At 69.9% G+C, this 46,322-nt stretch carries 38 protein-coding genes (1 of these 38 only partly in view); 18 read left to right on the top strand and 20 right to left on the bottom strand.

What is annotated here, in order from left to right; all coding sequences use genetic code 11:
• Positions 1-31: 31 nt before the first annotated feature.
• From AB0N89_RS18925 to AB0N89_RS18890, 8 genes are read right to left on the bottom strand one after another with little or no spacing between them, the layout of a single operon-like run.
• Positions 32-1,168 carry a YrhB domain-containing protein gene (locus AB0N89_RS18925; protein WP_364205983.1) on the bottom strand — a complete coding sequence of 379 codons (1,137 nt, stop codon included), beginning with the start codon at positions 1,166-1,168 and terminating at the stop codon, positions 32-34.
• A 15-nt stretch (positions 1,169-1,183) separates the two neighbouring features.
• Positions 1,184-3,430, bottom strand: a complete 2,247-nt coding sequence (locus AB0N89_RS18920; RefSeq protein ID WP_364205981.1) for an ADP-ribosylglycohydrolase family protein — start codon at positions 3,428-3,430, stop codon at positions 1,184-1,186.
• Positions 3,431-4,900: a TNT domain-containing protein gene (locus tag AB0N89_RS18915; protein ID WP_364205980.1), complete on the bottom strand. Its 1,470-nt coding sequence runs from the start codon at positions 4,898-4,900 to the stop codon at positions 3,431-3,433.
• A 37-nt stretch (positions 4,901-4,937) separates the two neighbouring features.
• The gene (locus AB0N89_RS18910) at positions 4,938-5,405 is read right to left on the bottom strand and encodes a hypothetical protein (RefSeq protein ID WP_364205978.1); all 468 of its coding nucleotides are present in this window, start codon (positions 5,403-5,405) and stop codon (positions 4,938-4,940) included.
• Complete coding sequence (locus AB0N89_RS18905; protein ID WP_364205998.1) at positions 5,402-12,799, bottom strand: toxin glutamine deamidase domain-containing protein; 7,398 nt, start codon at positions 12,797-12,799, stop codon at positions 5,402-5,404. Before AB0N89_RS18905 ends, AB0N89_RS18910 begins: the two co-directional genes overlap by 4 nt.
• A 10-nt stretch (positions 12,800-12,809) precedes the next feature.
• Positions 12,810-13,139 carry a WXG100 family type VII secretion target gene (locus tag AB0N89_RS18900; protein WP_364205976.1) on the bottom strand — a complete coding sequence of 110 codons (330 nt, stop codon included), beginning with the start codon at positions 13,137-13,139 and terminating at the stop codon, positions 12,810-12,812.
• Positions 13,139-13,759 carry a YbaB/EbfC family nucleoid-associated protein gene (locus AB0N89_RS18895; protein ID WP_364205974.1) on the bottom strand — a complete coding sequence of 207 codons (621 nt, stop codon included), beginning with the start codon at positions 13,757-13,759 and terminating at the stop codon, positions 13,139-13,141. The genes AB0N89_RS18900 and AB0N89_RS18895 overlap by 1 nt, the downstream gene beginning before the upstream one ends.
• 55 nt (positions 13,760-13,814) lie before the next feature.
• Complete coding sequence (locus AB0N89_RS18890) at positions 13,815-15,104, bottom strand: MFS transporter (RefSeq protein WP_364205972.1); 1,290 nt, start codon at positions 15,102-15,104, stop codon at positions 13,815-13,817.
• Between the two features lie 209 nt (positions 15,105-15,313).
• Between AB0N89_RS18890 and AB0N89_RS18885 the strand changes: the two genes are divergently transcribed.
• A complete protein-coding gene (locus AB0N89_RS18885; RefSeq protein WP_039916602.1) occupies positions 15,314-15,895 on the top strand; it encodes a YqgE/AlgH family protein in 582 nt (193 codons plus the stop codon).
• On the opposite strand, the gene AB0N89_RS18880 is transcribed toward AB0N89_RS18885, so the two are convergent.
• Positions 15,892-16,314 (bottom strand): SdpI family protein, encoded by a 423-nt coding sequence (locus tag AB0N89_RS18880; protein ID WP_364205970.1) that lies wholly within the window; start codon positions 16,312-16,314, stop codon positions 15,892-15,894. The genes AB0N89_RS18885 and AB0N89_RS18880 overlap by 4 nt on opposite strands.
• Before the next feature lie 65 nt (positions 16,315-16,379).
• Between AB0N89_RS18880 and AB0N89_RS18875 the strand changes: the two genes are divergently transcribed.
• The 3 genes from AB0N89_RS18875 (at position 16,380) to AB0N89_RS18865 (ending at position 21,372) form a co-directional block, all read left to right on the top strand.
• Positions 16,380-17,528, top strand: coding sequence for an esterase-like activity of phytase family protein (locus AB0N89_RS18875; protein ID WP_364205968.1), 1,149 nt, complete (start codon positions 16,380-16,382; stop codon positions 17,526-17,528).
• Between the two features lie 170 nt (positions 17,529-17,698).
• Positions 17,699-20,545: a leucine--tRNA ligase gene (gene leuS, locus AB0N89_RS18870; RefSeq protein WP_364205966.1), complete on the top strand. Its 2,847-nt coding sequence runs from the start codon at positions 17,699-17,701 to the stop codon at positions 20,543-20,545.
• Positions 20,546-20,634: 89 nt separating this feature from the next.
• Positions 20,635-21,372, top strand: a complete 738-nt coding sequence (locus AB0N89_RS18865) for a 3-oxoacyl-ACP reductase family protein (RefSeq protein ID WP_364205964.1) — start codon at positions 20,635-20,637, stop codon at positions 21,370-21,372.
• A 1-nt stretch (position 21,373) separates the two neighbouring features.
• On the opposite strand, the gene AB0N89_RS18860 is transcribed toward AB0N89_RS18865, so the two are convergent.
• Positions 21,374-22,093: a TetR/AcrR family transcriptional regulator gene (locus tag AB0N89_RS18860; RefSeq protein ID WP_364205962.1), complete on the bottom strand. Its 720-nt coding sequence runs from the start codon at positions 22,091-22,093 to the stop codon at positions 21,374-21,376.
• A 38-nt stretch (positions 22,094-22,131) separates the two neighbouring features.
• Positions 22,132-22,503: a hypothetical protein gene (locus AB0N89_RS18855; protein ID WP_364205960.1), complete on the bottom strand. Its 372-nt coding sequence runs from the start codon at positions 22,501-22,503 to the stop codon at positions 22,132-22,134.
• A 190-nt stretch (positions 22,504-22,693) separates the two neighbouring features.
• Here AB0N89_RS18855 and AB0N89_RS18850 point away from each other — a divergent pair, with 190 nt between their 5' ends.
• From AB0N89_RS18850 to AB0N89_RS18815, 8 genes are all read left to right on the top strand, one after another.
• Positions 22,694-23,233, top strand: a complete 540-nt coding sequence (locus AB0N89_RS18850) for a YbaB/EbfC family nucleoid-associated protein (protein ID WP_364205958.1) — start codon at positions 22,694-22,696, stop codon at positions 23,231-23,233.
• 26 nt (positions 23,234-23,259) lie between these two features.
• Positions 23,260-23,562, top strand: a complete 303-nt coding sequence (locus tag AB0N89_RS18845; protein ID WP_364205957.1) for a hypothetical protein — start codon at positions 23,260-23,262, stop codon at positions 23,560-23,562.
• Between the two features lie 2 nt (positions 23,563-23,564).
• The gene (locus tag AB0N89_RS18840; protein WP_364205955.1) at positions 23,565-24,605 is read left to right on the top strand and encodes a hypothetical protein; all 1,041 of its coding nucleotides are present in this window, start codon (positions 23,565-23,567) and stop codon (positions 24,603-24,605) included.
• Positions 24,606-24,648: 43 nt separating this feature from the next.
• Positions 24,649-25,560 carry a hypothetical protein gene (locus AB0N89_RS18835; RefSeq protein ID WP_364205953.1) on the top strand — a complete coding sequence of 304 codons (912 nt, stop codon included), beginning with the start codon at positions 24,649-24,651 and terminating at the stop codon, positions 25,558-25,560.
• Positions 25,561-25,888: 328 nt separating this feature from the next.
• Positions 25,889-26,749 carry a ribokinase gene (locus tag AB0N89_RS18830; protein ID WP_364205951.1) on the top strand — a complete coding sequence of 287 codons (861 nt, stop codon included), beginning with the start codon at positions 25,889-25,891 and terminating at the stop codon, positions 26,747-26,749.
• Positions 26,750-26,817: 68 nt separating this feature from the next.
• A complete protein-coding gene (gene ptsP / locus AB0N89_RS18825; RefSeq protein WP_364205949.1) occupies positions 26,818-28,452 on the top strand; it encodes a phosphoenolpyruvate--protein phosphotransferase in 1,635 nt (544 codons plus the stop codon).
• A gap of 24 nt (positions 28,453-28,476) precedes the next feature.
• A complete protein-coding gene (locus AB0N89_RS18820; protein WP_364205996.1) occupies positions 28,477-29,052 on the top strand; it encodes a cadmium resistance transporter in 576 nt (191 codons plus the stop codon).
• A 66-nt stretch (positions 29,053-29,118) separates the two neighbouring features.
• Entirely contained in the window at positions 29,119-30,537 is a 1,419-nt protein-coding gene (locus tag AB0N89_RS18815) for an MFS transporter (RefSeq protein ID WP_364205948.1), read from the top strand.
• Here the strand turns inward: AB0N89_RS18815 and AB0N89_RS18810 are convergent.
• Entirely contained in the window at positions 30,534-31,196 is a 663-nt protein-coding gene (locus AB0N89_RS18810) for a DUF1707 domain-containing protein (protein WP_364205946.1), read from the bottom strand. The genes AB0N89_RS18815 and AB0N89_RS18810 overlap by 4 nt on opposite strands.
• Before the next feature lie 189 nt (positions 31,197-31,385).
• Here AB0N89_RS18810 and AB0N89_RS18805 point away from each other — a divergent pair, with 189 nt between their 5' ends.
• Entirely contained in the window at positions 31,386-32,312 is a 927-nt protein-coding gene (locus AB0N89_RS18805; protein WP_364205944.1) for a hypothetical protein, read from the top strand.
• A gap of 1 nt (position 32,313) precedes the next feature.
• Here AB0N89_RS18805 and AB0N89_RS18800 read toward each other — a convergent pair whose 3' ends face one another.
• Genes AB0N89_RS18800 through AB0N89_RS18790 form a run of 3 tightly spaced genes read right to left on the bottom strand, consistent with a single transcriptional unit; the run spans position 32,314 to position 35,335 of the window.
• On the bottom strand, positions 32,314-32,973 hold the full coding sequence (locus AB0N89_RS18800; protein WP_364205942.1) for a response regulator transcription factor: 660 nt from the start codon (positions 32,971-32,973) through the stop codon (positions 32,314-32,316).
• Entirely contained in the window at positions 32,970-34,136 is a 1,167-nt protein-coding gene (locus AB0N89_RS18795; protein ID WP_364205940.1) for a DUF5931 domain-containing protein, read from the bottom strand. Before AB0N89_RS18795 ends, AB0N89_RS18800 begins: the two co-directional genes overlap by 4 nt.
• Positions 34,133-35,335, bottom strand: a complete 1,203-nt coding sequence (locus tag AB0N89_RS18790) for an AI-2E family transporter (RefSeq protein WP_364205938.1) — start codon at positions 35,333-35,335, stop codon at positions 34,133-34,135. The genes AB0N89_RS18795 and AB0N89_RS18790 overlap by 4 nt, the downstream gene beginning before the upstream one ends.
• A gap of 279 nt (positions 35,336-35,614) precedes the next feature.
• Between AB0N89_RS18790 and AB0N89_RS18785 the strand changes: the two genes are divergently transcribed.
• Positions 35,615-36,628 carry a hypothetical protein gene (locus tag AB0N89_RS18785; RefSeq protein WP_364205936.1) on the top strand — a complete coding sequence of 338 codons (1,014 nt, stop codon included), beginning with the start codon at positions 35,615-35,617 and terminating at the stop codon, positions 36,626-36,628.
• Positions 36,629-36,823: 195 nt separating this feature from the next.
• Positions 36,824-40,060 carry a PE-PGRS family protein gene (locus AB0N89_RS18780; RefSeq protein WP_364205934.1) on the top strand — a complete coding sequence of 1,079 codons (3,237 nt, stop codon included), beginning with the start codon at positions 36,824-36,826 and terminating at the stop codon, positions 40,058-40,060.
• A 157-nt stretch (positions 40,061-40,217) separates the two neighbouring features.
• Here the strand turns inward: AB0N89_RS18780 and AB0N89_RS18775 are convergent, their stop codons facing one another.
• On the bottom strand, positions 40,218-41,408 hold the full coding sequence (locus AB0N89_RS18775) for an ROK family transcriptional regulator (protein WP_364205932.1): 1,191 nt from the start codon (positions 41,406-41,408) through the stop codon (positions 40,218-40,220).
• A 90-nt stretch (positions 41,409-41,498) separates the two neighbouring features.
• Here AB0N89_RS18775 and AB0N89_RS18770 point away from each other — a divergent pair, with 90 nt between their 5' ends.
• On the top strand, positions 41,499-42,665 hold the full coding sequence (locus tag AB0N89_RS18770) for an MFS transporter (protein ID WP_364205930.1): 1,167 nt from the start codon (positions 41,499-41,501) through the stop codon (positions 42,663-42,665).
• Here AB0N89_RS18770 and AB0N89_RS18765 read toward each other — a convergent pair.
• A complete protein-coding gene (locus AB0N89_RS18765) occupies positions 42,662-43,432 on the bottom strand; it encodes a class III extradiol ring-cleavage dioxygenase (protein ID WP_364205928.1) in 771 nt (256 codons plus the stop codon). The two genes, AB0N89_RS18770 and AB0N89_RS18765, sit on opposite strands and share 4 nt — an antisense overlap.
• A gap of 60 nt (positions 43,433-43,492) precedes the next feature.
• Positions 43,493-43,858: a MarR family transcriptional regulator gene (locus tag AB0N89_RS18760; RefSeq protein ID WP_364205926.1), complete on the bottom strand. Its 366-nt coding sequence runs from the start codon at positions 43,856-43,858 to the stop codon at positions 43,493-43,495.
• A 63-nt stretch (positions 43,859-43,921) separates the two neighbouring features.
• On the opposite strand from AB0N89_RS18760, the gene AB0N89_RS18755 reads away from it, so the two are divergent.
• Positions 43,922-44,383, top strand: a complete 462-nt coding sequence (locus tag AB0N89_RS18755; RefSeq protein WP_364205924.1) for a MarR family winged helix-turn-helix transcriptional regulator — start codon at positions 43,922-43,924, stop codon at positions 44,381-44,383.
• Here the strand turns inward: AB0N89_RS18755 and AB0N89_RS18750 are convergent.
• Positions 44,359-44,730: a VOC family protein gene (locus tag AB0N89_RS18750; RefSeq protein WP_364205922.1), complete on the bottom strand. Its 372-nt coding sequence runs from the start codon at positions 44,728-44,730 to the stop codon at positions 44,359-44,361. The genes AB0N89_RS18755 and AB0N89_RS18750 overlap by 25 nt on opposite strands.
• Before the next feature lie 84 nt (positions 44,731-44,814).
• Here AB0N89_RS18750 and AB0N89_RS18745 point away from each other — a divergent pair, with 84 nt between their 5' ends.
• Positions 44,815-45,774, top strand: coding sequence for a YafY family protein (locus AB0N89_RS18745; protein ID WP_364205920.1), 960 nt, complete (start codon positions 44,815-44,817; stop codon positions 45,772-45,774).
• On the opposite strand, the gene AB0N89_RS18740 is transcribed toward AB0N89_RS18745, so the two are convergent.
• Positions 45,728-46,322, bottom strand: the 3' portion of a protein-coding gene (locus tag AB0N89_RS18740; RefSeq protein ID WP_364205918.1) for an FAD-dependent monooxygenase. It continues 602 nt past the right edge of the window; the window shows 595 of its 1,197 coding nt (coding positions 603-1,197); the start codon falls outside the window, past its right edge; its stop codon occupies positions 45,728-45,730. The genes AB0N89_RS18745 and AB0N89_RS18740 overlap by 47 nt on opposite strands.

Raw genomic sequence — 46,322 nt, 5'->3', positions numbered from 1 at the left:
CGTTCCGAGCACCTGGCCCCGGTAGACCTGATCACCCGCGGTGACCGTCGCGGCGCGTCGGGTTGTAGAACTTCCCGAACGTCCAGGCGCTCGGGCGCGGCTCGCCGTCGTCGTAGAAGTGCGTCACCAGGCCGGCCGCGAAGAGGTCTTCGGGCAGCTCCGGCAGCGGGCGGCCGTCGTACTTCGCGCGGGAGCGCTCGAACGACAGCGTCGCGGCCCGCGTGTAGCGGGCGAGTTCGTCGGCGCTGAGGGGGTAGCCGTTGTCCCTTGCCTGGTCGACCAGGCTTCGCAGGTTCGCGACGGCGGCGCCGTCGTACTCCCCGCCGAAGTACGCGGGGCGCCCGACGGACTCCGGGCGGTCGGTGCCCGCGGGAAGGTCGAGGTCGGCGACCTGCCGCAGCGTCTCCGGGTAGACGGTGAAGGTCTCCGGGCGGCCGGGGTTGACCAGCAGGCCGACGCCGGGGTTGTCCTTGGCCCGCCGCAGGAGCACGCGGGGCTGGACCCGCTGCCACAGCGTGTACTCGGCCGGGACCTGCGCCTCGGAGGTGTAGACGACGAACCGCACGCCCGCGTCGCCGAAGTCGCGGACCTGCAGGTGACCGTCCTTCGCCGGGGCCAGGACATCGAGGTCCAGCATCCAGTGGACGAACTCCTCCGGCGTGATCCACTCGACGCGGAGGTAGCCGAGAAGTGCTTCGGCCGGGCTTTCCGGCGCCGGGCGGCCGGAGAACCGCGGCCCGGGCCGGTGATCCGGGTTCGCGCGGACGGCGCCGGTCGGCTCGCCGTACAGGGTGTACTGCTCCCAGCGCAGGATCGCCGCCTTCGGCACGGGCAGTCCGGGCGCCACGGCGGGATCGAACTCGGGATCGACGACCTCGGTCCAGCGGGTGAAGGCGTCGTCCTCCTCGCCACCCGCCGCCGAAACCGCCATCAGCTCCAGGTCGAGCCGGATCTCGCCGCCGTCGTCCGGGACGAAGGCGACCGGGCTGGGAAACAGGCCGGCGGCGGGATCGGTCCCGTCGAGCCAGCCGACGGTGTTGTAGGTGACGTTCCAGCCGTCGGTCGCGCGCACGACGTATTCGCGGCGGACCCGCAGCGCGCCGGTCCCCTCCCCGCCCCTGTCCGTCAGCCACTCTTCGACGCGGCTGACGGCTTCCTCTTCGTTCATCGTCCCCATTTCAGATCACCAGCGCGGATACCGCTGGGCCCAGCCGTCGACCTCGTGCAGCGCCGAGTGGCGGTCGAAGTGCCAGAACGCGTCCGTAGCGATGTTCTCCACCAGGTAGCGCAGTTCCAGCTGCTCGACCCACTTCTGCGGCAGACCGGGGATGCCGGTGCGGGCGCCGAGCAGGGCACCGGCGATGGCACCCGTGATCGCGCTGCGGCCCGAGTGGTTGACCGCCCGCAGCAGGGCCTGCTCCGGGTAGTTCTCGAAGCCGGACAGCGCCGCGAACGCGCGGCCCAGCACCGAAAGTGTGCCCTTGCCGTCGCCGATCAGCTCCGGGACGCGCAGATCCGGCAGACCGTGTTTGCCGAAGAACGGCACCGACTCCGCGACCATCGCCTTGAGATCCGCCCAGACCGGACCCCGCTGGTGCGGGTTCTGCTCGTCGAAGATCTCCCGGGAGATGTTCCAGACCGGGTAGCTGAACGCCTCCGACGTCAGCGCGGGCTCGAACAGCCAGGTCAGATAGGTCGCCGCTTCGACGTCGATCTCGCCGGGATGGGTGACCGAGACGAGGTCGCGCACCGCCTGGCGGACGCCGCCGCTCATCGCGCTCCCCGGTCCCGCCGAGGTCATCGCCGCCGGCAGCGCCGCGACCAGCGCGTCCGGTCCGCTCATCGGCATCGCGGTCGGCGAGATCGTCGCCAGTGCGTGGTAGGCGTTGAGTTCGGCGTCGTCGGGAGTGCGGCGGACGCGGAGCTCCGGCACCTTCACCAGCCAGCCGTCCGCGTTGTCCAGCGGCGCGCCCTGGGTGTGCAGCCAGCGCATCAGCGAGTTGCGGGCGACCGTCCCGAGCGCCTGCTCGGCCTCGCGGTTCTCCGGCTGCTCGCGATGCGGGCTGCGGATCACGGCCTCGGTGTAGAACAGCAACCGCTGGGTGAGCGGCCCGATCCGGCCGGGCAGATCGAACGCGACCGGCAGGTCGGTGACGCCGTCCGGGCCGTAGGTGTTGTGGATCTCGTCGAGCCGCATCCGGTCGACGGCCGCCCCGAGCGCCTCGCCGAGCGCGAAGCCCACGAAGGCGCCCGTGACGCGCTGCCAGCCGTAGCGCGAGCTGGAGCGGTCCCGGTCGAAGTACTTGCCGAAGGTGTCCAGGCGCGGCTCGATCTGTCCTTCGTTGTCGTAGCCCGGCACCAGCCCGTTCGCCCGCAGGTCGTTCGGACGGCCGCGCGGCGGTTCCGGCCGCCTGAGCCGGGCCAGCCACGATTGGCCGAGGACGGTCTTCTGGCACTCCTCGGCGGTCAGTTCGAAACCGCGGCGGCGGGCCCGTTCGGCGGCGGCCAGCGGCGGCTTCACCGGTTCGGGCAGGCCCATCTTCGCGGCGGTGTCGGCGGCGAGCGCCTCCAGCTCCGGATCCGCTTCCGGGCAGCGTTCGTTGACGTCGACCGGCGCTTCCCGGCGCGGGAACCGCTGGGCGGTCTCGGCGAGTTCGGCGCCGCCGACGTCCTCGAACGTCGCGGGCCCGCCGTTGATCACGAGGTTCGGCGGGCTCTCGTAGCCTGCCAGGGTGGCGATGTCGACCTTCCAGTACCCGTGTTCGCGGGACGGCAGGTTCCTGGTCGAGCTGAACACCCTCAGCTCGGCGCGTTCCTCGTTGAAGTAGAACCGCTCGGTCTTGCCCGACGCCAGGTCCAGTGGGACGTAGACCTCGCAGCGCAGCAGCCCGATGAGCAGTTGCTCTCTGGTCAGCCAGCCGACGCTGGCGAACGACAGCAGCGTTTCGAGCTTGTTCTCCGGCTTCGGATAGCCCCGGCGGACGGGACCGGCCCGGTACTCGGGGTTCTCCCGCTCTTCCCCGGTCTGCACGCCTTCCGCGTTGACCTTGACCCAGCCCGCGACGACCGGCGGCGGGACCCCGAGGTCACCGAGCCCGGACTTCGCGTACTCGGGGTCGACGACCTCGCGCCACGCCTCCTGTCCGGGGAACGCGACCGGAACGCTGAGCCCGCCGGGCTGCGGATGCGCCTGGCGCAGTTCGCCGTCCGGTTCGCGGACGATCACCGACGGCGGCGGGAAGATCTCCTTCTCGGAGAGCCCCTCGTCGAGGAAGGCGATCGTGTTGTAGGGGACCGACCAGCCCTCGGGGATACGCAGGACCTTTTCGTGGTCGACGCGCAGGCCGGCGCCGCCCGGTTCGGACACGTCCGGACCGTGGACCGCGCGCAGCCACTCTTCGACCTTGGCTACCGCTTCCGCCGATTCCACCTACTCGATCCTCTCCAGGCTGCCGTCGGACACGTGCTCGGCGATGGTCCTCGGGAGCACGTAGGCCACCGCCCCGCCGGGCATGTTCGCCCAGGGGACGGTGACACCGATGATCACGTGGAGCGGGCGTCGCAGCCGGTAGGTCCCACCGACACGCTCCCGTTCCAGCGGCAGGGACGTCGTGGCGAACCGTACCCCTCCGTGGTGAACCAGATTGCCGGTTTCCTCGCCGAACCGCAGTACGACCGTACCGGCGACCATCCGGCTGACGCGCTTGTTGCGGAGCAAGGTGAGGGGAGGCTCACCCGGTGCGGCGTGCACCGGCCAGTCGGCGAGTTCCTTAGCGGTCTCCAGCGGTGTCTCGTGTCCGGCGGTCATCCTCGCCGGATGCAGCAGCACGGCGCCGAGGAGCTGATGCGCCGCGTCTTCGAGCCGGCCGAAGTACTTCGGCGACACCGGGGCGCCGTCGGAGTAGGCCGCGACCTCCCAGCCCTTCTCGGTGAAGTTGAGGCACCAGGCGCCGTCCGAGCGGTCCCCGATGCGGTACGCCTCCGGCCAGACGGCGTGCTCGCCGAGCCTGCTGACCAGCACGACCAGGAGCTCTTCGTCGGTCAACGCCGGATTCGGCGACGTCTCCAGCTCCGCGGCGATGTCGCCTTCGGTTTTCTTGACGTCGGAGCGGCCCGGCTTCGGTCTGGGCTTGCCGAGCAGATCCGCCTCGGCGGTCCGCCGCACGAGATGTTCGACGTACGGCGGCTGGAACCGCTGGCCCCGGATGTGCCCGACCAGCTCCGGCTCCGGCGGGATCCCGTATTTCCGCAGGTAGTGCGGCACGGACGCGTGCCAGATCCAGGTGCCGTCGGTGTGATAGCTCTCCGGGACGTCCCCGTCGGCTTCCGGCTCGAAGATGTCCTTGCCGAGACCGCTGCCGGAGAGGATCGCCGGTTCACGTTCCAGGTACTGCGCGACCAGCGGCGCTTCGGACTCGTCGAGCTCCGGTCTGTCCACCACCGGGGGTTCGCCCTCGGTGTAGGAGTCGACGATCCGCGCGTGCCGGAACTCGACGCGCAACGGCAGCTGCGCGCGCAGCCGCCACCAGTCCGGGACGTGCTCGTCCTCGCGCGGGAACGCGGCCAGCTCGTCCGGGTACGCCGAAGCCGCCGGTGCCTCGGTCCACGCCGGCTCGTCGTCGAGGGTGAAGTCGAAATCGAAGGTGCCGTCGGGTTTGAGCGTGAACCGCGACTGCAACCAGGTGCCCCGGCCGATGGCGTACATACCGGTGCGAAGCCTGCCGAAGAGCTCGCTCAGCTCGGGGGCGGGCGTGAGGTTGTGGCCCTCGAGTTCGGTGTGTTCCCCGGCCTGCCGGAAATCGGCGGCCGCGGCGTGGGCGGGGTCCGTGATACCCGCCAGGATGAGCCTGCCGATCTGGACCAGCAGCCCGCGCTGTTGTTCGGAGGTCAGTTGTTCCACGTGAATCATCGCGCCCGGTTCGGCCGGCTGGGCAGGCTCATTCCGAGGCTCCTTCCTCCGGTGGTCTGTATTCGGGGAAGCGCGGCTCCGCCCGGAACGACGGCGGCTCACCGGCGGCGCGGCGGGCCAATTCGTCCTCCCACATCTTGAAGGTGCGCTTGCGCAGCGACTGGATCAAGGCCGATTCCTGCGGTGCCAGGCGGCGGTTTTCGCGCCTGGCCTGCTCGTACAGACCGTCGATGGTCTCGTAGAGCGCGAAGACCGCCCCGGCACCTTTGAGTTCGTAAGCACGGGCACGCTCGGTCTCCTGGACGAACTTCTCCTCGGGCACCTTGCTGATGTCCGAACTGGCCATCGCCCGCATGACCTCGCGCACGTGCTCCGGCTTTTCGTCGAACTCGCCGGTGCGCGGGTTGAGGAGGAAACCCGTCAGGCCCCCGTCGGGCGTCGACTCGACGCGGTAGGTCTTCCCGAAGTAGGTGTAGAAGGACGGGGTCTGGATCACGTGTTCTCCTCAGGCGGCAGGCCCTTGCGGAGACCGGCCATGAACTTCTCCCGGACCCGGTCCATCAAGGCGGCTTCCAGGAGTGCCTGTTCCGGGGACAACTTCTTCTTGTTGTCCCCGTCCAGTGTCCGGTTGTAGGTCGGGAAGTCGCGGCGGACCTCGTAAAGGGCGTGTTCGTAGGCCGAGACGGTGTCGATATGCCTCAGGTGCAGCCGCAGTTCGGCCACGTGCCCGTTCGGCAGCCGGACGTTCATCTGCAGATCGCGGTACCCGCTGTCCTGCGGATTCGCGAACCGGTCGTCGAAGCTGACGATCTCGAGATCCGGATCGGCCATCACCGCGTTCAGCGCGTTGTAGACGTCGGCCAGCGTGTCGAACTGGATCTTCACGCCCACCAGGTCGGTGAGTTTCGACGCGTCGCCGTCGTAGCCGGCGATCTTCGCCTTCGCGCGGTCGTCGTCCTTCGGGCCGGGGCGGCCCGACGAGTCACCGTTGTTCTCCGCCGCGATCCGTTCGGCGATCCGGTTGAGGTCGCCCTGGTTCCGCGGCCACGCCTGCCGTTCGGCGTCCAGGAACTCTTGGATCTTCGCGGGATCGCCCGTGTCCGCGCGATCGAATCCGGCGTGGAACTGATCGCCGGGTGCCACGTCGGCGGCGATGTTCGCCGCCTCGTTCGCGAGGTCCCGCTGCTCCTGGGTGAGCGGAGTGTCGCCGGGGCCTTCCTGGTGGACGTCGTCGATCATCTGGTGGCCGCGTTCCTCGACGTCGCGCAAGGCGTCTTCGAGGATCGGGATGGCTTCCGGGTGCAGCAGCAGGCTGCCGATGGTCATCGGGTTGTTCAGCAGCGAGGCCCGCAGGTACGCGTTGTCCGGATGCTCCATCAGCCGGACGAGTTCCGGATGCGACGGCAGGTGCTCGCGGATGTAGTCCCGCATCGGCCCGACGTCGTGCTTGACGCCGTTTTCGTCCTCGTGAACGGCCCGTTTGAGGTCCGGGTCCAGTCCGTCGACCGCGGCCGCGACCTCGGGATCGTCCAGGAACCGTTCGGCCTCGGCCCGGTCACCGTGGTGCGGCGGCTCATCGTGCGCCATGCCGTAGCCCGCGTCGCGCGGGGGCGTCACGATCGGACGGCCGTCCGGGCCGATCCGCGACGGCTGCACGTCGGGCGTGTCTTCCCTGGCGAAGGCGATGCGCGGGTCCACCGCCGGCTGATCCGGCCGCGCGAACGCGATCCGCGGGTCGACGGGCCTCGTCGCGGCGGCTTCCGTCTGCGTCGTGTGCCCGTCGGTGTGCTGAGCGCCGGGGCCTTCCGGGACGCCGACGTGCATCAGCTTCATGCCCAGCGGCGGCTGCGGCAGGTTCATCAGCGCGCCCGACTGCGGATCGATGAACGCGACGCCGTCCCGCGTGTTCGCGACCATGGCGACGTGGCCGCGTTCGACGCCGTTCTCGTCGAGGTACTTCACCGCCACGACCGCGTGGTGATCGGTCGGCATGTCCCGCATCTCGCGGATGACGGTGTCGTAGTCGGCGCGGTCGGAGAACCGCCCGCCGAACCGCTCCTCGACGTGTTCCAGCGTGCCCCGGCTGTCCATTTCGTGCATGAGCAGCGGATCGGCCGTCGAATCGATGCCGTTCATCCGGTCCATGTACGCGCCCGGGGTCCGGGTGCAGTTGGACCGGTAGCCGTTGGCCAGCGCGTCGGGGTCGTTGAAGTGCGGGTTGACCTCGCCGAGCCCGGGGTGCCGGTCGGCGAGGTACGCGGCCTGCTGCTCGGGGCTCGCCGAACCGGCGTGGATCGCCGGTTCGCTCGGCGGGTTCGTCGCGACCGCCAGCGACGAAAAGTCCCGTTCGGGGACCGGTGACTCCGCCGTGTCGTCGGTGGCGGAGTGGTCCTGAGCGGGCTGTTCGCCGTATTCAGGGCCCTTGTCGGCGTCCGCGACCCCGTGGTCCGCCGGGTTCTCCGTGGTGATGGGCGGGGTTTGCGGCTCGTCGAAGCCGCCGAGGCGCGCCATCGACCGTTCCTGGGCGAGGCGGGCGAGTTCGGGCGCCTCCGCGGCGTGCCGGGCCCGCCGCTCGTCCATCTTCTGCTTGGCGGTCTCGGGGTCGAGGTAGCGCGGGTCGCCGGGGGTGACCTCTTCCGCGTGGATGACCCACTTCGGCCGGTCGACCAGCGGCGGAGTCTTGAACTCCTTGCTGTGGACGTAAAGCTGGGTCTTCGGCTTGGTGATGGACTCGTTCTCGCCCGGGTTCTCGGCGAGCGACGAAACGTCCTTGCCCGTCTTCGAGACGATGTGGATCTCGACGTCTTGGCCGAACTTCGACTTCGTGTCCGGCGACGTCTTGATGGTCGCGCTGGTCATCGTCGGTTCGGGGACGGTCTGGCCGGGTTCGTAGTGCGCGGCCATGATCTCGGCCGCGCGCAGGTCGCCCTTGGTGTCGATGCCGCGGATGGCTTCGCCGTGGAAGTCCGGCAGCTCGTTCAGCGCGCCGACGATCGCCCGGGTGCTGCGCTGGGCGTTCTCGAAGCCGGGGTGCGCTTCGCCGAGACGGTTCGCCTCGTTGATCGTGTACGCGTGTTCGCGCGAGTACGAGTAGATCGCTTCGGCCGCTTCGGGCGAGACGCGGTCCTTCAGCGGGCTGGCTTCGAGTCGCCTCAGCGCCTTTTCGCGGGCCTGCTCGGCGAGGTCGGCGCTGTCGTAGCGGTCACGGAGACTCTTGTGATCCTCGGGCGAACCACGGAAGTTCTCGTCGTCGACGTAGCTCTCGTCGTGCCGCGCGGGTGCCTCTTCGGTGCCCTTGAGCCGCTCGCTGATGTCGAGTTCGGTCTTGGGCGCCTCGTGCTCGGCGGGGTGGTCCACCGGTGGCGGTTCGTCGTCGCCGCGCAGCCGGTCGGCCGTCGACTGGGGCGGCGCCTCGGCGCGGGTCTCTGCCTGTGTTTCGGAGTGCGTCCGCTGCGGTGCTTCCGGCGCTTCCGGGGTGTGGGCGTGCGGAGCGTCGCCGCCGCCCATCGGCATCGCCTTGATCGACGTCGGGTGGTCGGGCAGCGTCGCGAGCCGCCCGGTCATCGGATCGGCGAAGACCACGCCGTGCGGCGTGTTCACCGCGGCGACGATCCGCGTCTCGATCCGGTCCTTGGACCGCGGTGAGCCCTCCGGCGCGTTCGGATCGGCGGCGGCGTGATGCTCGAACGCCACCGCGGTCCGCGCGCCGACCGGGCGTTCGCCCAGCTCACGGGCGACGTCGCCGAAGCCGTTCCGATCCGACCACTGCCCGCCCAGCCGATCGCTGACGTGCTGCAGCGGCGAACCGCCGGTCGAGGGCCCGGCGACGGCGTCGTGACCGTCCATCCGGTTCTCGAACGCGACCAGCGCCTCGGCCGAGTTGGTCTGGTAGCCGTCCTTCCACGACTCGGGCGCGTAGTAGTTGCGCGTGTTGGCCTCGCCGATCGCCGGGAGCTCGTCCATGACCAGCCGGACCTGCTGATGCGGGGTCTCGGTCGAACCGGCGTGGATGACCGGCGTCCCGCCCTCGTCGAGCGGCTTCGCCAGCTCGGACCAGCCGCCGTCGGGTGCGTGCTCCTTCGGCGGCTTGGGGGCCTCCCGCTCCGGGAGGTCGGCGGCGTCGATCCAGCCGCCCTTGCCGTCGGAGATCTTGGTGTCGAAGTCGGCGAGACCCTTGTTCTGGAACAGTTCCGGGTGATCGCGGCGCAGCTGGGCGTCGCTTTCGGCCGCTTCCCGGTCCAGCCGGTCCTGCTCGGCGTTGTTGTACTCGCGCCGCTCGGCGACCTTCTGGTTGACCTCGTCCGGGCTCAGGTGACCGTCGTCCCCTGCGACGACCTCCTCGCATTCGACGACCCACTTCGGCTGGCCGCTCGCCGTGCCGTCCTTGACCCGTGCCTGGTACTCGGGGTGATCGGGATGCCCCGGACCCATCTTGACGTCGGTGACGCGCAGCTGCGTCGCCGACTTCATCAGCACTTCGCGCTCTTCCGGCTTGGAAGCGAGGTCTTCGATGTGGCGTCCGGTCTTCGACTGGACGCGCATCTCGACTTCGCCGGGGAAGGTGCTGCGCGGATGGTCGGCGGTGACCCGCGACGCGCTCAGCATCTGCGGGTCGACGATGACCTGCCCCTTGGCGTGCGCCTCGAGGAAACCCCGGATCGCGCTCTCGTTGCCGTTGAAGTTCACCCGCCGCGAGACGAGGCCTTCGTACGCGGGCATCTCGTTGAGACCGGAGGTGATCGCCTCGATGTGCGGCCGGAGCGCGTCCAGCTCGGCGCCACCGTGACGCTGCGCGTGGGTGATCCGCTCGGCCATGTCGGTCCGCGTGTAGCTGTGCACCGCGTACGCGCCCTGATCCGACATGTCCTTGACGCGCTGGTCTCCGTGCGCGTCGCGCTTGGCGAGGCCTTCGCGACGGACCTGCTCGCTCCGGGCCTCCCCGGTGTTCTCGTCGAAACCACGCTTGTCGATCTGTGTTTCGGCGAGCGCGCGGTAGGCCGCGGGGTCGTCGGTGTGGAAGTCCGGATCCGTCAGGTACGGCTCGTCGATCGTCGAGCCGAGGTCGTCGGCCGTCCTGTCGTCGGGTGTGACGTCCTGGGGCGCCTCGGTCTCGTGGTGGGTGCCGGTGTCCGTGTCCCTGGGGACGTCGGTGTCCTTCGGGGTCTCGTTGACCTTGGGAGCGTCCGTGTCCTTGGGCAGGTTCCCGCCGTGGTCCTCGGGCGTCCGCTGAGGCGCGGGCTCCGCCGGACGCGCCGGGGCGGGCTGCTGCGGCGGCCGCTGCGGTTGCTGCGTCCGGTCCTGGGGTGTGCGTTCCTGCGGACCCGCGTGCCCGTCCTGGCCGGGACGCGGCGCCGGGACCTGCGGCGGCCGCGGCGGCTGCTGGCCACCGAACCGCGGCGGCCCGTCGCCGGGCGGCATCGGACGGCCGGGCTGCGGACCCGGACGTCCTGGCTGCCCCGGCTGACCCGGGTGGTGTCCTGGCGGAGGCGGTGGCGGCACGGGAAACGGGCCGTTGCCCGGATGCGGTGGCCGCGGCGGAGGCGGCGGATAGCCCGCCGGACCGCGCTGACCGGGGTGCTGCCCGGGCGGCGGAGGCGTCTGCGGACGCGGCGGGACGCCACCGTTCGGGCCGGGACCCTGTCCCGGCCTTCCTTGGTAACCCTGAGGCGGCCCCTGCTGAGGCCGCGGCGGACCTTGCGGCGGCGGGCCCTGCGGCGGTTGCTGGGGGCGCTGTCGCGGTCCACGGTCCTGCGGAGGTCCGCCCTGGCCAGGGTGCCGCGGCGGAGGCGGCGGCTGCGGTCCGGTCGGACGCGGGCCCATCGGACCCGGCTGACCCTGCGATCCCCGAGGCGGCATCGGTCCGCCACCACCACCGGGCGGCGGCGGTGGCGGTGGCGCGAAACCGCCCTGCGGGCCTTGCTGCATCGGCTGGCCCTGGAAAGGCATCGGGCCGGGCTGCTGGTCGAAGCGCGGCTGCTGGGGTCCGCCGTTCCCGGCCAGACCGGCGGCCTGGACGCTGTCGTTCGGCCGGACGGGCCGCGACGGGTCGTGGCCGGGCGGGGGGAAACCACCGGGAGTGGGACCGTTTCCCCCGGGCGCCATGCCGTAACCACCCGAAGATCCCGGCGTGCTCGAACCCGGGTTCGACGCCATGCCGTAGCCGCCGGAGCTCGACGAAGCGGGCGCGCCACCTGTCGAGGAAGGCGCACCGGACGAAGCGGCAGGCGGCATCCCGCCGGACTGCGACGGACCAGCGGCGGGACCCGGCGACGGACTCGCCGCCGGTACCTGGGCAGGGCTCGCCGAGAGCGCCTGCGGCTGACTCGCCGCCGCGGGTGTCTGTGCCGGTGCCTGCTGCTGGTTCGCGGCGGCCTGCTGCTGACCGGAACCGGCGCCGTTGTCAGCGGCCGCCGCCGGAGCGTTGTGGTGGGTCTGCGGCGCGCGCTGACCGTCACCGGTGTTCGCCGGGGCGTCCGCCGGACGTTCCGGAGCCTGCGTCGACGACTGGCTGACCCGGTCGCTGTCCGCTGCCCGCTGCGAGCCGTCCTCGGAAACCGGTGTGTGATGTTGCTGCGAAGCCTGCTGAGGCGCTTGGTTCCCACCGTCCGAACGCGGCGAGGAATCGCCACTGGATGACGAATCGCGAGCCGAGGGCGCGTCACCGTCCGAAGTGGACCGTGAAGACGAGTCGCCCCCGGAGCTGTCACCGGTTGAAGACTCGCCACTGGATGACGAATCGTGCCTCGAGGGCGAATCGCCGCCGGAGGAATCACCGGCGGAGGAATCGCCACTGGATGACGAATCGCGATTCGACGACGTGTCCGTAGAGCTCGACGACGTGTCCGGTGTGCGCGAAGGCGTCCCGGAATCCCCTGAGTCCACGTCCGGCGTCGAGGGACCGTCGACGTCCGGCGTGGCGCTCGGCGTGTTCGCGGTGCGGATGTCGCCGATCTGGCTCTTCGCCCCGTCGACCCCGCCGCCGACGGCCCCGCCGGACGCGCCCATCAGGACGTCCTTGGCCGAAAGCTTGTCCAGGTCACCGGTGACGGCGGCCTGTCCGACCGTGCTGGCGACGCCTTCGGCCGCGCCGCGCACGGCACCCCGCGCCGCGCTGTCGACGATCTGGCCGCCCACGCTGTCGGAAAGCCCCTTGGTGGCGCCCTTCCCGATACTGCTGCTGCCCGCGCCGACGACCCCGTCGACGGCGCCGCTGATCGCGGAATCCTTGGTCTTACTGAAATCCCAGCTGTCGCGGTCGCCCTTGGCCATCTGGAGGCCCTGGATGCCCGCGTCCATGGCGAGGTTCATCGCCGTGTTCTGCAGGACTTCCTTGCCGATCTTCTTCAGGCCCTCCTTGAGAAGCTTCTCGAGGAGTTCCTTCGCGACCTTCTTGAAGCCTTCCTGCGCGAGCTTCTGCATCAGCTGGCGGAAGATCATCTGGACGGTCATGCGGGTGGCGATCTGCGCCGGCGCGATCCCGGCCGTCGAACCGCCGAACGTCACCGCGGCGGCCGCTATCATCGCGACGATCTGCGCGGCCAGGATCACCAGCGAGATGATGATCATGTACTTCGTGTACTCGACGTCCAGCGCGGTCGCGTTGCACGAGTCCCCGAGCGCCTTCGAAGAATCGGCGAGCGACTTGAAGTACGCCTCGTCGCCCTCGACGAACTTCCTCCAGGCCTCGGCGAACTTCTCCGCGCCCTGACCGCTCCAGCCGCCGAGGACCTCGGTGGCGCCCTTGGTCGCGGTGTCGGCGATCGGCTGGATCGCCTTCGACGCGTTGTGCCAGGCGTCGCGCAGTTCGCGGAGCTTGTCCTCGTCGCCTTCCGGCCAGCTTTCCCCCACGACGATCGGCAAGAGCCACTTGACCGCGTCGGGCATCTCCATACCCACGGCGTCAGACCTTCTTGTCCAGCGTCGTCTTGATCTCTTCTTCGGCGTTCGTGAACGCGGTCATCGACCGTTCGACGTTGTGCTGCATGCCGCGCAGCGCCTCGACGATGTTCGCGAATCCCTCGGACGAGCCCTTCGCGCCCGGTTCGTAGTCCTTCGCGAACTCCTTGCCGGCGTCGTCGCCACCCCAGCACTGGCCGAGCGAGTTGATCGCGGCCATCAGTTCCTTGCCCGCGTCGTCCAGCTGATCCGCGGCGATCCCCAGTTTGGCCGCGGCCGTCTTGACCGCGTCCGGATCGGCGGTGAACCCGCCCCCGCCCCCACCGTTCGGCATCAGACCCCCCTGGTCAGCCAGCTCGAAGGCGGCTCTTCCTCGTCATCGTCCTGCGTCTGACGCACCCGCTTGGGAATCGGCTTCGGCGTCGGCGGCGTGGGCGGGGCCACCGGAGGCGGCGCCGGGGCGTCGTCCTTGCGCAGCAGCGGGTCTTCGAAATCTTCGTCCGACTTCTTCGGCGCGGCGGGCTCTTCCTCTTCGGCGAGGAAGTCCGGGATCGACGGCATCAGCCCTTGCAGCGAAGGGGCGCCCTCGATGAGGTCCGAGAGATCCGGCAGGCCTTCGGTGATCGGGGCCATCAGATCGGCGACCTGCTGTTTGACCTGCAGCGAGCCTTGGCGCACCAGGGTCAGCACGGTGTTGGCCAGCTGCGCGGGGTTGGTGCGCTCGAAGGCGTTCGGCTGGATCTCGAGTTTCGCGAGCGTGCCGGTCGCGTCGATGGTGGCGCGGACGAGGCCGTCCTGCGAGACCACCGTCGCCGACGTCTGCGAAGCGGCTTCCTGCGCGTCACGGAGCTGGGCCGTCTGACGCTCGAACTGTTCGAGCAGCGTGTCGACCTGGTCCTTCATGGCGGCATTGCGCGCTTCGAGGCGTGCGCTGTCGTCGCCGGCCGTCGTCACTTGAGCCCCCGCGAGTGCTGGATCCCGGGCATACGCCACCCGGTGTCGGTAAGCGTCACCCTAATGCCAACGGAGGCGCCGTATCACTCGTTCTCCGTTTTCGCACCGCGAGCAGGTGACCGGCGGCTCCCACCAGGTAGAGGACGGTGGCGGCGATCAGCAGCCCCGGCGAAACGCCGTCGTCCGGGATCACCGTCGCGGCCAGCGAAACGGCGGCGACCTGGGTGATGTTGAACAGCGTGTCGTAGAGCGCGAAAACCCTTCCGCGCGCCTCGTCGGCGACGTCGAGCTGGACCGACGAATCGACGCAGAGCTTCAGGACCTGACCGGCGCCGGTCACCAGGAACGCCGCGAGCAACGCCGTCGGGATCGTCATCGGCAGCCCGAGCGCGGATTGCGCGACCGCCGCCAGCACCAGCGCGCCCAGCACGACGCGAAGCCTGCCGAACAGCCGGATCAGCCAGGCGGTCAGCAGCCCGGCGACCAGGATCCCGGCCCCGGCGAACGCCGCCATCCGACCCAGCCCCGTCATCCCGGCGGCGAAGTGGTTGCGCATCAGCAGCACGGTCACCAGCAGCGAGATCCCGTACGACGCGCGATGGGCGAACAGCGCGACGAACCCGGCCGTGACGCTGGGCGTGCGCCAGGCCGCCTTCGCGCCGTCGGCCAGGCCGCGGACGACGGCGAGAACCGCGTTCGGCGGCTCGTCGACCGCCGACGGCCCGAGCAGCCCGCGCTCGAAGCCCGCGGCGAGGATCGCGGCGCCGATCCCGCCCAGCGCGGCGACGGCGGTGACCCACGCGGATCCGGCGTCGTCGGCGCCGGTGAGCTCCCGGAGGCCGATCGCGCAGCCGCCGCCGACGACCGCGAGCACCGAACCCCACGTCGCCGCGAAGGCGTTCGCGGCGACCACGGATTTCTCTTCGACGACGTGCGGCAGGGACGCGGACAGGCCGGAACCGATGAACCGGGAGACGCCTTCGGACGCCAGGGCCAGGGAGAACAGCCCGATCCCCGCGGCTCCGGCGCCCACGGCGACGGCCGTCGCGAGGATGGTGAAGGACCGCAGGAGGCTCGCGAAGATCAGGACCCTCCGGCGGTCCCAGCGGTCGAGCAGCGCTCCGGCGAACGGCCCGACGACCGAATACGGGAGCAGCAACGCCGCGAACCCGCCTGCCATGGCGAGCGCGTCGGCGGCGCGTTCGGGGTTGAAGAGGACGGCTCCGGCCAGTCCGGCCTGGTACATGCCGTTGCCCCAGTGCGCGGAGAACCGCGTGAACAGCAGCCGGCGGAAGTCACGGTCGCGGACGAACGCCCTGGTGGGCGCCGTGGCGGTGGTCGTCACGGCACCCAGCCTATAAAGAGAGGCCGGTGCGCTTTGAGGTCGCCTCTCGGCGGCTATGCGCAGTGTGGCTCCAGCCGGACGGTATTCCACAAAGGCGGTTCTTCAGTGAGCCCGGGGGACACGGAAAGCGCACCGACCTCTGTGTCCAACGGTGCTCGTGATGCTGTTGTTCCCTGGCCGGACGATTTGTCTCCACTCGAAGTGGGATCATGGCGGACGTGCCAGCGGACGCCGAGGTCGAACCGGGAACGCTCCTGGTCGCCGCCCCCACGATGGTCGATCCCAACTTCCGGCGGACCGTCGTGTTCGTCATCGATCACCGGGACGAGGGAACGCTCGGCGTCGTGCTCAACCGGCCGAGTGACGTCCCGGTGTACGACGTGCTCCCGAACTGGGGCGGGCACGTCGCGGAGCCGCAGTCGGTGTTCGTCGGCGGTCCGGTCGAGAAGAAGACCGCGTTGTGCCTGGCCGCGCTGCGGACCGGCGAGACGGCGTCCAGCGTGCCCGGCGTGATCGCCGTCCGCGGCCCGGTCGCGCTGGTCGACCTCGACACCGATCCCGAGATGCTGGTCCCGAAGGTCCGCGGGGTGCGGGTGTTCGCCGGGTACGCGGGCTGGGACTCCGGTCAGCTGGCGAACGAGATCGAACGCGACGACTGGGTGATCGTCCCGGCGCTGCCCAGCGACGTCCTCGCTTCGCCGCACCACGACCTCTGGGGCCAGGTGCTGCGCCGTCAGGGCATCCCGCTGGCGCTGCTGGCCACCCACCCGGGAGACCTCCAGCGCAATTAAGCGGTGGCGGTGTCGGCCTTCTTGAAGACCCCGCAGGTCCCGCAGGCGCAGCCGCTGCATCCGGCCGGCCGCTCCGGTTCGGGCTCGGGCACCGTCGCGGCGGCGCGGTTGCCGAGCACTCCCCCGCCCGCGACCAGCGCGATCATCCCGATCACGCCCACGAACGAGGCGAGCAGCAGGCCGAACGTCGTCGGCATGACCAGCGCGGCGATCCCCGCGAGCACGGCGATCGCGCCGCCTGCCAGCGTCGGGAGCCCCGCGACCTTGTTGCCGAGGCGGAAGGCGTCGTCGCTGCGCATGGTGGCGGCGGTGCGCACACCGGCGCCGCGGTCACGCGGCAGCTTCTCACGCAGGCCGAGGAAACCACCCCAGCCGACGAGGACACCCAGCACGATCGGGACCAGCGCTATGACGAACACTCCACGAGGATAAGCGTGACGTCCCGGCAACCTGCCGGATACCCTGATGGACTGTGCTACAGGCCATGTCACGCCGTGCTCTCACCGCCGCCCTGATCGGGGCCCTTCCGCTCACCCTGATGGCCGCACCGGCCGCCGAAGCGGGTCACCGTCCGCTTCGCCTCATCGGGGAACAGATCGTCCCGAACTCCCTGCCCTACGAGGGCACGATCGTCGGGGGCCTCTCCAGCATCGACTTCGACGCCCGCACCGGCGAATACGCGCTGATCTGCGACGACCGTTCCGCCATCAACCCGGCGCGGTTCTACACGGCGAAGTTCACCCTCGACGCCAAGGGGCTCGGCCCGGTCACCTTCACCGGCACGAAGCCGCTCCTGCGGCCCGACGGCACGCCGTACCCGCCGCTGCCGAAGAACGACCCCACGCGGCCGCAGAACATGCAGACCATCGACCCCGAAGAGCTGCGTGTCGACCCTTGGACCGGCCACTACCTCTGGGCGCAGGAGGGCGAGCGATCCGCCGCGGCGCGGATCGACCCGTCGATCCGCGAGGCGAAGCGCGACGGCTCCTACGTCCGCGACCTGCCGATCCCCGCCAACGAAAAGATGGCCGAGAAGACGGGGCCGCGGCAGAACCTCGCCCTCGAAGGCCTCACCTTCGCCGGATTCGGTTCGCTGATCGCCAGCTCGGTCGAAGGCCCGCTGGTGCAGGACGGTCCCGAGCCGACCACCACGTCGGGCGCCCTTTCGCGCATCACCGTGCAGTCGCGCTTCGGGCCGATCCTCGCGCAGTACGCGTACCCGCAGGAGAAGGTCTTCGCGGCGCCGAACCCGCCCGGCGGTTTCGCGACCACCGGCGTCTCGTCGCTGCTGGCCGTCGACCAGGCCGATCCGACGCGCTACCTGGTGATGGAGCGTTCGTTCGTCACCGGCGTCGGCAACAAGATCCGGATCTACGAGATCGACACCAAGGGCGCCACGAACGTCGCGAACATCCCTTCGCTCGGCGACGCCAAGGTCAAACCGGTCAAGAAGCGCCTGCTGGCGGACCTCGCGGACTTCGAGTTGTCCACTGTGGACAACGTCGAGGGGATGACCTGGGGGCCGCGCCTGCCTCACGGCGAGCGCAGCCTGGTACTGGTCAGCGACAACAACTTCTCCCCGACCCAGGTGACCCAGTTCATCGCTCTGGCGGTCCCCTCGGAACGGCTTTGACCAGGGCGTTAAACTGGACTCATGAACACGGCTCGGCTGCTCCTTAGCCTGCCGCGCTGAACTCGGCCGATCGGCCGGGACCAGCGCGGCGACCCCTCATGCCCTCCGGGCTGGGGGGTCGAGTTGTTTCTGGAGTGGCTTGACGTGGATGAGCACGGAGGATTTCGGCGATGAACCAGGCGAGCGAAGGCGCCGACTCGGCCCCTCAGCACCGCTACACCGCGGAGCTGGCGGGCCGGATCGAGCAGCACTGGCAGGACTACTGGTCCGATCACGGCACCTACCACGCGCCGAACCCGGTCGGTCCGCTCGCGGACGAGAGCGGGGAGGTCCCCTCGGACAAGCTGTTCGTCCAGGACATGTTCCCGTACCCGTCGGGCGCCGGCCTGCACGTCGGGCACCCGCTGGGCTTCATCGCGACCGACGTCTTCGCGCGGTACCACCGCATGATCGGCCGGAACGTGCTGCACACGATGGGCTTCGACGCCTTCGGCCTGCCCGCCGAGCAGTACGCGGTCCAGACGGGGCAGCACCCGCGCAAGACGACCGAAGAGAACATGGAGACCTACCTGCGCCAGATCCGGCGCCTGGGTCTGGGGCACGACGAGCGTCGCCGGATTTCGACGATCGATCCGGACTACTACAAGTGGACCCAGTGGATCTTCCTGCAGATCTTCAACTCCTGGTACGACGAGAAGGCGGGCAAGGCCCGGCCCATCGCCGAGCTGGAGACCGAGTACGCGCAGGGCGAGCGCCCCACGCCGGACGGCCGCGACTGGAGCGGGCTGACCCGCGCCGAGCAGGCGGAGATCATCGACTCGCACCGGCTGGTCTACATCTCCGAGGCGCCGGTGAACTGGTGCCCCGGGCTGGGCACGGTGCTGTCGAACGAAGAGGTCACCGCCGACGGCCGCAGCGAACGCGGCAACTTCCCGGTGTTCCGCCGCAACCTGCGTCAGTGGATGATGCGCATCACCTCCTACGCCGACCGCCTGGTCGACGACCTGGACCTGCTGGACTGGCCGGAGAAGGTCAAGTCCATGCAGCGCAACTGGATCGGGCGTTCGCACGGCGCTCGCGTGTCGTTCGATTCCGGTGACAAGAAGATCGAGGTCTTCACGACCCGCCCGGACACCCTGTTCGGCGCCACCTATCTGGTGGTCGCGCCCGAACACCCGCTGGTCGACGAGCTGACCGCCGCCACGTGGCCGGAAGGCGTCGACGCGCGCTGGACCGGTGAGGCGGCCACCCCGGCCGAAGCCATCGCCGACTATCGCGCCGCCGCGTCGCGGAAGTCCGAATTGGACCGTCAGGAGAACAAGGAGAAGACCGGCGTCTTCACCGGCTCCTACGCGGTGAATCCGGCCGACGGCAAGGAAATCCCGATCTTCGTCGCCGACTACGTCCTGATGGGCTACGGCACCGGCGCGATCATGGCCGTCCCCGGCCAGGACACCCGCGACTGGGAGTTCGCCGAGAAGTTCGGCCTGGAGATCATCCGCACGGTGCGGCCGTCGGAAGGCTTCGAGGGCAAGGCGTTCACCGGCGACGGACCCGCGATCAACTCCGGCTTCTTGGACGGAATGGACGTCGACGAGGCCAAGAAGACGATGATCGGCTGGCTGGAGGAGCACGGCCACGGCCGCGGCACCGTCCAGTTCAAGCTGCGTGACTGGCTGTTCTCGCGCCAGCGTTACTGGGGCGAGCCGTTCCCGGTCGTCTACGACGAGGACGGCCAGGTCCACGCGCTGCCGGACAGCATGCTGCCGATCGAGCTGCCCGAAGTCGCCGACTACTCGCCGGTGACCTTCGACCCGGAGGACCGGGACAGCACCCCGTCCTCGCCGCTGGCCCGCGCCACCGACTGGGTCGAGGTCGAACTGGATCTGGGCGATGGCAAGAAGACCTACCGCCGCGACATCAACACGATGCCGAACTGGGCGGGTTCCTGCTGGTACCAGCTGCGGTACCTGGACCCGACCAACCCGGACGTGTTCGTCGCGCCCGAGAACGAGGCGTACTGGGTCGGCCCGCGTCCGGCCGAGCACGGCGTCGAAGACCCGGGCGGCACGGATCTGTACGTCGGCGGCGTCGAGCACGCGGTGCTGCACCTGCTGTACTCGCGGTTCTGGCACAAGGTGCTGTTCGACCTGGGCCACGTGTCTTCCAAGGAGCCGTACCGGAAGCTGTTCAACCAGGGCTACGTCCAGGCTTACGCCTACACCGATTCCCGCGGCGTCTACGTCCAGGCCGACCAGGTCGAGGAACGCGACGGCAAGTTCTTCTTCGGTGAAGAAGAGGTCAAGCAGGAATACGGCAAGATGGGCAAGAGCCTGAAGAACGTCGTCACGCCCGACCAGATGGCCGCCGACTACGGCGCCGACACCTTCCGTTTCTACGAGATGTCGATGGGCCCGCTGGACGTTTCGCGGCCTTGGGCGACCAAGGACGTCGTCGGCGCGCAGCGGTTCCTGCAGCGGCTGTGGCGCCTGGTCGTCGACGAGGAGACCGGCGAACTGCGGGTGTCCACTGTGGACGCCACGGACGCGGACCGCAAGCAGCTGCACAAGGCGATCGCCGGGGTCCGCGAGGACTACGCGGAACTGCGGTTCAACACGGCAGGCGCGAAGCTGATCGAGCTGAACAACCACGTCACCAAGGCCTACGGTGCGGCCGACGCCACGCCGCGGGAACTGGTGGAGCCGCTGGTGCTGATGCTGGCGCCGCTGGCCCCGCACCTGACCGAGGAGCTGTGGAAGCGCCTGGGCCACGCGGATTCCCTGGTGCACGGGCCGTTCCCGGTGGTCGACGAGAAGTACCTGGTCGAGGACTCCGTGGAGTACCCGATCCAGGTCAACGGCAAGGTGCGTTCCAGGATCACCGTGCCCGCCGACGCGGGCAAGGACGCCGTGCAGGCGGCCGCGCTGGCCGACGAGAAGGTCGCCGCGCTGGTCGGCGACGGCACCCCGCGCAAGGTGATCGTCGTGCCGGGACGTTTGGTGAACATCGTGCTGTAATGCCGTGACGGAAAGACGCCAGCGTCGAGGGTCATGAGGCGATTCGATGGAGTTGTTCAAGGACAACGAAATCGAACGGAGAACACCGCATGACCCTCGACGGCAAGGTGGCTTTGGTGACCGGCGGCAGCCGCGGGATCGGTGCCGCCACGGCGATCCGGCTCGCCGAGGACGGCGCCGACGTCGCGCTCACCTACCAGAACAACGCCGAACTCGCGGCCGGTGTCGTGGACAAGATCAAGGCGCTCGGCCGCCGTGCGCTGGCGGTCCAGGCCGACAGTGCCGACGCCGCCGCTCTGGTGTCCGCGGTCGAAACGACGGTCACCGAGTTCGGCAGGCTCGACGTGCTGGTCAACAACGCGGGTGTCGGCTTCGTCGGCCCGCTCGACCAGACGAGCCTCGACGACATCGACCGCGTGCTCGCGGTCAACGTCCGCGGCGTCTACGTGGCCACCCAGGCCGCGGCGCGGCACCTCGGCGAAGGCGGCCGCGTGATCAGCATCGGCAGCTGCGTTTCGGACCGCGTGCCCGGTCCCGGGATGTCGCTGTACGCGGTGAGCAAGACCGCGCTTCTGGGTCTCACCAAGGGCCTGGCCAGGGAACTCGGCCCGCGCGGCATCACCGTGAACATCGTCCACCCCGGCCCGACCGACACCGACATGAACCCGGCCGACGGCCCGTACGCCGCCGACCAGCGCAGCCTGACGGTGTTCGACCGCTACGGCTCGCCGTCGGAGGTCGCCGCCACCGTGTCGTTCCTGGCACGGCCGGAAAGCGGCTACGTGACCGCGACGACCGTTTCGGTCGACGGCGGCCACGCGGCGTAGCTCAGTCGATGGTCAGGCCGATCTCGCGCGCGAGATCGGCCAGCATCGCGTCGAAGAGGACGTCCGGTTTCGAGAACGGGATCGGATAATTGCCGAAGACCTCGAGCGTGACGTGTCCGTAGAGCCGGGCCCAGAACTGGATCATCAGGTACGTCACGCCGAGGTCGAGCTTCTCGAGCGGGAACGTCTCGCCGGACTCTTCGAGCACGGCCAGCAATTCCCCTTGGAACGACGTGAGATCGTCGCGCAGTTCGGCGGGCACCACGTCGTTCGACGGCGTCACCAGATCGTGCATCGCGAGCACCCGGCCGGCCGCCGCGAGGAAGATCCGCCCGAACGGCTCGCCCAGCCTGCTCAACGTGTCGTCGCCCGCGGGCGACGCGAAGACCAGCGTGAACTCCTTGGTGTGGGTCAGCGCCCAGCGCCGGAATCCCTTGCAGATGGAGAAAAGCTGCAGCGCGCCCTCGTCCGGCAGCTGCGCGATGTCCTCGGCCAGCCCGGCCGCGAGATCCGCGACGACGTCCGCGCGAAGGTGCTCGACCAGATCGTCGCGCGAACCGTAGTAGCGGTACAACGCCGGCGCCGTGATGCCGAGCTCGCGCGCGATCGCCCGCAGGGTCACGGCCTCCGGCCCCTGCTCGACCAGGAGTGCCCGCGCCGTCCGCCGGATGTCCTGATCGGTCGCGGCCCGCTCGCGACCCCTGCGGCCGGTGTTGTTCATCCGGGCATTCTAGGTGGTCAGTGCACCCTTGCCGGGTATCAGCCCAGTAGGCGGGCCTGGAGTCTCGTGAGCGGCCGGAGCGCCAGGAAGATCGGGACGGCCATCCCGAGCGCGACGAAGAAGTGCACGATCCACGCCCCCGCCAGCGTCGGCCCTCCCCACGTGCCTTCGGGATCGCTCCCGGACCAGAAGAGGCCGTAGGTCGCGATACGCCCGACGAGATAGAAAAGCAGCAGCGCGAGCAGGAACGCGACCGCGCTCGGCCCGAACGCCACCCCGAACCGCGGCCGTCCTCCACCTTCTTGGCCGACCCACCGTCGCGCGAGCCCGCGCTGGACCTTCGCGCCACCGAGATAGCCCGGCAGTACGAGAAGCGCGTAAATCGCGCGTTTCCAGTCCGAAATGGTCATGTTCAGCACGCTACGGCGCGCTGACCAGCGTGAACATCGGGAAAGCCGTCGTGTCGGGTGGGGAAAACCGGAGGTCGCTGTGGTGATCCACACGACCGGGGTGTGGATGCGCGCGAAACGTTCCCCGATGTCAGACGGGTATGCCACACTCGGTCGCCGAACGGCTACGACGTGAACAGGGGAGGTTCGCGTGTCGAACCCTGAGCAGCTCTTCGCTGATTTCGAGGCCAAGCTGGCCGACGCCCAGCGGAAGGCGAATCAGATGCGCACCGAGATCGAAGGCGTCTCGGTGTCCGAACGCAGCAAGGACGGCCAGATCTCGGTCAAGGTCAACCACGCGGGGAACCTGGTGGGTCTGGAGATCGGCCCGTCGGTGCGGGACAACCCCGCGCTCGCGCAGGAGATCCTCCGCGTCGTCCAGTCCGCCCAGAGCAAGCTGGCGAGCGCGATGCAGACCGGCGTCCCGTCCATCGCGGGCACCGAGACGATGAGCGAGCTGGTCAACCAGCTGCACAACGAGTACCCGGAACCCGAGCCGACTGGTTATGTCGAGGGCGGCCACCAGGACGTGGACGAGGACGACCGTTTCGTCGCCGAAGCCGAACTCGACACTCCTCCGCCCTCGCCCGCTCCGAAGCCGCCCGCCCCTCCGGCCCCGCCGCGCGCCGCGCGCAAGCAGCAGGCCGACCACGAGGACGACTACTTCACCGGCGGCGACTTCCTGCGCTGAGCGCGGGTACTTGAGGGAGGGGAAGCATGTCCGGAGGTTTTCATGTCGATCCGGGTGAGCTCGAAGCTCATCGCAAGAAGATCGACGACATCAGTATTCGATTGAACCGGGTCGGTTCGGCCGTCGAGACGACGGCCAACCCCGAAGCTTTCGGCTTGGTCGGTATTCCCTTGGCGGCCATCTGCGGGATCGGGCAGGTCGAGGCTCTCGAGTCAATCGTGGCCGCTTCGAAGGCGTCGTTGGACCACGCCGAGCGTGTGCACACCTGGCAGAAGGTCAAAGAGTGGGATGAAGAGGACTTCAAGGGCCTGTTCAAGCTGGAGGACTGACGATGTCTGAAACCGCTGAGATGCGTCCTGGTCCTGGAACGTCCAATCCCTTGGTCAAGACGGACGCCGCATCCGACGAGAGTTCGCTGGAAGGCGCTGGGATCCTCCAGGATTTCTGGGACACCGGAGCCAAGATCAGCAGTGGCGACTGGGCCGAAGGGCTCGCGAATCTCGCCAACGGGACGGTCGGTCTGGTCGGCTTGGCCGCCGACCCGATCGGAACCCTGCTCAGCTCCGGATTCGGGTGGATCATCGAGCATGTTCCCTTCTTGAGGGACCTGCTGGACATGCTCGTAGGCGATCAGGTCGCGTTGGACAACATGATCGGGACTTGGGAGAACGTCGGCAAAGAGCTGGAACAGGTCGGCGAGGACCTGAACAAGAGCGTCGACCACGACAGTGCCCGTTGGACCGGTCCCGCTGCGGACGCGTATCGAGCTTTCGCCAAAGACCGGGCGAATCTGTACGAAGGTCTCGCCTCTGGGGCGAACGCGATGGGTTTGCTGGTAGGTCTCTGCAAGACGATCCTAGCGGTCGTGCGGACGATCGTGCGAGATCTGGTCTCCGAGGCACTTGCGAAGATCGTCAGTATTCTCCTGCGCTATCCGCCGCCTGCGGCTCCAGTGGGACTGGCTGCCGAGGGCGTCCCCAAAGCCATTCAGTATGCGCAGAAGGCCATGGGGTGGATCAAAAAACTGGCCAAGGCATTCGGTGAGGCGAACAAGCTTTTCAGGAAGCTCATGGACCTCTTCATCAGGGTCAAGGATCTGCTCGTCCCTGTCGCGCGGAACGCCTTGAACGTTGTCAGGCCTGTGGCGACGGCATTGGAGAACGCCGGAAGCTTCACAGAGAACCTGTTAAAGGAAAGCCTGAAGGGCGTCGGCAAGGGAGTCGACAAGGTGCGCAAGGGTGACGAGCCGAAGCCTGCCGGGGCTGTCGGTCCGAACAGTGGGGCGGCTCCGCCGCCGTCAAATGTGAAACAGAACGATCCGCCTATTTTCGGCCAGCAAGGCGGACAGCGTATATCCGGTTCCTTGGAATGACCTTGACAGTCGGTCTGCCGTGGATAGTCAGCCAAGGAGCGCCGTGAAAGCAGTGTTGAGGGGCTCGACGGCATGGTTCGGCCTTGCGGTTGCGGTGATCGCGATCGTGACGCTGGTCCAGATCCAACGAGAGCCCCACGAAGCGGACTGGACACCCGTAGACGGCTTTGTCAGGCTTTTGTTGTTCGGCCTGCTCCTCAGTGGCTTCATCGTGCTTACGTGCCTTGGGAAACGAGGAATCGTCCGAGCCTTCACCTTCGGCCTCGTCGAGCTGGCCAAACCGCCCGGCAACCCCCGTGTGATCAGATTCGATATTCCTGAGAAGGAGGATGGGAACCGGCTGATGGCGAACCTCGTCGCCATCGGGCTCTTTCTGGTCGGCCTGGGTTTCATGGTCGTCGGCATCACCATAGGTTTGGCGATGCTCAATGGCGAAGAGTTCACACTCCTGTCCACCATCACCTTTCTCGTCGCCGGGCTGGCGGTCTACCCCACCATCCCCGCCGGTGTCAGGTGGGCGTTGGACGGCGGCTACACCCGGCCGATCGAGATCACGTTCACGCCCGTCGGTATGAGTCAGCCTGTCGGGAAAGGACAGAAGACGGTCGCTTGGTCCAGCATCGGCGGGTTCGTCTTCGAGCGCCATCGTGGAGGTAGGCGAGTCGACGCTCATATCGCGATTTCGGATGACGTGGGCCGTCGGCAATTGTCACCGCAGTTCGCCAACCCGTCCCCGCACGGGTTTCTGATGACCACGGCGATGGACCCCTTCGAAGCCGAACGTGCGGCGGAGATCATCGAGCGGACGCGACCCGGCTCGGTGAACTGGGCGGACCGGCGAATTCGGCGTGGTGGGCTAGGGCACGAGAAGGCGAACGCCAAGTCCGTCGTGCGTAGGTCTGTGTTCGCGAAACGATCCGATCGTAAGGCCGGTTCGTCGCGGGAGTCGACGTGAGCAAGTCCGAGGCGCCCCGTCGAAACGGGGCGCCGCCGGCGCCGATCACTCGGGGGGCTACGTGATCGACGCCGGCGACCCGATGCCCCTGCTCCCTACTCAGTCGGGACCGGGGCAACGTCACCGCTCAACCGCGGCAACGCATCTCAAGAGCGGGCGTGATCGCCGAAGTGACGCCCGGGGGAATGTTATCCCCCGAAAGAGTGACGGCGTTCCGCTGCTCGCCTGATTGTCGCACTACACGCCGAGAAAGTTACAAAGTTCTTCACATCTTTGCCCGAAGAAGGGTCATGCCCGGACCACTCCTGGTCATGGCATGGTCTCCTCCATGACTTCTCAGGTGCTGGTCATCGGGTCCGCCAATGCCGATCTCGTCGTACAGGTCGATCGGCGACCTGGTGGTGGCGAAACCGTACTCGGCGGCGACACGATCTTGTCGCCGGGTGGCAAAGGTGCCAACACCGCGGTCGCCGCGGCCCGGCTCGGCGCCGACGTCGCGTTGCTCGGCGCGGTCGGTGACGATCCCTACGGTGAGCTGCTCAAACGTTCGCTGGAGGAGTCCGGGGTGCACACCGATTCGGTGCGGACGAGCGACCGTCCGACCGGGATCGCGTACATCACGGTCACGCCGGACGGTGAGAATTCGATTCTCGTCTCGCCCGGCGCCAACTCCGCTTTGCGGCCCGGGGACGTCGATCTCGACGGCGCCGAGATCGTGGTGCTGTCGCTGGAGATTCCACTCGAAACCGTCGAGCACGCCGTCGCGGAGGCCGCCGGAAAAGGCGTGAAGACGCTGCTGAACCTTTCGCCTGCGGCCGAACTTTCCGCGAAGACGCTTCAGCGGCTCGACGTCCTGTTGGTCAACGAGCACGAGGCGGCGTTCCTTCTCGGCGGTGAAACCGATTTCCCGAAGTTGCTCGATCTCGGTCCGAAGGCTGCGGTCGTGACGCTCGGCGCGAAGGGCGCCGCGGTGGTGACGGCGGACGGCGTGACGGAGGTGTCGTCGCCGAAGGTCGAGGCCGTCGACACCACGGGCGCCGGTGACGCTTTCGCGGGTGCGCTCGCCACGGCGCTCGCGAAGGGCGACGGGTTGGCCGACGCGGCGCGCAAGGCGGTGAAGGTGGCGGCGATCACCGTGACCCGCCAGGGTGCGCAGCCTTCGTACCCGACGGCATCCGAACTGGAATGATGTCTTCTTCTGTGTTGTGCTGTTGGCTATGAGCCAGGTCACGCCCCCTATGAGATATGGTCTAGACCATGCCGTCTGAGTCACTGACCGGGGTCGCCGTCAGTCCCGGCCGCGCGAGCGGTCCTGTCGTCCGAGTCGCCGAACCTCTCGGTGAACCCGCGAGCACACCGGCACCGGCCGATCCCGCCGCCGAGGCCGGCCGCATCGACCCGGCCGCGCAGATCGTGGCGGCCCGGCTCGAGAAGCTGGCCGAGACCGCCACCGGCGAGGCCGCGACGATCCTCATCACCACCGCGGCGATGGCGGCCGACCCGGCGCTGGTGTCCTCGGCCGAGAAACTGGTCAAGGACCAGAACCTGCCCGCGCCACGTGCGGTGTACCAGGCGGCGGGGAAGTTCGCCGACGCGCTCGCTGCCGCCGGCGGCTACATGGCCGAGCGGGCCCGCGACGTCCTCGACGTCCGTGACCGGCTCGTCGCCGAGTTGCTCGGAATCGCCCCTCCGGGCGTCCCCGATCTCGACTCGCGGAGCGTGCTCGTCGCGCGCGACCTCGCGCCCGCCGACACCGCCGGGCTCGACCCGGACAAGGTTCTCGCGCTCGTCACCGAAGAGGGCGGCCCCACGAGCCACACCGCGATCCTCGCCCGTGCGCTCGGCATCCCCGCCGTCGTCGCGGTCCGCGGGGTTCTCGCGCTCGACGCGCAAGCGCTTGCGGTGGACGGTGACACCGGCGTGGTCGAGGTCGCGGACCCGGACGCCGAGGTCCTCGCGGCTGCCAAGACCGGCGCGATCGACTGGGACGGTACCGGCGCGACCTCCGACGGCCACCGTGTGAAGGTGCTCGGCAACGTCGGGTCCGCCACGGACGCCCAGGCCGCCGCCGAAGCAGGTGCCGAGGGCGTGGGCCTCTTCCGCACCGAGTTCTGCTACCTCGACGCCTCCGCCGAGCCGAGCGTCGAAGAGCAGCGCAAGGCGTACACCGCCGTGCTCACGCCGTTCCGCGGCAAGCCGGTCATCGTCCGCACCCTCGACGCGGGCGCCGACAAGCCCCTCGCCTTCCTGGAGCCAGACGACGAGCCCAACCCGGCGCTCGGCGTCCGCGGCCTCCGGGTCGCCTTCGACCGGCCCGAGATCCTCGACCGCCAGCTGGAGGCCATCGCGGGCGCCGCGCAGGACTCCGGCGCCGAGGTTTCGGTGATGGCGCCGATGGTCGCCACCGTCGCCGAGGCCGCCTGGTTCGCCGAGCGCGTCCGTGCCGCCGGAATCGCCCGCGCCGGGGTGATGATCGAGATCCCGGCCGCCGCGCTGACCGCCCGCGAGATCCTCGACGCGGTCGACTTCGTCTCCGTCGGCACCAACGACCTCGCGCAGTACACCTTCGCCGCGGATCGCCAGCTCGGCGCGGTCGCCAAGCTCAACGACCCCTGGCAGCCCGGGCTGCTGCGCCTGCTCAAGGTCATCGGACAGGCCGCGAAGGACACCGGCAAGCCCGCCGGCGTCTGCGGTGAGGCCGCCGCCGACCCGAGGCTCGCGCTGGTCCTGGCCGGGCTCGGCCTGACCAGTCTCTCGATGAACGCGCCCGCGGTGCGCGCGGTCGGCGCGAGCCTGGCCGCCACGACGCTGGCCGAATGCGAGGCGCTGGCCGAGGCGGCCCTGGCCACATCGGACCCGGTCAAGGCCCGCGCGGCCGCCGCGAAGCGATAGCGAAGGTACCTTGCTCCCCCGGTGGTGAACTTCGGGCTTGTCGGCCAGGCCGCGGCGATGTTCGTGGTGACCAACGTCGACGACATCGTGCTGCTCGCGCTCTTCTTCGGCCGGGCGACCGGCCGCGGTGGCGCGGCGAAGGTCGTGGCGGGGCAATACCTCGGGTTCGCCGGAATCCTCGCCGCCTCGATCGTCGGGGCACTCGGAGCCGGTTTGCTGCCGGACGCCGTCCTGCCCTGGCTCGGGCTGGTGCCGCTCCTGCTCGGCCTCCGAGCCGCGTGGCGCGTCTGGCGTGACCGCGGCAGCGGCACGGAAGACGACGAGCCCGAAGCCGGTCCTGGCGTCCTCGCCGTGGCGGGGGTGACCTTCGCCAACGGCGGCGACAACATCGGCGTCTACGTCCCGGTGTTCGCCAACACCGGGACCGGCGGGCTGGTCGTGTACGCGGTCGTGTTCCTCGTGCTCGTCGCGGTGTGGTGCGCGGCGGGCCGGTACTTCGCGACCCGGCCGGTGATCGCCCGCGCCCTGGCGCGCTGGGGCCACCTGTTGCTTCCGGTCGTGCTCGTCGGAATCGGTGTGCTGATTCTCTTCAACGGCTGATGTCGAAATCCGGTCCGCCACTTCGACGCCTTGGTGAAGACACCGAAGCGACGAAAGGAACGGACCATGACGACCACCGAGACCCCGGCGCGGGCGGGCACCCGGGAGTGGGTCGGGCTGGCCGTGCTGGCCCTCCCCACTTTCCTGGTCTCCCTCGACGTGTTCGTCCTCATCCTCGCGCTGCCGAAGCTCAGCCAGAGCCTCGGCGCCGACGGCACCCAGCAGCTGTGGATCATGGACGTCTACGGTTTCATGATCGCCGGCTTCATGGTCACCATGGGCACCCTCGGCGACCGCGTCGGCCGCCGGAAACTGCTGCTCATCGGCGCCACGGCGTTCGGCCTCGCCTCCGTGCTGGCGGCGTTCTCGACCACCGCGCTGATGCTCATCGCCGCCCGCGCGGTCCTCGGGATCGCCGGTGCGACGCTGGCGCCGTCGACGCTCGCCTTGATCAGCAACCTGTTCCCCGACAGCCGTCAGCGGTCCCTCGCGATCGGCATCTGGGCCGGCTGCTTCACCGTCGGCGCGATCATCGGCCCGATGGTCGGCGGCGTGCTGCTGGAGCACTTCTGGTGGGGTTCGGTGTTCCTGCTCGGCGTCCCCGCGATGGTCCTGCTGCTCATCGTCGGCCCGAAGCTCCTGCCCGAGTACCGCAACGAGAACGCCGGCCGCCTCGACCTGGCGAGTGTCGCGCTTTCGCTGGTCACGATCCTGCCCGCGGTCTACGGCATCAAGGAACTCGCCCGCGAAGGCGTCCACCCGGTCCCGGTGGCCTCGCTCCTGATCGGTCTCGGCTTCGGAGCGGTGTTCGTCCGGCGTCAGCGAATCCTGCGGGACCCGCTGATCGACCTGAAGCTGTTCCGGGTCCCCGCGTTCTCGACCGCGCTCGGCGGGATGTGCGCGTTCTCGATGCTGGGCGGGACGACGATGCTCTTCGTCGCGCAGTTCTTCCAGATCGTCCTGGAGCTCTCACCGGTCGGCGCCGCGCTGGCGCTGCTGCCGGGCATGCTCGCGGCGACCGTCAGCTTCCTGACCGCCCCGATCCTCGCCCGCCGCTTCCGGCCCGCCGCCCTCATCGCGACCGGGCTGGCCGGCGCGATCGCCGGATTCCTGCTGCTGACGCAGGTCGAGCCCGGAGCCGGTCCGGTGCTGCCGTCGGTCGCCTTCGCCGTCACCTGCCTGTGCGGCGGCCCGCTGGTCACCCTGGGCACGGATCTGGTCGTCGGCTCCGTTCCGCCGGAGAAGGCCGGTTCCGCGGCCTCGCTTTCGCAGACCGGCAACGAGTTCGGTTACGCGCTGGGCATCGCGACCGTCGGGACGCTGGGCAACGCCGTCACCCGGTCCCGGCTCGCCGACGCGGTTCCCGCGCACGAAGCCTTCGCCAGCGGGATGCACGCGGTGTCCGGGCTGGCCGCGCTGGTGCTGGCCGGAATCGCGTACTTCGTGCTCCGGCACCTCCGGCACGTGCGCCCGGTGGGCGCTTAACCGAAGAAGCCCCGCCGCGGGTACTTGATGATCAGCGCTCCCCCGTGCACGCGCCCGGTGATGACGAACCGGGGCGTGCCGGGGCGGCCGTTCGACCGGGTCCGGTCGTCGAGGTTGCCGAACTTGATGTCGGTGATCGAGTTGGTGTCGACGGCGGCGTTCTCGGGGATGGTGATCTCCACCGGACCCCATTTGGCCTGCAGGTCGATGTGCACCACCGGGTGCCGGATCTCGGCCTGGGAGAAGTCCAGTTTCGTGGCGCCGTACTTGTTCCGGACCACCATCGACTCCGGGACCAGCCAGTTCCCGTTGCGCTGCAACGCCGAGTACTTGCCGTTGAGCTCCATGACCTGGCCGGACGGACGCGCGTAGGCGTGCTGGGCCGGTGGCGCCCACGGGTTCTGCTGCTGCCGCGGCACCATTCCCGCCTCGGGATGCACCAGGCCCGGCAGATCCGTGAGGACCGCGTTCAGCTCACCGCGGGTCTTCGAGGCGAGGGCGCGGTCGGTCCGCTCGGTGAACTCGTCGAGGTTCAGCATCCCGAGGCCGATCGCCTTCTGCAGCACTTCGACGACGTGTTCGCGCTCCGCGTCGGAGACCCGGATGTCCCGCCCGGTCAACGGCTTGGTTTCGGTCGTCGGCTGCTCTTCCTCGCCCATGCCTGGAATGGTAGAACCGGATCTCACGCGCGAGATCGGGGAAATACCCTGAACAGACCCGCATTTCTCCCCAGTGCCGCCCTGCTGGCGGCTGTCCTGCTGCTGGCCGGATGCACGGCGGACCAGAAGATTCCGCCCTCCCCGCCGGAATCGACGAACCCGCCGCCTTCGAAACTCGAAGGGCTCCCGGTGGACTACGTCGGTTTCCGCCTGGTCATGGCGACGTCACCGCCGTCGATGCTCGACCCGGCCACCGGCGTCACCACGCCGCTTCCCGGTGCTCCGGCGGGCGATCGGGTCAACGATGTCATCCGGGTCGGCAAGTTCCCGGTCGTGCTGTCGGCCGCCCGCTGCGGGCCTTCGTGCCTGGAGCCGTCCGAGGTGTTCGTCTACGGGGACCCGAAGAACCAGCCGTGGAAGCTGGGCAAGGCCCGCAGTGTGGCGCCGTCGGCCGACGAGAGCGGCGTCTGGCTGATCCGCGACGACGGCAACGACCTCTGCCGTCTCCAGTTCGTTTCCCTCCTCGGCGCCGAACGCGGCCGCGGCCGTCCCGCGAGCTGCACGACGGCGGTGCGCCAGGAGGTTCCGCAGGGCCTGCTGATCACGGTGAACGCCGGGACGGCGACCGCCGAAGACGTGCTGATCGACCCCGCCACCGGCCGCGCCGTGCACCAGTTCCCCCGCGTCCTCGCGATCACCAAGGACCGGATGCTGCTCGCCGAGCTGACCGAGTTCTCCGTGTTCGACCTGCGGAACAGCCGGCGCACGCCGGTCCGGTGGCCGGTGGCCAACGGCAAACCGGGTCAGGTGGTGCCGAGCCGCGACGGGTACAAGGTGGCCGTCCTGTTCGGCGACCCCGCCTGGGCCGGGACGAGTACGCAGACCGCCGACGTCTGGGTGCTCGCGCTCGACACCCTGACCTGGACGCGCGCGCCGTCGATGCCGATCGCGACCCCGCTCGAACGGGTCGCTGTCGAGTGGAGCGAGGACGACGCGCTGGTGCTCGTCACCGACGTGGTCGCGAGCTGGCGGCTCGACCGGCCACAGTGGACGATCGTCAAGACGCCGCTGCCCGCCGAGCGGAACGCGTCGGCGGTGACCATCGCCCAGGGCTGAGTCAGTCCTCGTCCAGCCCGTGCTCGATGGCGTAGCGGGCGAGCTCGACCCGGTTGTGCAGCTGCAGTTTCCGCAGTGTCGACTGGACGTGGTTCTCCACCGTCCGGTGCGAGAGCACGAGCTTCTCCGCGATCTGCCGCGCCGTCATCCCCTTCGCGACCAGGCGCAGGACGTCGGTCTCGCGTTCGGTCAGCCTCGGCGGCGCGGGCCCGTCGTCCGGCGCGTCGGCCATGCGGCGGTACTCGCCGAGGACGAGCCCCGCGAGCCCGGCGGTGAACACCGGATCCCCCGCCGCCGTCCGTTTGACCGCGTCCACCAGCTCACTCGCCGACGCCGATTTGACCAGATACCCGGACGCCCCGGCCTTGACCGCCTCCAGGACGTCGCTGTGCTCGCCGCTCGCGGACAGCACCAGCACCTTGGTCGACGGCAGCTCGGAGGTGATCTCGCGGGTGGCGTCGACACCGGACGTCTCGCCGAGGTTGAGGTCCATCAGCACGACGTCCGGTTTGACCGTGCGCGCGATCCGCACCGCGGCGGGCGCGTCCGGCGCGGTGGCCCGCACGTCGAAACCGTGCTCCGCCAGGTCGCGCGCGACCCCGTTGCGCCACATCGGGTGGTCGTCGACCACCATCACCGAAACACCGGGCGCGTCGGTCATCGCTTCCCCCTCGCCGCCACTGGAACCTTGATTTCCCATTCGGTGCCCTGGCCGGGCGCGGTGTCCAGGGCGACACTTCCGCCCAGATCCCGCACGCGCCCCTTGATGGACTCCGCGATACCTAGATGTCCCTCGGCCGCCGCGCGTTCCAACACGCCCTGCCCGATTCCGGGGCCGTCGTCGCGGACACTGACCACGACCTCGGTGCCGAGGTCCTCCAGCAGCACCCAGGCGTGCGCCTCGTCGCCCGCGTGCTTCTCGACGTTCAGCAGCGCCTCGCGTGCCACCGCCACCAGCTCCGCCGTCACGTGCTCGGGCAGCTGGACCTCGCCCGCGGGTGTCGAGACCTGCACCGACGGCGTCGCGAGCAGCTGCAGCGCGGCCCGCAGGTCGGTGGACCCGTTCTCGCTCGGATGCGTCGGCTCGGTGGTGACCAGCGCCCGCAGCGCGATCTCCTGCTCACCGGCCAGTTTCGCCAGTTCGGCGGCCTCCCCGCCGAATTCGGCGCCGCGTTTGCGCACCCGCGCGAGCACCTGGAGGACGCTGTCGTGGATCGAACGGGCGAGCCGCTCGCGTTCGGCCGTCGCGGCCTCCATCCGCAAAGCCCTGGTCAGCGCGTCCGCCGAACGGCGGGCCATGGTCGCGGCCAGCCCGATGACGAACCCGCTCGCCGTCAGCAGGAAGCCGTCCCGCGCGACGTCGATGTCGAACCGCCAGCGCACCAGCCCGGTGACCACCGAGACCACCAGCCCGGCGAACACCCCGCCGACCGCGCCGAACCGCGTCCCGGCGGCCGCGGGCGGGACCGCCGCCCACACCGTCGTGATGAGCGGGGTGTTGGCGTCGAACTGCTTGGTGCTCAGGATCCACGCCGACGTGACCATGAGGACGACGGTCAGCGCGAGATCGGCGCCGACCAGCCACGGCCAGCGGCTCGACGGCCGCGCGTAGAACAGGCTGCTGAGCACCGTCCACGCCGTCATCACGCCGAACGACGTCCACGCGAGCCACTGATTCGCGTAGCCGTCGTAATGCACGATGAACGAACCCAGCGCGAAGAGCAGCGTCGTCACGCGAAGCACGATCACCCCGCGCCACAGCGGAGTGGCGGGGTCTCGCGTGCCCAGTGCCGAGACCGCTCGCCAGAGCGGGGTGTCCGTCATGACTTGGCTTCGGACTCTTCCTCTTCACCCGGATCGTTCGGGCTCGCCGCCTGATCCCGCAGGACGTCGATCTGCGCCGGGTCGGGATCGTGTTCGTGCAGCAGCGACCGGATGCCCGCGTTGAGCACGGCGAGCAGCGGCACCGACAGCAGCGCGCCGGCGATCCCGGCCGCGACGAGACCGGCGGTGATCGCGAGCACCACGGCGAGCGGGTGCAGCTTGACCGCGCGGCCCAGCAGGATCGGCTGGAGCACGTGGCTTTCCAGCTGCATGACGCCGATGACGATGGCCAGCACGACCAGCGCGCCGACGACGCCCTTCGTCACCAGGGCGATCAGCACCGCGACCGCGCCCGCGATCACGGCGCCGATGATCGGGATGAACGCGCCGAGGAAGACCAGCGTCGCCAGCGGGATCACCAGCGGCACGCCGACGATCGCCAGCCCGATGCCGATGCCGACCGCGTCGACCACGGCCACCGCCGCCGTCGCGCGCACGTAGCTGACCAGCGACGCGAACCCGCGCCGCCCGGCGACGTCGATCCGGTTGCGCACCCGCCCCGGCACGCCGCGGCAGATGAACGACCAGATCTGGTCGCCGCCGGAGAGGAAGAAGATGAGGATGAACAGCGTCAGGATGAAACCGGTGACGATCTCGCCGACCGTGCCCGCCGTGGTGAGCGCGGTGGTGGTGATCGACGCCTGGTTGTTCTGCAGGAAGCTGATCGCCTGATTGATGAACTCCTGGATCTGTTCCTGGCGCAGGTGCAGCGGCCCGTCGATGAGCCAGCTCTTGATCTGGTTGAGGCTCTCCGTCAGCTGCTTCTGCAGTTCCGGCAGACCGGAGGAGAACTGCGCGACGACGAACGTCAGCAGCCCGCCGAGCACCGCGAGCCCGGCGATCAGCACTATCCCGGCCGCGAGCCCGCGCGGGAACTTCAGCGCCTGCAGCTTGGAGACCGCGGGCGCGAGCAGCGCGGCCAGCAGCAGCGCGATCGACAACGGGATCACGACCACCGACAGGTAGCCGATCAGGAACACGATCACGTAGAGCGCGGCGATCACCACGATGAAGCGCCACGACAGCGCCGCACCGATCCGCAGGCCGCGGGGCACGAGGTTCGTGACGTCCTCGGTGGACTCGGAGAGGAACGGGTTCGACTGGTCGAATTCCGGCTGTTTGCGCCCTGGCTCGCTCACTCGCTCACCGTATCGGTCCGAGCCGGTGTTTCTTGAACATTCCGGGCGACGCGCACGCGGCGAATTCGCCCGATGCGACGCTTGACACACGTTCCGGCGGTCGACTCCGGAGTAACCGGCCCCCGCCTGCCTCGATCACTTATCGTGATTTCGGGTTACACCGTGTGTTGTTCACACGATCGTGCCATCAAGGCGCTGCTGGCTCGCTTTGGCCTTCCGTCCTTTGCTTACCTCGGTCCCGCAACCGATGAACGGAACACCGAGACGGCAGGAGACCGAGTGACGAACGCGGCGAAGAACGAGAGGCGAGGCGCGGCGCGCTTCGGCCGTCTCGCTTCGCGTGCGCTGTTCGTCCTCGGCGGCGCCGTCGCGGGATCCGCCGCTGCGTGGGCCGTTTCCGGCGCCACCGCCGCCGCGGACATCGCCCCGGTGGTCTCCGCTCCCGACACGAGCGTCACCCCGGTCACCGACGCCACCACCGCCGGTCTTTCCGACGTTTCCCGGGGCGCTTCGAAGTTCACCGGCGACGTCGCCGGCGCGGTGTGCGGCGAGAACCACCAGGACGCCACCACGTGGTCGATGCCCGACGGGACCCAGTCGTCCCCGGCGAAGCGCCACTGCGGCGGTGAGATCCGCGCCGACGAGCACGAGGTCTCCACCCGCGTCAGCGACGCGGTCACCGACTTCGCCGACAACTCGGTCGTCACTCCGGTCAAGCGGACCCTCGGCGCCGTCGAGCACATCGTCCGCAAGCCGCAGGACACCCGCCAGGTGCTGGACGAGACCTTCGCCCCGTCGCCCGATTTCGGCCGCAAGGTCTGGGACCTCCTCGACCCGAAGGGCCACGGCGACCTCGTGCCGGAGCTTCCGGTCAGCGGAGCTCCGCTCGACCCGAAGTCCCCGCTGGACACCGTCGGCGCCGGTGCGCAGGTCACCGACTTCGCCGCGCTGGCGACGACCCAGTTCCCCGCTTCCTCCGAGACCGTCCTCCCGATGCCGGCCCTCGTGCAGCAGCACGACGCCTTCGCCCAGGACGAGGACTCCCCGGCGCGTGACGGTCACCGTGGTGACTTCCCGCGTCCGCTCACCCCGGCGCCGCTTCCCGTCGCGCCGTCCATCCCGACTGTCCCCGGTGGCGGCAACGCTCCCGGTGGTCACCTCGACGGCCTGACCCACGGCGTTCCCGCCTGGCTCGTCGCCGCCGTCGAGCGTTCCCTGACCGGCTACGCGCTGGCAGGCACGCGGTACATGCCGCTCACCCCGGGCTCGCAGCCCGGCGTCACTCCCGACTGAACACCTCCCTCCGCGGGGTAGCCGACGCGCCTCACGCCTCCCGATCCCGGGCTTGGCTTCGCGTCCGCTCCTGATCCCCCGCGAAACGGCGGTGCGCTTTTGTGCGCCCGCAGCAAGTTCCACCCCCCCTCTGGTGCCGTTCGAAGGCACCTCCTCGAACCCGAAAGGGAACCCGAAATGAAGGAGAACAACCCCATGCAATCCTGGGCAAAGCGCGGACTCCAGACCGCGTTGGTCACGGGTGGGCTGTTGATGCTGGGCACCGGCATCGCTTCGGCTGACGAACAGGTCAACCCCGACACCCCGGCCTCCCCGCTCGACGCGAACGTCACCGTTCCCATCGAGATCGACAACAACGCCGTGGGCACGCCCCTCGGCCAGGTCGACGTCCCCGGCTACAAGGGTGAGGTCAGCACCAAGGCCGTCACCAAGCCCGTCTCCGAGGCGCTGGCTCAGGCCTCGAAGCCCGGCGGCAGCACCGACGGCATCGGCGGAGGGCTCCCCAGCCTGTCCGGTAAGAACGCCGTCCCCGCGCCGCTGGCGGCCAAGGACTCGGCCCGTCAGGTCAGCGGTGGGCTGACCGGTGGTGGGTTCACCACCACGGACGACATCCTCAAGGGCAACAAGGTCGTCGGTGACGTCGTCGTCCCGATCCAGATCGTCGACAACGCCATCGGCGTGATCGGCGACGCCGAGGTCGAGGGCGGGACCCACGACCAGACGTGGTCGCACAACCAGGACGTCGAGACCACCGGTGAGGACTCCAGCCTCGCCGGCAACGTCGTGTCCCTCGACTGGGCGCTGCCCGTGCAGATCGCCGGCAACGGCGGCGGGCTCGCCGGCGGCACCGGTCGCGTGGTCGGCGGTTCCGCCAGCCAGAGCACCACCGAGACCGGCAACATCACCACCGACGGCGAGGGCTCCGCTCTCTCCGGCAACGTGGTGGCCGGCCAGTTCGCCACCCCGGTCCAGGTCACCGGCAACGCCGTGTCCTGGATCATCGGCAACGCCAACAGCTCCGGCTACGAGGCCGAGACCGACGCCACCTCCGGCGGCTGGGTCGAGACCGACGGTGACGACTCCGCCCTCGGCGGCAACGTCGGCGCGGTGCCGATCGCCCTCCCGGTGAAGGTGAACGACAACGCGGGCGCCGTGCACGGTTCGCTCGCGAACTCGAACAGCAGCTCCTCGGCGGACGCCACCGCCGGTGACACCACCCCCGGCTGGAGCAACGTCCCCAGCTACGTGCAGACCTCCGGTGAGGACTCGGCCGTCGCGGGCAACGCGATCGTGCCGCAGACCGCGGACGTCGCGAACGTCGGCGGCGTGGCCGCCAGCTGGGTCGGCCTGGCCAACACCGGCAAGGACGGCGGCACCAGCCAGAGCAGCGTCGTCGACGCCGGTGGCTTCGTCAGCTCCGAGGGCGAAGGCTCCGCGGGCGGCGGCAACATCGTCGACCCGGCCGTCGCGGCCCCGGTCGAGGTGACCTGCATCGCGGGCACCTACATCGGCAACGTTTCCGCCACCTCGTGCGAGAACACCGTCGACGCGAACGCCGGCAACGGCAGCCACACCACCGGTGACGACTCCACCCTCGCGGGCAACATCGTCAACACCCAGGCCGCGCTGGCCCCCGAGGTCTACGGCGTCGGTGCCTCGCACATCGGCCAGGCCGTCGCCGAGGCGACCGAGACCAAGACCGTGACCGCCGGTGCCTACGACGGCACCACGGGCAACGACTCGTCCGGCTCGGGCAACATCGTCCAGGTCCCGGCCGCGGTCCCGGCCGAGGTCTTCGGCGTGGGCGGCTCGTTCATCGGCCAGGGCTCCGGCTCGGCCGACGAGACCAAGGTCGTCTCCGGCGGCGGCGGCGGGAACACCGCCGACGACAACGGCTTCCTCAGCTCCAACCTGGGCACCGTGCCGGTTTCGCTGCCGGTGCAGGCCTTCGGGATCGGCGGCGCGCTCGCCGGTCAGGGCCACGGTGGCGCGGACGGCGACACCACCTCGAACGCGGGCGGCGACGTCCACGCGACCGGTGACAACGGCGCGGGCTCGGGCAACCTGGTCTACGGCCCGGTGTCCCTGCCGGTCCAGGCGCACAACTTCGCCGCGGTGCTCGGCGGAATCGCGTCGGGCGAGGGCTCGAACCTGACCGACTCGTCGGCCGGTGGCGACGCCACCGCCAACGGTGACGAAGGCGCCCTGGCGGGCAACATCGTCCAGTCACCGGTCGGCGGCGCCGTCCCGGTGACCGGCCTCGGTGTGGCCGGCGCGGGCATCGCCAAGGGCACCAGCGTCAACGACGTCGTGTCGGCGGCCGGTGGCGACGCCACCACCACCGGTGACGAAGGTGCGGTCTCGGGCAACATCATCGGCGCGCAGGCGCTGCCGATCGTGCCCGTCACGCACGACGCGGTCGCGGCCGCCGGCATCGCCGACGCCGTCGGCTCCGACACCGTCGACGCCACCTCGGGTGGGGACGTCGACACCTCGGGTGTCGAAGGATCGCTCTCGGGCAACATCCTCGACTTCCCGGTCGCGGCCGTTCCGGAGGTGTTCGGCGACGCCATCGCGGCGGCCGGCGGCGTGTCCGAGACCGACGCGGACAGCATGATCACCGGCCAGGCCGGTGGCGACAGCATCACCGACGGCAGCGGAGAGGCCCTGTCGGGCTTCAACTTCCACAACCCGCTCACCTTCGTGATCCCGGTGAACGAGCTCGAGATCCCGGTGCTGGCCATCGCGGACGAGAACTCGACCGACTCCACCGAGATCAACGACGAGGAGTACACCCGCGCCTTCACCGACTCGGTGGGCTCGGAGATGCCGATCGACGCGCTGCCGACCCTGCCCTTCGGCGCCCCCGCGCTGAACGGTGCCGGTGCCCTGCCGTCCACCCCGGCGATCGGTGGCGCCCGCGCCGACGGTCCCCAGCTGGGTGGCCTTCAGGCCGGTCTGTCCGCCCTGAAGGGGCTGACGGCTCTCCCGACGCAGATGCCGAAGGCGGACCTTCCCGAGCTGCCCGGTGTCCCGGCCCTGCCGAAGACCCCGGCCCTGCCCGGTGACGACGCTCGTGCGGACGCCCCCAAGGTCGCGCAGCTCCCGGCGCTGAACGGGCTGCCCACCGTCGGCAAGCTGCCGGTGCAGCTGCCCACCGCGGGCACGCTGCCCACCGCGGGCCTGCCGACCGCCGGCACCCTGCCGGTGGCCCTCCCGACGGCCGGCACCCTGCCGACCGCGGGCGCGCTCCCGACCGCCGGCACCCTGCCGGTGCAGCTGCCCACCGCCGGCACCCTGCCGGTCGTGAACAGCACCCCGGCGATGCCGACCGCGCAGGTCCCGGCTCTGGCGAACGTCGACTCGTCGCCGCTGAGCATGTTCCAGCGCTTCATCGGCTCCCTGACCGGCAAGAAGTTCCACACCATGTGAACCTGCCAGTCGGCTAGCGCCACTGAATGAACCGAAGCGGGCCCGGGAGTCACTCCCGGGCCCGCTTTGCTTTTTGTCGCTACGGCTGTCGCCGTGTGTCGTCCGTCTGATCACGCGAGCCGTCCACGTGATCACGCGGAAGTACCGTTTCGGCCGCTCAGCTTCCCGGGGTGAACAGCGCGTCCTGGGCCGCGCCCATCGCGGTCAGCACCGCCCCTTCCAGCACGCCGCTCCCGCCTACGGTCCCCGCCCGCACCTCGGTCCGCAGCGGCGAGATCTCCGCGAGCCGATCGCCGACCCGGGTCGCGAGCGCGCCGCCGCCCGCGCGGCCGATCTCGCCGCCGAGTACGAGACAGCCCGGGTCCAGCACCGCGGTGACCGCGGCCGCGCCGATCGCGATCCGCTCCGCGACGATCCCCAGGAACTCCTCGGCGCCCGCGTCGATCGCGTACCCGACGGCCGCTTCGGCCGCTTCGGCGTTGTCGGCAGCCGAAGCGGGGATGCCGTGCTCGCGGGCGAGTTCGCAGATCGCGGCGCTGCCCGCCAGGGTGTGGAAGCCGCCGTCGCAGTCGGTCGCGGTCGGGAGCCGCCCGGGGCCCAGCATCGGCAGGAACCCGATCTCGCCCGCGCCGCCCGACGCGCCCCGTCGCAGCGAACCGTCGAGGACGACGGCCGCGCCGACGCCGAAACCGAGCCACAGCAGGACGAAGGTGTCGCGATCGCGGGCGGCGCCGAGCCGCTGTTCGGCGGCGGCCGCGAGGTTGACCTCGTTCTCCAACAGCACCGGGATGCCCTTCCGGCGCCGGAGCTCGTCGACGAGTTTCCCGTGCCACGCGGGCAGTCCACCGGCGGGCCGCAGACCTCCGGTCGCCGGGTCGACCAGGCCGGGAGCGCCGACGGCGATGGTGTGCAGCCCGGTCGCGCCCGCTTCGGCGGTGGTGGCCTCCAGCAGCGCGATCGCCTGCTCGACGGCCACGTCGGTGTCGACGTCCAGGGCGAACGGCACCGAGGCCTCCGCCCGGGTCTGCCCCAGCAGGTTCGCGACCGAAACGGCCATGCCGTGGGTGCGGACGTCGAGACCGGCGAGGTGCGCGCGGTCGGCGACGATGCCGTACAGCTTCGCGTTCGGCCCGCGGCGTTCCGCGCCCGCTTCGCCGACGATCTCGATCAGCCCGGCGTCCTGGAGCCGTTCGACCAGGTCGGCGACGGTCGGCCGGGAGAGCCCGGTCAAGGTCTTGAGCTGGGTGGCCGTCAGCGAGCCCTCGCGTTGGAGCAGGTCGAGGGCGAGACGGTCGTTGATGGCCCGCGCGGTGCTCGGGGAGGCGGACGGCATCCGGATGACACTCACCGGTAGATCCTCCCAGAATTAATTATCAGGTTCCCTTCCTGATAGTTTACGCTGTCGTCGTCGAGTCGTCTCATGGACCTTGGGGGCCCAGTGACCAACACAGTGGAAACCGTCGGCGCGCCGTCACGGCGGGTGCGGCAGGCGCGGGTCGCCATCGCCGCCGTCTTCGCCGTGCACGGCGCGGTGACCGGCAGTTTCGCCACCCGGATCCCGTGGATCCAGGAACACACGGGGATCAGCGCGGGGCAGCTCGGCCTCGCGCTCGCCTTCCCCGCCATCGGTGCCTCGCTGACCATGCCGCTCGCCGCGCGGATCGGGCACCGGCTCGGCGGGCGGATGGGACTCCGGGTCCTGCTGGCGTACTGGACGCTGGCGCTGATCCTCCCGTCGCTGGCGGGAAACCTCTTCACCCTGTGCCTCGCCCTGTTCTTCATGGGCACCGCGGCCGGTACCTCGGACGTGCTGATGAACGCCCTCGGCGTCGACATCGAGGAGAGGATGGGTAAATCGGTCATGTCGGGGCTGCACGGCATGTGGACCACGGGCGCGCTCGTCGGTTCCGCGGCGGGCACGCTCGCCGCGCATTCCGCGTTGGACGCCCGCGTCCACTTCCTGATCGCGTCCGCCGTGCTCACCGTCGCCGGGGCGGTCCTCTGCCAGGGCGTGTTCGACGTCCGCAGCGCGCCCGACGAGAACCCGCCGCCGAGGTTCACGCTGCCACCGAAGGCGTCCGTGATCATCGGTGCCGTCGCGTTCTGCGCGGTCTTCGCCGAGGGCGCGAGCCTCGACTGGTCCGCCGTCTACCTGCGCGACGTCCTCGGCACCTCGCCGGGGATCGCGGCGGCGTCGACCACCGCGTTCACCTGCACGATGGCGGTGGCCCGGCTCTCGGGTGACGCGCTGGTGCGCCGCTTCGGCTCGGTCAAGACCGTCCGCGCCGGCGGTGCCTTCGCGACGGCGGGTGGTCTGCTGGTCGTCTTCGCCGCCCATCCGGTGATGGCGATGGCAGGCTTCGCGCTGATCGGGCTCGGCGTCTCCGTCGTGGTGCCGCTCGCCTTCGCGGCGGCCGGACGCAGCGGGCCGACGCCGAGCCAGTCGATCGCGGGCGTCGCGACCATCACCTACTCGTCGGGCCTCGTCGCGCCGTCGCTGATCGGCGGGATCGCCGACCTGACGTCGCTGACGGTGTCCTTCGCGGTGGTGACGCTGCTGGCGCTCGGCCTGGTGGCGGGCGCCGGCGTCCTTCGATCCCGTTAGCCGAACTGGAGGGAGCGCTTGGCGAGGCCGTGCCAGTAGCCGTCGATGACGGTCTCGCCCTTCCCCTCCGAAGAGCTCGCGCCGAGCGAAACGAACAGCGGCGCGAAGTGTTCGATCCTGGGGTGCGCGAGAGCCGCGGCCGGGGCCTTGTGCTGGAAGTCCAGCAACGCGTCGAGGTCGCCGTGGCGCAGGGTCTCCGCACCCCAGCGGTCGAATTCGCTCGACCACGACGGCGGCGTCCCGTCGGTGCCGTCGGTCTGGCCCAGCGCGCTCAGGTTGTGCGTGAAGAAGCCGCTGCCGATGATCAGCACGCCCTCGTCGCGCAGCGGCGCGAGCTTCCGGCCGAGGTCGAACAGCTCCCGCGGGTCCAGCGACGGCATCGACACCTGGAGCACCGGGACGTCGGCGTCCGGGTACATCTCCACGAGCGGCACGTACGCGCCGTGGTCGAGGCCGCGCTCGGGCGCGTCGTGGACCGGTGTCTCCGGCGAGCGGAGGAGTTTCCGCACCTTGTCCGCCAGCTCCGGAGCGCCGGGCGCGGCGTATTTCACCTGGTAGTAGTGCTCGGGGAAGCCCCAGAAGTCGTAGACCAGCGGCACCGTGGTGGTGGCGCCGAGGGTCAGCGGCGCCTCTTCCCAGTGCGCGGAGACGACGAGGATCGCCTTCGGCTTTTCGAGGTCGGCCGACCAGCCGGCGAGCTGGCGGGTCCAGGTGGCGTCGTCGGCGAGCGGCGGCGCGCCGTGGCTGAGGTAGAGCACCGGCGTCATGTCAGCTCCAGGTGTTTGAACTTTCAACTACCAGGATAGACGACGCCGCCCGGCTCCGCGTTATTCCCGCGCGAGGTTCGCCGCCATCCGCTCCAGGACGCCGACCGTCGTCCGGTACTCCTCGTCACTGATGCCTTCGGTCGCGCGCGAGCGGAACGCGCCGACCTTGGTTTTGATGCGGAGGTGCACCTCTCGACCGGTCCCGGTCAGGCCGTCGTCGTCGATCCAGCCGCGGGCGCGCAGGTCCGCGACGGTTTCCCGGCGCTCGCCGAACGGCGACAACGCGTCGTCGACCGAGGCGCCGCTGTCGATCGTGTTCAACACCTGCCAATGCCGGCGGGTCAGCGACTCGTCGGCGAGGACCTTCTCCAGGGAAGATTCGAGGGCCTGGTGAAGGTGGGCGAACCAGAATCCGATGGGTTTCATGGATACTCCTCCATGTAGACGGCAACTACATGTAAAAGTACATGCACTTGGTGAGGATGGGCAATGACGGACGCCGTGGCCGATGTGGAACGCGCGATGATCGCCATCCGGCGGAGTCAGGCGAGGCGGTCGCTGTCGAAACTCGCCCGCGACCGCGCCGAATCGATGCCGGACCAGGCGATCCAGGGGCTTCTCGACGCCGTCGAAGCGGCCGAGGAGGGCGGCGAGCCGGGCACCGTGACCAGCCTCGCGGCGGCACTGACCATCGACCAGCCGCGCGCGAGCCGTCTGGTCGCGAAGGCGGTCGAGGGCGGTTTCCTCCGGCGCGAAGCCGATCAGCGCGACGGCCGCCGCGCGGTCCTCGTGCTCACCGAAACCGGGCGCGCCGAGGTGACGCGCATGCACGAATTCCGCCGTTCGGTGTTCGCCGAGGCGATGGCGGACTGGCCGGACGAAGACCGTCGCGAGTTCGCCCGGCTGCTGACCTCGTTCGTCCGGAACTACGGCGCGCTCGGCGTGAAGTAGTTGACCAGGTTGCCGTCGGGATCGCGGAACAGCAGGGAGCGGTTCCCCCACGGCATCGTGGTCGGCTTCTGGACGATCTCGGCCAGGTCCGCGAGTCGCTCGTACTCCTTGTCGACGTCCTCGACCCGGAACTCGAGGATCGCGGTCCGGTTCGACTCGGGCACCGCGGCGGCCCCGCCGAACAGGGTCATCGTCTCGGCGCCGCCGATCGCCAGGGTGCACGAAGGGCCGGCGAGTTCAGCGAACCGCTCGGCGCGCCACCGCGCGTCGAGGCCGGTCACCTGCTCGTAGAACCCGGTGAGGCGGGCGACGTCGTGGGTGATCACGCGGACGGAAACGAACTGCATGGCTGGTCCTTTCGGGGCCGAAAAGCGGAACACTGGCCACGCTAGGAGCAATACCGGGCAGTATCCGCCCGGTATTCTGAGGCTGTGACCAGGCCCATCGCCCGCGTGCTCGCGCTGCTGGAGATCCTCCAGAGCGGCGGGACGCGCACCGTCGCCGAGCTCGCGAGACGGCTCGACGTCGACGAGCGCACCGTCCGCCGGTACGCCGAACACCTCCTCGACCTGGACATCCCGATCCGTTCGGTGCGCGGCCGGTACGGCGGGTACCGCCTGGCGCCGGGCTACCGGATGCCGCCGCTGATGCTCACCGACGAGGAGGCCCTCGCTGTCCTGCTCGGCCTGGTCGCGGGACGGCGGGCAGGGCTGATCACCACGTCGGTCGCGGCCGCCGAGAGCGCGGTCGCGAAGGTCCGCCGGGTGCTCCCCGAAGCGCTCGGCCGACGGCTGGACGCGCTGCTGGAGACCGCCGACTTCACCGGGCCCGCCCGGCAGCCCCTCTCCACCGAGGCCGAGGTGCTGCTCACCGTCGCGGAAGCCGCGCGGGACCGGCGCCCGGTCGAGCTCGCGTATCTCGCCGGACACGGCGGTGCCAGCGAACGCGTCGTCCATCCGTATGGCGTGGTGGCGCACTCCGGACGCTGGTACCTGACCGGGTTCGACTCGGCCAGCGGCGAGGTGCGCACTTTCCGCGTCGATCGGATCAAAGCGGCCGAGGCGCGAGCCGGGACTTTCGAGACGCCCGACGGCTTCGACCCGGCGGAGCGAGTGCTGACCGCGCTGGCCGAGACACCGCATCGGCACGACGTCTCCGTGCGGATCCAGGCGACGTCCGAGCAGGTCCGCGCCGTCTTCCCGCCGTCCGTGGCCGTCCTGGAGGCGGACGGCGACGGGGTCCGCGCCCGGATCCGGGCGCAGCGGCTGGACTGGATCCCGCCGCTGCTCGCCGCGCTCGATCGGCCGTTCGTGATCGAGCGTCCCGGCGAGCTTCGCGACCTGGTCAGCGCGCTGGCAGGACGGCTCGCGGAGCGGGCTCGGGAAGGATGAGTGCCGAATGCGCCGGCTTTTCCGCGTCCTCGGGCAGGGACGACAGGTGGCGCAACATGGCATTGCGCTGCTCCAAGGCTTCGGGCGTACTCGGGAACATGGTCGAGTTCCCCGCCGTGACCAGCGCCTGGTTCAGCTCGACGTACTCCCGGATGGTCCGTTCGTAGGCGTCGAACGCCGCCGTGTGGTCGGTCGTCATGGCCAGTTCGCGGGCCAACAGGTAGGCGCCCACCAGGGCGAGGCTCGAACCCTGACCGGTGAGGAACGACGGCGCGTGCGCGGCGTCGCCGACCAGCACGACCCGGCCGCTGGACCACTTCGGCATGCGGATCTGGCTGACGACGTCGAAGAAGAGGTCGTCGGACGCGCGCATGGTGTCGACCATGCGCGGGATGTGCCAGCCGTCCCCGGAGAAGACGGAGGCGACCAGGTCACGCTGCGCGGCCGGGTCCCGGAAGGCGTCGAAGGGCGGCTCGGGGCGGACGAAGCTCAGGAAGCCGTGCACCGTGTCGCCGTCGCCGACGGCGTAGAGCGCGGCGCTCCGGCCA

The organism is Amycolatopsis sp. NPDC089917, from assembly GCF_040684635.1.
Classification (GTDB): domain Bacteria; phylum Actinomycetota; class Actinomycetes; order Mycobacteriales; family Pseudonocardiaceae; genus Amycolatopsis.
This window is presented reverse-complemented; position numbering and strand designations above follow the sequence as displayed.

Coding starts and splice junctions, on each gene's coding strand:
- ptsP (WP_364205949.1), top strand. CDS start 26,818: ATGCCGTCTGAGTCACTGACCGGGGTCGCCGTCAGTCCCGGCCGCGCG.
- AB0N89_RS18925 (WP_364205983.1), bottom strand. CDS start 1,168: ATGAACGAAGAGGAAGCCGTCAGCCGCGTCGAAGAGTGGCTGACGGAC.
- AB0N89_RS18780 (WP_364205934.1), top strand. CDS start 36,824: ATGCAATCCTGGGCAAAGCGCGGACTCCAGACCGCGTTGGTCACGGGT.
- AB0N89_RS18800 (WP_364205942.1), bottom strand. CDS start 32,973: ATGACCGACGCGCCCGGTGTTTCGGTGATGGTGGTCGACGACCACCCG.
- AB0N89_RS18760 (WP_364205926.1), bottom strand. CDS start 43,858: ATGAAACCCATCGGATTCTGGTTCGCCCACCTTCACCAGGCCCTCGAA.
- AB0N89_RS18755 (WP_364205924.1), top strand. CDS start 43,922: ATGACGGACGCCGTGGCCGATGTGGAACGCGCGATGATCGCCATCCGG.
- AB0N89_RS18830 (WP_364205951.1), top strand. CDS start 25,889: ATGACTTCTCAGGTGCTGGTCATCGGGTCCGCCAATGCCGATCTCGTC.
- AB0N89_RS18765 (WP_364205928.1), bottom strand. CDS start 43,432: ATGACGCCGGTGCTCTACCTCAGCCACGGCGCGCCGCCGCTCGCCGAC.
- AB0N89_RS18840 (WP_364205955.1), top strand. CDS start 23,565: ATGTCTGAAACCGCTGAGATGCGTCCTGGTCCTGGAACGTCCAATCCC.
- AB0N89_RS18845 (WP_364205957.1), top strand. CDS start 23,260: ATGTCCGGAGGTTTTCATGTCGATCCGGGTGAGCTCGAAGCTCATCGC.
- AB0N89_RS18900 (WP_364205976.1), bottom strand. CDS start 13,139: ATGCCGAACGGTGGGGGCGGGGGCGGGTTCACCGCCGATCCGGACGCG.
- AB0N89_RS18865 (WP_364205964.1), top strand. CDS start 20,635: ATGACCCTCGACGGCAAGGTGGCTTTGGTGACCGGCGGCAGCCGCGGG.
- AB0N89_RS18885 (WP_039916602.1), top strand. CDS start 15,314: ATGGCGGACGTGCCAGCGGACGCCGAGGTCGAACCGGGAACGCTCCTG.
- AB0N89_RS18905 (WP_364205998.1), bottom strand. CDS start 12,799: ATGGAGATGCCCGACGCGGTCAAGTGGCTCTTGCCGATCGTCGTGGGG.
- AB0N89_RS18795 (WP_364205940.1), bottom strand. CDS start 34,136: ATGACGGACACCCCGCTCTGGCGAGCGGTCTCGGCACTGGGCACGCGA.
- AB0N89_RS18855 (WP_364205960.1), bottom strand. CDS start 22,503: ATGACCATTTCGGACTGGAAACGCGCGATTTACGCGCTTCTCGTACTG.
- AB0N89_RS18750 (WP_364205922.1), bottom strand. CDS start 44,730: ATGCAGTTCGTTTCCGTCCGCGTGATCACCCACGACGTCGCCCGCCTC.
- AB0N89_RS18815 (WP_364205948.1), top strand. CDS start 29,119: ATGACGACCACCGAGACCCCGGCGCGGGCGGGCACCCGGGAGTGGGTC.
- AB0N89_RS18875 (WP_364205968.1), top strand. CDS start 16,380: ATGTCACGCCGTGCTCTCACCGCCGCCCTGATCGGGGCCCTTCCGCTC.
- AB0N89_RS18860 (WP_364205962.1), bottom strand. CDS start 22,093: ATGAACAACACCGGCCGCAGGGGTCGCGAGCGGGCCGCGACCGATCAG.
- AB0N89_RS18810 (WP_364205946.1), bottom strand. CDS start 31,196: ATGGGCGAGGAAGAGCAGCCGACGACCGAAACCAAGCCGTTGACCGGG.
- leuS (WP_364205966.1), top strand. CDS start 17,699: ATGAACCAGGCGAGCGAAGGCGCCGACTCGGCCCCTCAGCACCGCTAC.